General features: G+C 72.2%; 53 protein-coding genes, 1 tRNA gene and 1 pseudogene (2 of these 55 only partly in view). 15 read left to right on the plus strand and 40 right to left on the minus strand.

The window, feature by feature from the left end:
* From dhaM to nucS, 9 genes are all read right to left on the minus strand, one after another.
* Positions 1-265, minus strand: the 5' end (the start) of a protein-coding gene (gene dhaM / locus Q5530_RS28705; RefSeq protein ID WP_415365926.1) for a dihydroxyacetone kinase phosphoryl donor subunit DhaM. The gene continues 596 nt to the left of window position 1, outside the view; the window shows 265 of its 861 coding nt (coding positions 1-265); the start codon lies at positions 263-265; the stop codon falls past the left edge of the window.
* Positions 262-894 (minus strand): dihydroxyacetone kinase subunit DhaL, encoded by a 633-nt coding sequence (gene dhaL / locus Q5530_RS28710; RefSeq protein ID WP_415365927.1) that lies wholly within the window; start codon positions 892-894, stop codon positions 262-264. Before dhaL ends, dhaM begins: the two co-directional genes overlap by 4 nt.
* Positions 895-907: 13 nt before the next feature.
* Positions 908-1909: a dihydroxyacetone kinase subunit DhaK gene (dhaK, locus tag Q5530_RS28715; RefSeq protein ID WP_415365928.1), complete on the minus strand. Its 1002-nt coding sequence runs from the start codon at positions 1907-1909 to the stop codon at positions 908-910.
* A 64-nt stretch (positions 1910-1973) separates the two neighbouring features.
* The gene (locus Q5530_RS28720) at positions 1974-3479 is read right to left on the minus strand and encodes an aldehyde dehydrogenase family protein (protein WP_415365929.1); all 1506 of its coding nucleotides are present in this window, start codon (positions 3477-3479) and stop codon (positions 1974-1976) included.
* Between the two features lie 98 nt (positions 3480-3577).
* Entirely contained in the window at positions 3578-4576 is a 999-nt protein-coding gene (locus tag Q5530_RS28725; RefSeq protein WP_415365930.1) for a hypothetical protein, read from the minus strand.
* A gap of 199 nt (positions 4577-4775) precedes the next feature.
* The gene (locus Q5530_RS28730) at positions 4776-5033 is read right to left on the minus strand and encodes a hypothetical protein (protein WP_380640461.1); all 258 of its coding nucleotides are present in this window, start codon (positions 5031-5033) and stop codon (positions 4776-4778) included.
* A 26-nt stretch (positions 5034-5059) separates the two neighbouring features.
* Positions 5060-6745 (minus strand): sodium:solute symporter family protein, encoded by a 1686-nt coding sequence (locus tag Q5530_RS28735; protein ID WP_415365931.1) that lies wholly within the window; start codon positions 6743-6745, stop codon positions 5060-5062.
* Positions 6746-6894: 149 nt separating this feature from the next.
* Positions 6895-7344, minus strand: a complete 450-nt coding sequence (locus tag Q5530_RS28740; protein ID WP_415365932.1) for a hypothetical protein — start codon at positions 7342-7344, stop codon at positions 6895-6897.
* A 197-nt stretch (positions 7345-7541) separates the two neighbouring features.
* Complete coding sequence (nucS, locus tag Q5530_RS28745; protein ID WP_415365933.1) at positions 7542-8201, minus strand: endonuclease NucS; 660 nt, start codon at positions 8199-8201, stop codon at positions 7542-7544.
* A gap of 101 nt (positions 8202-8302) precedes the next feature.
* Between nucS and Q5530_RS28750 the strand changes: the two genes are divergently transcribed.
* A complete protein-coding gene (locus Q5530_RS28750; RefSeq protein WP_415365982.1) occupies positions 8303-9640 on the plus strand; it encodes an amino acid permease in 1338 nt (445 codons plus the stop codon).
* A gap of 2 nt (positions 9641-9642) precedes the next feature.
* Positions 9643-10179, plus strand: a complete 537-nt coding sequence (locus tag Q5530_RS28755; RefSeq protein WP_415365934.1) for an NUDIX domain-containing protein — start codon at positions 9643-9645, stop codon at positions 10177-10179.
* Between the two features lie 198 nt (positions 10180-10377).
* On the opposite strand, the gene Q5530_RS28760 is transcribed toward Q5530_RS28755, so the two are convergent.
* Positions 10378-11151, minus strand: coding sequence for an enoyl-CoA hydratase-related protein (locus tag Q5530_RS28760; RefSeq protein WP_415365936.1), 774 nt, complete (start codon positions 11149-11151; stop codon positions 10378-10380).
* A gap of 42 nt (positions 11152-11193) precedes the next feature.
* A complete protein-coding gene (locus Q5530_RS28765; protein WP_415365937.1) occupies positions 11194-13185 on the minus strand; it encodes a methylmalonyl-CoA mutase family protein in 1992 nt (663 codons plus the stop codon).
* Positions 13186-13277: 92 nt separating this feature from the next.
* Between Q5530_RS28765 and Q5530_RS28770 the strand changes: the two genes are divergently transcribed.
* The gene (locus tag Q5530_RS28770) at positions 13278-13577 is read left to right on the plus strand and encodes a hypothetical protein (protein WP_415365938.1); all 300 of its coding nucleotides are present in this window, start codon (positions 13278-13280) and stop codon (positions 13575-13577) included.
* A 25-nt stretch (positions 13578-13602) separates the two neighbouring features.
* Here the strand turns inward: Q5530_RS28770 and murA are convergent, their stop codons facing one another.
* Positions 13603-14862, minus strand: a complete 1260-nt coding sequence (murA, locus tag Q5530_RS28775; protein ID WP_415365939.1) for a UDP-N-acetylglucosamine 1-carboxyvinyltransferase — start codon at positions 14860-14862, stop codon at positions 13603-13605.
* Between the two features lie 103 nt (positions 14863-14965).
* Between murA and Q5530_RS28780 the strand changes: the two genes are divergently transcribed.
* Positions 14966-15538: a cob(I)yrinic acid a,c-diamide adenosyltransferase gene (locus Q5530_RS28780; RefSeq protein ID WP_415365940.1), complete on the plus strand. Its 573-nt coding sequence runs from the start codon at positions 14966-14968 to the stop codon at positions 15536-15538.
* A 51-nt stretch (positions 15539-15589) separates the two neighbouring features.
* Here the strand turns inward: Q5530_RS28780 and Q5530_RS28785 are convergent, their stop codons facing one another.
* Positions 15590-16021, minus strand: a complete 432-nt coding sequence (locus Q5530_RS28785) for a DUF2550 domain-containing protein (protein ID WP_380640435.1) — start codon at positions 16019-16021, stop codon at positions 15590-15592.
* A 22-nt stretch (positions 16022-16043) separates the two neighbouring features.
* Entirely contained in the window at positions 16044-16400 is a 357-nt protein-coding gene (locus Q5530_RS28790; RefSeq protein ID WP_415365983.1) for a F0F1 ATP synthase subunit epsilon, read from the minus strand.
* A gap of 266 nt (positions 16401-16666) precedes the next feature.
* Between Q5530_RS28790 and Q5530_RS28795 the strand changes: the two genes are divergently transcribed.
* The gene (locus tag Q5530_RS28795) at positions 16667-17416 is read left to right on the plus strand and encodes an IclR family transcriptional regulator (RefSeq protein ID WP_415365941.1); all 750 of its coding nucleotides are present in this window, start codon (positions 16667-16669) and stop codon (positions 17414-17416) included.
* A gap of 198 nt (positions 17417-17614) precedes the next feature.
* On the opposite strand, the gene atpD is transcribed toward Q5530_RS28795, so the two are convergent.
* The 11 genes from atpD to Q5530_RS28850 all read right to left on the minus strand — a co-directional run bounded on the left by atpD (position 17615) and on the right by Q5530_RS28850 (position 27458).
* Positions 17615-19048: a F0F1 ATP synthase subunit beta gene (gene atpD / locus Q5530_RS28800; protein ID WP_415365942.1), complete on the minus strand. Its 1434-nt coding sequence runs from the start codon at positions 19046-19048 to the stop codon at positions 17615-17617.
* 1 nt (position 19049) lies between these two features.
* The gene (locus tag Q5530_RS28805) at positions 19050-19985 is read right to left on the minus strand and encodes a F0F1 ATP synthase subunit gamma (protein WP_415365943.1); all 936 of its coding nucleotides are present in this window, start codon (positions 19983-19985) and stop codon (positions 19050-19052) included.
* A 7-nt stretch (positions 19986-19992) separates the two neighbouring features.
* A complete protein-coding gene (atpA, locus tag Q5530_RS28810) occupies positions 19993-21639 on the minus strand; it encodes a F0F1 ATP synthase subunit alpha (protein ID WP_380640427.1) in 1647 nt (548 codons plus the stop codon).
* Positions 21640-21698: 59 nt separating this feature from the next.
* The gene (locus Q5530_RS28815) at positions 21699-22526 is read right to left on the minus strand and encodes a F0F1 ATP synthase subunit delta (RefSeq protein ID WP_415365944.1); all 828 of its coding nucleotides are present in this window, start codon (positions 22524-22526) and stop codon (positions 21699-21701) included.
* A 10-nt stretch (positions 22527-22536) separates the two neighbouring features.
* Positions 22537-23082 carry a F0F1 ATP synthase subunit B gene (locus Q5530_RS28820; RefSeq protein WP_380640425.1) on the minus strand — a complete coding sequence of 182 codons (546 nt, stop codon included), beginning with the start codon at positions 23080-23082 and terminating at the stop codon, positions 22537-22539.
* A gap of 37 nt (positions 23083-23119) precedes the next feature.
* Positions 23120-23374: an ATP F0F1 synthase subunit C gene (locus Q5530_RS28825; protein WP_380640423.1), complete on the minus strand. Its 255-nt coding sequence runs from the start codon at positions 23372-23374 to the stop codon at positions 23120-23122.
* 64 nt (positions 23375-23438) lie between these two features.
* A complete protein-coding gene (atpB, locus tag Q5530_RS28830) occupies positions 23439-24218 on the minus strand; it encodes a F0F1 ATP synthase subunit A (protein WP_380640421.1) in 780 nt (259 codons plus the stop codon).
* Between the two features lie 153 nt (positions 24219-24371).
* The gene (locus Q5530_RS28835) at positions 24372-24830 is read right to left on the minus strand and encodes a hypothetical protein (protein ID WP_380640419.1); all 459 of its coding nucleotides are present in this window, start codon (positions 24828-24830) and stop codon (positions 24372-24374) included.
* Between the two features lie 66 nt (positions 24831-24896).
* On the minus strand, positions 24897-26057 hold the full coding sequence (locus Q5530_RS28840) for a glycosyltransferase family 4 protein (protein WP_415365945.1): 1161 nt from the start codon (positions 26055-26057) through the stop codon (positions 24897-24899).
* Positions 26058-26128: 71 nt separating this feature from the next.
* Positions 26129-26779 (minus strand): L-threonylcarbamoyladenylate synthase, encoded by a 651-nt coding sequence (locus Q5530_RS28845; protein WP_380640415.1) that lies wholly within the window; start codon positions 26777-26779, stop codon positions 26129-26131.
* Positions 26780-26822: 43 nt separating this feature from the next.
* Positions 26823-27458 carry a hypothetical protein gene (locus tag Q5530_RS28850; RefSeq protein ID WP_415365947.1) on the minus strand — a complete coding sequence of 212 codons (636 nt, stop codon included), beginning with the start codon at positions 27456-27458 and terminating at the stop codon, positions 26823-26825.
* Positions 27459-27523: 65 nt separating this feature from the next.
* Between Q5530_RS28850 and Q5530_RS28855 the strand changes: the two genes are divergently transcribed.
* From Q5530_RS28855 to Q5530_RS28865, 3 genes are all read left to right on the plus strand, one after another.
* A complete protein-coding gene (locus tag Q5530_RS28855) occupies positions 27524-28213 on the plus strand; it encodes a hypothetical protein (protein ID WP_415365948.1) in 690 nt (229 codons plus the stop codon).
* Between the two features lie 144 nt (positions 28214-28357).
* Complete coding sequence (locus Q5530_RS28860) at positions 28358-29608, plus strand: VWA domain-containing protein (protein WP_415365949.1); 1251 nt, start codon at positions 28358-28360, stop codon at positions 29606-29608.
* Positions 29605-31263 (plus strand): hypothetical protein, encoded by a 1659-nt coding sequence (locus Q5530_RS28865; RefSeq protein WP_415365950.1) that lies wholly within the window; start codon positions 29605-29607, stop codon positions 31261-31263. The genes Q5530_RS28860 and Q5530_RS28865 overlap by 4 nt, the downstream gene beginning before the upstream one ends.
* A 10-nt stretch (positions 31264-31273) precedes the next feature.
* Here the strand turns inward: Q5530_RS28865 and prmC are convergent, their stop codons facing one another.
* From prmC to rpmE, 5 genes are all read right to left on the minus strand, one after another.
* Entirely contained in the window at positions 31274-32134 is an 861-nt protein-coding gene (prmC, locus tag Q5530_RS28870; RefSeq protein WP_415365951.1) for a peptide chain release factor N(5)-glutamine methyltransferase, read from the minus strand.
* Between the two features lie 19 nt (positions 32135-32153).
* Positions 32154-33539, minus strand: a complete 1386-nt coding sequence (gene lpdA, locus Q5530_RS28875) for a dihydrolipoyl dehydrogenase (protein WP_415365952.1) — start codon at positions 33537-33539, stop codon at positions 32154-32156.
* A gap of 10 nt (positions 33540-33549) precedes the next feature.
* Positions 33550-34749: an acyl-CoA thioesterase/bile acid-CoA:amino acid N-acyltransferase family protein gene (locus tag Q5530_RS28880; protein ID WP_415365953.1), complete on the minus strand. Its 1200-nt coding sequence runs from the start codon at positions 34747-34749 to the stop codon at positions 33550-33552.
* Positions 34750-34768: 19 nt separating this feature from the next.
* Positions 34769-35824 (minus strand): peptide chain release factor 1, encoded by a 1056-nt coding sequence (gene prfA, locus Q5530_RS28885; RefSeq protein ID WP_415365954.1) that lies wholly within the window; start codon positions 35822-35824, stop codon positions 34769-34771.
* Positions 35825-35959: 135 nt separating this feature from the next.
* Positions 35960-36172 carry a 50S ribosomal protein L31 gene (gene rpmE, locus Q5530_RS28890; RefSeq protein ID WP_306747265.1) on the minus strand — a complete coding sequence of 71 codons (213 nt, stop codon included), beginning with the start codon at positions 36170-36172 and terminating at the stop codon, positions 35960-35962.
* 252 nt (positions 36173-36424) lie between these two features.
* Between rpmE and Q5530_RS28895 the strand changes: the two genes are divergently transcribed.
* Complete coding sequence (locus Q5530_RS28895; RefSeq protein WP_415365956.1) at positions 36425-36832, plus strand: hypothetical protein; 408 nt, start codon at positions 36425-36427, stop codon at positions 36830-36832.
* Positions 36833-37044: 212 nt separating this feature from the next.
* Here Q5530_RS28895 and rho read toward each other — a convergent pair whose 3' ends face one another.
* From rho to argS, 6 genes are all read right to left on the minus strand, one after another.
* Positions 37045-39171 (minus strand): transcription termination factor Rho, encoded by a 2127-nt coding sequence (gene rho, locus Q5530_RS28900; protein ID WP_415365957.1) that lies wholly within the window; start codon positions 39169-39171, stop codon positions 37045-37047.
* A 344-nt stretch (positions 39172-39515) separates the two neighbouring features.
* Positions 39516-40400: a homoserine kinase gene (gene thrB / locus Q5530_RS28905; RefSeq protein ID WP_415365984.1), complete on the minus strand. Its 885-nt coding sequence runs from the start codon at positions 40398-40400 to the stop codon at positions 39516-39518.
* A gap of 47 nt (positions 40401-40447) precedes the next feature.
* On the minus strand, positions 40448-41551 hold the full coding sequence (gene thrC, locus Q5530_RS28910; protein ID WP_415365958.1) for a threonine synthase: 1104 nt from the start codon (positions 41549-41551) through the stop codon (positions 40448-40450).
* Positions 41548-42846 (minus strand): homoserine dehydrogenase, encoded by a 1299-nt coding sequence (locus Q5530_RS28915; protein WP_380640390.1) that lies wholly within the window; start codon positions 42844-42846, stop codon positions 41548-41550. Before Q5530_RS28915 ends, thrC begins: the two co-directional genes overlap by 4 nt.
* A gap of 1 nt (position 42847) precedes the next feature.
* The gene (gene lysA, locus Q5530_RS28920) at positions 42848-44272 is read right to left on the minus strand and encodes a diaminopimelate decarboxylase (protein WP_415365959.1); all 1425 of its coding nucleotides are present in this window, start codon (positions 44270-44272) and stop codon (positions 42848-42850) included.
* Positions 44272-45915 carry an arginine--tRNA ligase gene (gene argS / locus Q5530_RS28925; protein ID WP_415365960.1) on the minus strand — a complete coding sequence of 548 codons (1644 nt, stop codon included), beginning with the start codon at positions 45913-45915 and terminating at the stop codon, positions 44272-44274. The genes lysA and argS overlap by 1 nt, the downstream gene beginning before the upstream one ends.
* A 170-nt stretch (positions 45916-46085) precedes the next feature.
* Here argS and Q5530_RS28930 point away from each other — a divergent pair, with 170 nt between their 5' ends.
* Both Q5530_RS28930 and Q5530_RS28935 read left to right on the plus strand, forming a co-directional pair.
* Positions 46086-46952 carry a DUF3105 domain-containing protein gene (locus tag Q5530_RS28930; protein WP_415365961.1) on the plus strand — a complete coding sequence of 289 codons (867 nt, stop codon included), beginning with the start codon at positions 46086-46088 and terminating at the stop codon, positions 46950-46952.
* Positions 46952-47632 carry a DUF305 domain-containing protein gene (locus Q5530_RS28935; RefSeq protein ID WP_415365962.1) on the plus strand — a complete coding sequence of 227 codons (681 nt, stop codon included), beginning with the start codon at positions 46952-46954 and terminating at the stop codon, positions 47630-47632. The genes Q5530_RS28930 and Q5530_RS28935 overlap by 1 nt, the downstream gene beginning before the upstream one ends.
* Before the next feature lie 342 nt (positions 47633-47974).
* Here Q5530_RS28935 and Q5530_RS28940 read toward each other — a convergent pair whose 3' ends face one another.
* Entirely contained in the window at positions 47975-49099 is a 1125-nt protein-coding gene (locus Q5530_RS28940; protein ID WP_380640486.1) for an ROK family transcriptional regulator, read from the minus strand.
* Between the two features lie 172 nt (positions 49100-49271).
* Between Q5530_RS28940 and Q5530_RS28945 the strand changes: the two genes are divergently transcribed.
* A complete protein-coding gene (locus Q5530_RS28945; RefSeq protein WP_415365963.1) occupies positions 49272-53540 on the plus strand; it encodes a GH92 family glycosyl hydrolase in 4269 nt (1422 codons plus the stop codon).
* Between the two features lie 6 nt (positions 53541-53546).
* Here the strand turns inward: Q5530_RS28945 and Q5530_RS28950 are convergent, their stop codons facing one another.
* Positions 53547-54455, minus strand: coding sequence for a cation diffusion facilitator family transporter (locus tag Q5530_RS28950; protein ID WP_415365964.1), 909 nt, complete (start codon positions 54453-54455; stop codon positions 53547-53549).
* Positions 54456-54630: 175 nt separating this feature from the next.
* On the opposite strand from Q5530_RS28950, the gene Q5530_RS28955 reads away from it, so the two are divergent.
* A tRNA-Arg gene (locus tag Q5530_RS28955) sits at positions 54631-54702 on the plus strand.
* A gap of 133 nt (positions 54703-54835) precedes the next feature.
* Here the strand turns inward: Q5530_RS28955 and Q5530_RS28960 are convergent.
* The gene (locus Q5530_RS28960; protein ID WP_415365965.1) at positions 54836-55048 is read right to left on the minus strand and encodes a hypothetical protein; all 213 of its coding nucleotides are present in this window, start codon (positions 55046-55048) and stop codon (positions 54836-54838) included.
* A gap of 387 nt (positions 55049-55435) precedes the next feature.
* On the opposite strand from Q5530_RS28960, the gene Q5530_RS28965 reads away from it, so the two are divergent.
* Positions 55436-55972 carry a hypothetical protein gene (locus Q5530_RS28965; RefSeq protein ID WP_415365966.1) on the plus strand — a complete coding sequence of 179 codons (537 nt, stop codon included), beginning with the start codon at positions 55436-55438 and terminating at the stop codon, positions 55970-55972.
* 313 nt (positions 55973-56285) lie between these two features.
* On the opposite strand, the gene Q5530_RS28970 is transcribed toward Q5530_RS28965, so the two are convergent.
* Positions 56286-56498: a hypothetical protein gene (locus tag Q5530_RS28970; protein ID WP_415365967.1), complete on the minus strand. Its 213-nt coding sequence runs from the start codon at positions 56496-56498 to the stop codon at positions 56286-56288.
* An 846-nt stretch (positions 56499-57344) separates the two neighbouring features.
* On the opposite strand from Q5530_RS28970, the pseudogene Q5530_RS28975 reads away from it, so the two are divergent.
* Positions 57345-57671 (plus strand): annotated as a pseudogene (locus Q5530_RS28975) (DUF4291 domain-containing protein); it runs 285 nt beyond the window's last position.

Raw genomic sequence — 57671 nt, forward strand, 5'->3', positions numbered from 1 at the left:
CCGACCCCGCCACCGACCCCGCCACCGACTCCGCCGCCATCTCCGCGACCATCCGCGCACTGCCCAGGTCGAACAGCACCACCACCCCGTCACCGGAGTCGGCCGCCGCCAGCGCGTCGACCACCGCCGCGTAGTCCGTGCCCAGTCCACCGGCCCCGTCACCGCCACAGGCCACGATCGCCACCGACGGCGCCATCTGCCCGGCCAGCTCCGCCACCCCCGCCGCCAACGACGCGCTGTGCGACACGACCACCAGGCCGATCACCGGGCGGCCTCGGCCAACGCCCGCAGGATCAGCGCCGTGGACCGCGCGCCGGGGTCCCCGTGCCCCGCGCTGCGCTCCCCCAGGTACGAGGCCCGCCCCTTGCGCGCCACCAGCGGCACCGTCGACCCCGCGCCCTGGTCGGCCGCCCCCGCCGCCGCCTCCAGCACCTCGGCCACCCCGCCACCGGTCGCCGCCACCGACGAGGCCGCGGCCACGGCGGGCGTGAGGGCGTCCACCATCGTCTTGTCCCCCACCTCGGCCTTCCCCCGCGCCACCACGCCCTCCAGCGCCGACCCGAGCGCGGCCGCCACCTCCGCCGCCCCCAGCACCGCCACGTCCCCGACCGCCGTCGACGCCCGCAGCAACGCCGTCCCGTACAGCGGCCCCGCCGCGCCGCCGACCGTGGAGATCAGCGTCGTCGCGGCCAGCCGCAGCACCGCGCTCGGCGACGCGGGCAGCGCCCCCTCGTCCAGCTTGGACACCAGCGCGTCGAACCCGCGCCTGAGGTTCTCGCCGTGGTCGCCGTCGCCGATCTCGCGGTCCAGCCGCACCAGTTCGTCGCGGTGCGCGGCCACCACCGCCGCCACCGACCGCAGCGCCGCCGCCACCGACTCCGCCGTGCACGCCATCAGATCCCCCACCTCAGATCCCCCACCTCAGGGCAGCCGTGCGGACGGGCGCGTCCCACAGCTCCAGCAGCTCGTCGTCGACCTTGAGCAGCGTCAACGACATGCCCTGCATCTCCAGGCTGGTGACGTAGGGCCCGACGAGCCGCCGCTCCACCACGATGCCCCGCTCGGCCAGCAGCCGCTCGGCGATGCCGTGCGCCAGGTACAGCTCGACCAGCGGCGTGCCGCCCATCGAGTTGGTGAACAGCAGCACCCGGTCGCCCGCCGAGAACGGCAGGTCGGCCAGGACCGGCTCCAGCAGCGCCGGCACCAGCTCGTCCGCCGGACCCACGGGCACCCGCCGCCGGCCGGGCTCGCCGTGGATGCCGATGCCCAGCTCCATCTCGTCGTTCCCCAGCGTGAACGACGGCTCGCCCGCGTGCGGCACGGTGCACGCGGCCAGCGCCAGCCCCATCGACCGCACCTGCCCGACCACCCGCCGCGCCAGCGCCTCGCACCCGTCGAGGTCGACGCCGCGCTCGGCGGCCGCGCCGACGACCTTCTCCAGCAGCACGGTCCCGCCCACGCCGCGCCTGCCGGCCGTGTAGGTCGAGTCCTGCACCGCCACGTCGTCGTCGATCACGACCGTGCGCACGTCCACCCCGTCGGCGGCGGCCAGCTCCGCGGCGGTCTCGAAGTTCAGCACGTCGCCGGTGTAGTTCTTCACGATCAGCAGCGCCCCCGCGCCGCCGTCGGTCCGGGACACGGCCGCGGCGACCTGGTCGGGCGTCGGCGAGGTGAACACCGCGCCGGGGCACGCCGCGTCGAGCATCCCGCGCCCGACGAACCCGGCGTGCAGCGGCTCGTGCCCCGACCCGCCGCCCGAGATCACCGCCACCTTGCGCGGCACCGGGGCGTCCGCGCGCACCACCACGGTCGGGTCGTGGTGGACGTCCAGCAGGTCGGCGTGCGCGAGCGCCATGCCGCGCAGCGCGTCCTCCACCACGGTCGACGGATCGTTGATGATCTTCTTCACGGGGTGACCTCCTCGTGGTCGGTCACCCATTCCTACTCCACCCGACTGACCGCAGGAACCCGGATCAGCGGCCGTGGAGCAGGCGCACCAGGCGGAGCACGTGCCGAATCGTCCGCGAGCCCCGGTCGTAGGTCATCGGGTTGAGCAGGGCGCCGAACCGCTTGCGGGCCACGGAGTGGGCGTAGGTGAACTCGCGCAGGCCGTCCTCGCCGTGGATGCGGCCGAACCCGGAGTCGCCGACCCCGCCGAACGGCAGGCCGGGCACGGACGCGTAGGCCAGCACCGAGTTGATCGACACCATGCCGCAGCGCAGCCGGGCCGCCAGCTCCTCGCCCCGGTTGCGGGAGAACACCGTGGCGCCCAGCCCGTAGCGCAGGGCGTTGGCGCGCCGCACGCCCTCGTCGGCGTCCGCGACCCGGTTGACCACCAGGGTCGGCCCGAACGTCTCCTCGGTGACGGCCGTCGAGTCCTCCGGCACGTCGACCAGCACCACGGGCTCCACGTACGGGGGCCGGATCGACTCCAGGCCGCCCACGACCGCCCGACCGCCGCGCTCCAGCGCGTCCGCCACGTGCGCCTGGATGATCTCGACCTGCCGGGGCATGGTGATCGGCCCGAAGTCCGCGCCGGGCTCGCCGCCGGGCCGCAGCTTCCCGGCCTTCTCGGTCACCAGCGCCAGGAACTCGTCGTAGACGGCGTCCGCGACGTAGACCCGCTCCACGCCCGCGCAGGTCTGCCCGGAGTTGAAGATGCCGCCCCACACCGCGCCCTCGGCCGCGGCCCGCACGTCGGCGTCCTCGGCCACGATCAGCGGGTCCTTGCCGCCGCACTCCACCAGCACCGGCGTCAGCGTCGCGGCGCACTCGGCCATGACCTTCCGGCCGGTGGGCGTGGAGCCGGTGAACGCGATCTTGTCCACACCGGACCGGCACAGCGCCGCGCCGGTCTCCCCGAACCCGGTGACCACCTGGAACACCGGGTGCTCGGGTACCACCTCGGCGAACGTCGAGGCCAGGAACACCCCCACGCCGGGGGTGAGCTCGGAGGGTTTGAACACCACGGCGTTGCCCGCGGCCAGCGCGTAGGCGATGGAGCCCATGGGGGTGAACGCCGGGTAGTTCCACGGCCCGATCACGCCGACCACGCCGAGCGGCCGGTACTCCAGGGTCGCCGCGTGGTTGTACATGAGCATCCCCGGCGAGACCTTGCGCCGGCCCAGCACCTTGGCCGCGCGCCTGGCGGCCCAGTGCAGGTGGTCGATGACCAGGGCCAGCTCGGTGCGCGCGTCGTCGGCGGACTTGCCGGTCTCCGCGCTGATCAGCTGCTGAACGTCCTCCAGCCGCCTGACCAGCAGCTTCCGCCACGCGTCGAGCCGCGCGCGCCGCCCGTCGAAGCCCAGGTCGGCCCAGAACGCGGCCGCGCCGCGGGCCAGCCGCACCGCCTCGCGCACCTCGTCCTCGCCGGCGATCGAGTGGTGGGCGACGACCTCCCCGGTGCGGGGGTCGACCGAGGCGAACCGCTTGCGCCCGTCGTCGGCCCGCGCGGACGTGGTGGAAGCGGTCTGCGTCATCGGGACCTCCAGGGCGACGACCTACGTGTTACCGAACAGTAACGGGTGGCCGCTCGCGGTGTCAGCCCCCGTCGGGCCCTCCGCCCCGCCGGCCCCGGTCAGGGCTTGGGGATCTTGCCCAGCAGCGCCTTGGCGAAGGCGACCGCGGCGGCGCACCGGTCGAACTCGGACTCCTCCGGCCCGGCCGCCTTCACCTTGACCACCTCGCCCTCGCGGTCCTCCGCGGGCCGCTGCACCCACAGGACCTCGCACGAGGGGAACGCCGTGGTGGCCGCCACCTGGTAGCCCCGGACCCCGTTCCCGAGGTCGACCTCGGTCTGGGCGTCGTCGAACTTCCGGTCGGTCGGCAGGAACGTGCGGCGCAGGTCCAGCGTGACCTCCCGGTCCGGGCCGGTCCACGAGCAGTTGTGCAGCCCGTACGGGAACACCCGGTGACCACCGCGGCCGACCACCGCCTGGACCGCCCCCTCGTCGGGCAGCGCGCACGGGTCGAGCGCGATCAGCGAGCCCTTGGGCGGCGTGATCGCGCCCTTGCGCGCCTTGACCTGCTCGACCACCGATTCCATGACCTTGCGCCCGAACCCGCACGCGTCGCCGTCCTCGTAGCCGATCTGGACGGTGATGCCCAGCCCCGGCTCGTCCTGGGTGATCACCGAGACGAAGCAGGCGCTGTTCTCCAGCACCTGCTCGTGGCTGCGCAGCCCGGCCAGCCGCTTGTCCGCGTCCTTCAGCTCGACGGTCATGGTCTGGCCCAGCTCCACGGTGACCCCGAGGTCCTTGCCGGAGCCGTCCTTCATGAAGTTCGAGCACCGGCTGAACCCGCTGCGGGACTCCGTGCCCGGCTGGCCGAGCTGCTTGAGCAGGTCCCGGGTGAGCAGCGCGCACGGGTCGACCAGCCGCAGCCGGTCGGTCGCGAACGCCGGGTCGACCGGTTGGCCGACGGGCGCCTGGGTGGTGGCCGACGCGCCGGTGGTCGCGGTGGTGTTCCCGGCCTCGGCGGGGATGGTGCTGCGCGGGAAGTTCCGCTTCGCCAGATCCGGCCCGGCACAGCCGGTCAGCAGGAGGAACGCGCTCAGGACGGCCACCAGACGGGTCACGACGTGCACGGTAGCTCCCGCGTCGGACCCGCGTGGCGGTAACCCTGTGGCGGTCCTCACGGTGACCTTCGGGAACGATTCAGAAGATCGACGCGCTGTACCCCGTGGAACCCGACGAAAGGATTCACCGAGTGCGCAACCGCATCCGACGCGCCATCCGCCGGTTCGACGCCTGGACGGTGGAGGCGTTCAACCCGGTCTACCCCCGGCGCTGACCCTCCTCCGCCGGCGTCCCGTCCGGCACCACGACGGGCCTGAGCAACGCCCACGCCGCGAACAGCGCGGCGAGGGCGAGCATCCCGACACCCGACCACAGGTTGATGTTGAGCCCGTCGGCCTTCGCGAGGTCGGACTCGTCGGTGAAGCCGAGTCCGACCACCAGCACCACCGCTCCGTAGATCGCGAAGAGAATCGCGATCACCAGCCGCAGGTCGAACAGCCCGGCCTTGTGCGCCACGGCGACCTCCTCCCTCAAGCCCGTGTTCAGGCGAAGATGATGTTGAGCACGACGGTCAGGACCAGCACGCCCGCGCCCAGCAGCGCCGGCGAGCGGTACCACCCGGCGTCGTCGCCGGTGGTGGAGTGCTTGCGGTCCTCCTTGGGCGTCAGGCTGTAGACCAGCCCGCGCAACCGCTCCTCGGGCACCGGCTTGGTCACCAGGGTGACCGCGACGCTGACCACGATGTCCACCACGAACGCCGCGCCCGCGCCGATGAAGCTCGCGCCCTGGCCCGGCAGGTCCAGCACGCCGGTCTCGGCGAGGACGAACACCAGCACCGCCGCGAGCGTGCCCGCGACCAGGCCGATCCAGCCCGCCGCCGCCGACATCCGCTTCCAGAACATGGCCAGGATGAAGGTGGCGAACAGCGGCGCGTTGAAGAACGAGAACAGCGCCTGGATGTAGTCCATGATGTTGCCGTAGCCGGCGGCGATGAACGCCGTGCCGATGGCGACCACCGTGCCGCCCATCGTGGCCAGGCGGCCGATGCGCAGGTAGTACTCGTCCGGGCGGTCCTTCTTGACGTACTGCTGCCACAGGTCGTAGGTGAAGACGGTGTTGAAGCTCGACACGTTCGCCGCGACACCGGCCATGAACGACGCCAGCAGACCCGTGATCGCGATGCCGAGCATCCCGTTGGGCAGCAGTTCGCCGATCAGCGCGGGCAGCGCGTTGTTGTAGACCACGCCGCTGCTGTCGTCGCCGGCCTTCAGCGCCTGCATCTCGGGCACGACCAGGGCCGCGATGATGCCGGGGATGATGATCACGAACGGGATCAGGGCCTTGGGGTACGCGCCGATGATGGGCGTGCGGCGGGCGGCCGACATGCTCTTGGCCGACAGGCCGCGCTGCACCTCGGCGAAGTTCGTCGTCCAGTAGCCGAAGGAGAGCACGAAGCCGAGGCCGAACACGATGCCGATGACGCTGAGCACCGGGTTCTCGATGCCGGTCAGCTCGGTCGCGGGCCACGACGACAACTGCTCCTCACCGCCGGGCCCGGCGGTGACGCGGTCGACCAGGCCGTTCCAGCCGCCGACCTTGTGCAGGGCGACGATGGTCAGCGGCAGCAGCGCGGCCACGATGACGAAGAACTGGAGCACCTCGTTGTAGATGGCCGCGGACAGGCCGCCGAGGGTGGTGTAGGCCAGCACGATCAGCGCGGCGGCGACCACCGAGAACGGGATCGGCCAGCCGAGCAGCAGGTTCAGCAGGAACGCCAGCGCGTACAGGTTGACGCCCGCGATCAGCACCTGGGCCGCGGCGAAGCTGATCGCGTTGACCAGGTGGGCGCCCTTGCCGAAGCGGCGGCGCAGGAACTCGGGGACGCTGCGGACCTTCGAGCCGTAGTAGAACGGCATCATCACCAGGCCGAGGAAGACCATGGCCGGGATCGCGCCGATCCAGTAGTAGTGCATGGTCGCCATGCCGTACTGGGCGCCGTTCGCGGCCATGCCCAGCAGCTCGATCGCGCCGAGGTTGGCGGAGATGAACGCCAGGCCGGTCACCCACGCGGGCAGCGATCGGCCGGACAGCAGGAAGTCCAGGCTCGACGACACCGAGCGGCGGGCCAGGAAGCCGATGCCGAGCACGAACACGAAGTAGATCGCCAACAGGGCGTAGTCCAGTGGTCCGGCGTCCAGCCGGAGGTCCGCCTGAGCCAGTACGGGCACCCTCGCCCACCTCCCCGATCCAACACCCTCAAACACCAGCGAACACTACTCCACACCGATCAAGGTGACGGTAGTGCACTTCGGCGTGCTTCGCCGGTTTGAACTACCCCGGACTAAACCTGAGGTGGGAGGGGTGCGGGAGATGTCCACTACCGGGTGAGGACGAACCGGACTTCGGCGTAGAACGGGCCGGAGGTGGCACCGACGGTGACCTGGGCACCGGGCTCCGCGTCGCGGAACGCGTCGGGCACCCGGACCGGCACCCCGGCGAACCGCCCGACGGCGTCGGCCGTGGTGTCGCCGACCCGTTCGCCGTGGAAGGTGAAGACCACGCGCCCGTGGGCGGGGTAGCCCTCACCGCTGAGCCGGACCTCGCCGCCCGCCGGGCCGGCGAGGGGCTGGGCCGCCAGGTGGGCGGCGGGCGGGGCGACGGCGGTGGAGCTGATGCCGGCCGGGAGGGGCACGGCGGTGGGGACGGGCAGGCCGGTGGGGGTGGGCATCGGGGGGACTCCGGGGCCGTCGGCGCAGGCCGCGAGGGCGAGAGCGGCCAGCAGGACGGCCGACAGCGGGGCGGCCGAACGGGGTCTTCGTCTGCGCACGACGCCTCCCTACCTGGTAAAAGGGGAGGACAGCGTATATCGCCGTGCGGCCGTTGCCACGCGCCCGAACGGGGGCATGACGACTGGGCCGCGCTAGGCGAAAACGCCGCCGGGAGACCGCATTTCGCGGGGCCGCCGAATGTCGGGTGCCGAGCGCCGGACGCCGGACCCCGGGTGGCGGACGCCGAACGACCGGTTCAGAACAGCCGGAACTCGTCGGGCTCGATACCGCGCAGCGCGTCGTAGTCCAGCACCAGGCACCGGATTCCCCGGTCCTCCGCCAGCGTGCGCGCCTGCGGCTTGATCTGCTGCGCCGCGAACACCCCCCGCACCGGCGCCAGCAGCGGGTCGCGGTTGAGCAGCTCCAGGTACCTGGTCAGCTGCTCCACCCCGTCGATCTCGCCGCGCCGCTTGATCTCCACCGCCACCGACCCGCCGGACGCGTCGCGGCACATCAGGTCGACCGGGCCGATCGGGGTCGGGAACTCGCGGCGGACCAGGGTCCAGCCCTCGCCGAGGGTCGTCACGTGCTCCGCGAGCAGCTTCTGGAGGTCGGCCTCGACGCCGTCCTTGACCAGGCCCGGCTCGGGGCCCAGCTCGTGCTTGGAGTCGTGCAGCACCTCGGCCAGGGTGATGACCAGCTTCTCCCCCGCCTTGTTCTGCACCACCCACAGGTCCGGTTCCTCGATGAGCCAGCACGGCGGGCTCATCCAGTTCAGCGGCTTGTACGCCCGGTCGTCGGAGTGGATCGACACCGAGCCGTCCGCCTTGATCAGCAGCAGCCTCTGCGCCATGGGCAGGTGGGCGGTGAGGCGTCCGACGTAGTCGACCTGGCAGCGAGCGATGACGAGGCGCACGGCCGACAGGCTACGGGGTGCGAGCGCCGGACCACCGGCAGGTACCGTCGGCCGACGTGTCCCCACCGCACCGGCTCCTGCGCACCAAGCCCGTCGACCGGATGACCGAGGAGGGCGCGGGCACCCAGCTGAGCCGCGGTCTCGGGCTGGTGCCGCTGATCTCGCTGAGCGTCGGCGCCACGCTGGGCACCGGCATCTTCGTCGTGCTCGGCCAGGCCGCGCCGGAGGCCGGTCCCGCGGTCGCGGTGTCGTTCGCCGTGGCGGCGCTGGCCGCGCTGTTCTCCGCCCTGTCCTACGCCGAGCTGGCGGGCGCGGTGCCGGTGTCCGGGTCCGCCTACTCCTACACCTACGCCACGCTGGGCGAGCTGGTCGCGTGGGTCTGCGGCTGGTGCCTGCTGCTGGAGTACGGCGTGTCGGTGGCCGCGGTCGCGGTGGGGTGGAGCGGGTACCTCGACGCGTTCCTGGACGCCACGCTCGGCGTGCGGCTGCCGGCCGCGCTGACCGGCGGCGTGGTGGACCTGCCCGCGGCGGTGGTGGTGCTGCTGGCCACGGTCGTGCTGCTGGGCGGGGTGCGGCAGAGCGGCGCGGTCACCACCGTCACCACCGCGCTCAAGGTGGCGGTGCTGGTGTTCTTCGTGGTGGTCGCGGTGTTCGGGTTCCGGGCCGAGAACCTGGCGCCGTTCGCGCCGGCCGGGATCGCGGGCATCACGGGCGCCGCGTCGCTGGTGTTCTTCTCCTTCATCGGCTTCGACGCCGCCTCCACGGCCGGAGAGGAGGCGCGGAACCCGCAGCGGGACCTGCCGCGCGCCATCGTCGTCTCGCTGGCCCTGGTCACCGTGGTCTACGTGCTGGTGGCGCTGACCGCCGTGGGCGCGGTCGGGGTGGACGTGCTGGCCGGCTCGGACGCCTCGCTGGCCGCGGTGCTCCAGCAGGTCACCGGTTCGGGCTGGCCCGCGACGGTGCTGGCGGCGGGCGCGGTGGTGGCGATCGCCTCGGTGGTGCTGACCGTCCTCTACGGACAGACGCGGGTTCTGGTCGCCATGTCCCGCGACGGGTTGGTGCCGCCGCTGTTCGCCCGGGTGGGCGCGCGGCGCGTGCCGACGGCCAACACGCTGGTGGTCGGCTCGGTGGTGGCGGTGCTGGCCGCGCTGGTGCCGCTGGGACAGCTGGCGGAGGCCACGAGCATCGGCACGCTGGTGGCGTTCGGCCTGGTCAACATCGGGGTGGTGGTGCTGCGGCGCACCCGGCCGGACCTGCCGCGATCCTTCCGCGTCCCGTGGGTGCCGGTGGTGCCGCTGCTGGGGCTGGGCATGTGCGCGCTGCTGGTGACGGGTCTGTCGTCGGCCACCTGGTTGGCCTTCGGCGTGTGGTCGGCCGTGGGCCTGGTGGTGTACTTCGCCTACGGTCGGCACCGGTCGAAGTTGGCACAGGGAGAGTGATCGTGGAGACCCTCGGCACCCGCGAGGTGTACGCGAACCCGTGGATGGTGGTCCGGGAGGACGCCGTCGAGCGGGCGGACGGGACCACCGGCATCTACGGCGTGGTGGACAAGCCGCACTACGCGCTGGTGATACCCATGGACGGCGAGCGGCTGCGCCTGGTCGAGCAGTACCGCTACCCGCTGGGCATGAGGCGGTGGGAGTTCCCGCAGGGCACCGCGCCGGAACTGGCCGACGCGGACCCGGCGGCGCTGGCCGAGCGCGAGCTGCGCGAGGAGACCGGGCTGCGCGCCGGGCGGATGGTCGAGCTGGGCCTGCTGGACGTCGCGCCGGGCCTGTCGAGCCAGCGTGGGCGGGTGTTCCTGGCCACCGAGCTGATCGAGGGCTTCCACGAGCGGGAGCACGAGGAGCAGGACATGCGCTCGGCGTGGTTCCCGCGCGCGGAGTTCGAGGCGATGATCACCCGCGGCGAGATCACCGACGCCCAGTCCATCGCCGCCTACACCCTGCTCCTGCTGCACGAGCACGCGCAGCCGTGAGGGCGGAGGGCGAGGGGCCGGCCGCGACCGGGCGGCCGGCGACGCCGTTCCACCGGCGGGTCCACGCCTAGCGCAACCGTTTGCGGCGGGCGGCCCGGCGCCGCCCGCCGCCACGCGCCAGCGCCCGCTACCCGCCACCGCCCGCCATCGGCCACCGCCCGCCGGCCGCCGCCCGACCGCCGTGCCCGGGGCCCGCGGTCAGTCCGTCCACACCGCCGGGCGCTTCTCCAGGAACGCGGCCATGCCCTCCCTGGCCGCGTCGGTCTGCGACGCCGCCGCCATCACCTCCAGCGCGATCGCGTAAGCGTCGGCCTCGGGCCGGTCGAGCTGGGCGTAGATGGTCTGCTTGCCCAGCGCCTTGCCCGCCCGGCTGCCGCGCGTGGCCCGGCCCAGCAGGTCGGCCACCGCCTCGTCCAGCTCGGCCGCCGGCACCACGCGGTTCACCAGGCCCCACCGCTCGGCGGTCCGCGCGTCCACCGCGTCACCGGTCAGCGCCAGCTCCATCAGCCGCTTGCGGCCGATCGACCGCGCCACCGGCACGGCCGGCGTGTGGCAGAACCAGCCGCCCTTGCCGCCGGGCAGCGCGAACGCCGCCTCCTCCGCCGCCACCGCCAGGTCGCACGAGGCGACCAGCTGGCAGCCCGCCGCGGTGGCCAGGCCGTGCACGCGGGCGATCACCACCTGCGGCACGGACTCGATGGTGCGCATCAGGTCCGTGCACAGGGTCAGCAGCTCGCGCACGCCCTCCAGGTCGCGCGCCGCCACGTCGGCGAAGTCGTGCCCGGCGCAGAACACCGGCCCCTCGCCCGCGAGCACCACCCCCACCGCGTCCGAGGCGGCGATCTCGCGGAACGCGGTCAGCAGCTCGACCAGGTGCTCGCCGGACAGCGAGTTGCGCCGCTCGGCGCGGTCCATGGTGATGCGCACGACGTCGTCGGTGCGCTCGACGCGGAGGTGCTGGTGCTCGGCCATGGGTGGACCGTATCCGGCGGGGCAACACCGACGACGCCGGTCCTACAGGCCCCGCGCCCCGCGCACCACCGACACGATCTCGTCCATGATCTGCGTCAGCTCGTAGTCCTTGGGCGTGAACACCCGCGCCACCCCGCGCTCGCGCAGCTGCTCCGCGTCGCCGGGCGGCACGATCCCGCCGACCACCACCGGCACGTCGCCCGCGCCCGCCTCGCGCAGGCCGTCGACCACGGCGGGCACGACCTCCAGGTGCGAGCCGGACAGGATGGACAGGCCCACCACGTGCACGTCCTCCTGCACCGCGGCCGCCACGATCTGGGCCGGGGTCAGCCGGATGCCCTGGTAGACCACCTCGAAGCCGACGTCGCGGGCGCGCACGGCCACCTGCTCGGCGCCGTTGGAGTGACCGTCCAGGCCGGGCTTGCCGACGAGGATGCGCAGCCGCTCGCCCAGCTCCTCGCCGGTGGCCCGGACCCGCTCGCGGACCCGCCCGATCTCGGCCCCCGCCTCACCGGGGGCCGAGGCGGCGGACACGCCCGTGGGCGCCCGGTACTCGCCGAACACCTCGCGCAGCGCGGACGCCCACTCGCCGGTGGTGACGCCGGCCCGCGCGCACGCCAGCGTCGGCTCCACGAGGTTCCGGTCCGTCTTGGCCGCCGCCCGCAGCTCGTCGAGCGTGGACCGGACCAGCTCGTCGTCCCGCCCGGCGCGCCACGCGCGCACCGCCTCGACCGCCCGCGCCTCCACGGCCGGGTCGATCTGCTCGATCGCGTTCGCGCCCTCGGCCTGCAACGGCGACGGCTCGGTGGTGGCGAACCTGTTCACGCCCACCACGACGTCCTCACCGGACTCGACCCGGCGGCGCCGCTCGGCCAGCGAGGACACCAGCGCGGACTTCATGTACCCGGACTCGACCGCCGCGACCGCGCCGCCCATCGCCCGCACCCGGTCGATCTCGGCCCGCGCGCCCGAGACCAGCTCGTCGACCTTCGCCTCCACCACGTGCGAGCCCGCGAACAGGTCCCCGTACTCCAGCAGGTCCGTCTCGTAGGCCAGCACCTGCTGCATCCGCAGCGCCCACTGCTGGTCCCACGGCCGGGGCAGGCCCAGGGCCTCGTTCCACGCGGGCAGCTGGATCGCGCGGGCGCGGGCGTCGCGCGACAGCGTCACGGCCAGCATCTCCAGCACGATCCGCTGCACGTTGTTCTCCGGCTGCGCCTCGGTCAGGCCCAGCGAGTTGACCTGCACGCCGTAGCGGAAGCGGCGGTGCTTGGGGTCGGTGATGCCGTACCGGTCGCGGGTGATCTCGTCCCAGAGCCGGACGAACGCCCGCATCTTGCACATCTCCTCGACGAACCGCACGCCGGCGTTGACGAAGAACGACATGCGCGCGACCACCTCGCCGCGCCGCTCCTCGGGCACCTGCCCGGAGTCGAACACCGAGTCCAGCACCGAGATCGCGGTGGACAGGGAGTAGGCGATCTCCTGCACGGGCGTCGCGCCCGCCTCCTGGAGGTGGTACGAGCAGATGTTGATCGGGTTCCACCTCGGCACGTTCGCCACGGTCCACGCGACCACGTCGGTGATCAGGCGCAGGCTCGGCCCCGGCGGGAACACGTACGTGCCCCGGGACAGGTACTCCTTGATGATGTCGTTCTGCGTGGTGCCGGCGAGGGCCGCGCGGTCCGCGCCCTGCTCCTCGGCCACGCCGACGTACAGCGCGAGCAGCCACATGGCGGTCGCGTTGATGGTCATGGAGGTGTTCGCCCCGGCCAGCGGGATCCGGTCGAACAGCTGCCGCATGTCGCCGACGTGGCTGATCGGCACGCCGACCTTGCCGACCTCGCCGCGCGCCAACTCGTCGTCGGGGTCGTAGCCGGTCTGGGTGGGCAGGTCGAAGGCCACCGACAGGCCGGTCTGCCCCTTGTCCAGGTTGCGGCGGTACAGCGCGTTGGAGGCGGCGGCGCTGGAGTGGCCCGCGTAGGTCCGCATCACCCAGGGGCGGTCGCGTTCGCGGTCTGCCGGGTACGGCACCAGCCACCTCCTGCGTCGTCGTTGCCCGTAGCGTACTGACGGGTAACTCACGCACGGCGTGCCGTTGCTCACTGAATCGAAGTCGGAGGACCATGGCGGACGTGACCGCGCTCACGCTGACCCTGCTGCCGCTGTTCGTGCTGGCCGCGCTCGCCCTGGTGCTCTACTGGGCGTTCGGCAACGACCGCCGCGGGGTGCCCGACCACACCGGGAGCGACTTCGGGCTGCTGGTCGAGGTGGCCGCGGCACCCACGGCGGAGGCGGCGGACGTGCTGACCGCACGGCTGCGCCGGGCCGGGATCAAGGTGACCGCCGTCCGGCGCGGCGGGGTCCACCTGCTGCTGGTGTTCCCCGCCGACGCGCCGGACGCCAAACTCCTGCTGACGACCTGACGCGGACCGTCGGCCGTCGGGCCGGTCAGGCGCCGACCCGCTCCACCGTCGCGCCGAGCTTGCGCAGGTTCTCCACGAAGCCCGGGTAACCGCGCTCGATGTGGAAGATCTCGTACACCTCGGTCGCGCCGTCCGCGCACAGCCCCGCGAGCACCAGCCCCGCGCCCGCGCGGATGTCCGAGGCCCACACGGGCGCGCTGGACAGCCGCTCCACGCCCCGCACCACCGCGTGGTGGCCGTCGGTGCGCGCGTCCGCGCCCAGCCGCACCATCTCCTCGATGAACCGGAACCGCGCCTCGAACAGGTTCTCGGTGATCATCGACGTGCCCTCGGACACGGTGGACAGCGCGATCGCGAACGGCTGGAGGTCGGTGGCGAACCCCGGGTAGGGCAGCGTCACGAAGTCCACCGACCGGGGCCGGTCGTGCTGCACCACGCGGAACGCGCGGTCGCCGTCCAGGGTCACCTCGGCGCCCGCCGTGCGCAGCTTCTCCAGCACCAGGTCGAGGTGGTGCGGGTCCACGCCGCGCACGGTGATGTCGCCCTGGGTCATGACGGCGGCGAACGCCCAGGTCGCGCCGACGATGCGGTCACCGATCACCCGGTGCTCGGTCGGCCGCAGCGACTCCACCCCGTGCACGGTCAGCGTGGACGTGCCCGCGCCCTCGATCCTGGCGCCCATCTGCTGGAGCATCACGCAGATGTCCACGATCTCCGGCTCGCGGGCGGCGTTGTCGATGACCGTGGTGCCGTTGGCCAGCACCGCCGCCATCAGGATGTTCTCGGTGGCGCCGACGCTGGGGAAGTCGAGCCAGATCTGCGCGCCGTGCAGGTTCTCCGCCTCGGCCACCACGCAGCCGTGCTCGATCTCGCTGTGCGCGCCGAGCTTGCGCAGGCCGTTCTGGTGCATGTCCAGCGGGCGCGAGCCGATCGCGTCGCCGCCCGGCAGCGCCACCACGGCCCGCCGGCAGCGGCCCACCAGCGGGCCCAGCACGCAGACCGACGCGCGCAGCTTGCCCATCGCCTCGGAGTCGGCCCGGTGGTTGAGCTCCGCCGGCGTCGTGATGGTGGCGACGTCGCCGGACAGGTCGACCTCGCAGCCCAGGCTGCGCAGGACGTCCGCCATCAGCGGGACGTCCAGGATCTCCGGGCAGTTGGTGATCGTGGTGGTGCCCTCCGCCAGCAGCGCCGCCGCCATCAGCTTCAGCACGCTGTTCTTGGCGCCCACGACGTCGACCTCGCCGACCAGGCGCGCACCGCCCTGGACCCGGAAGTGCTCGCTCACGTAAGGAACTCCTCGCTCGTCGTGCCGCAATCCTACGGAGGTACTTGATCGAGCCCGTTCGCGGTGGCGGGTTCGGGCTCGCGCACGTGTCTAGAGTGCAACCATGGCCGTGCACCTGACGAAGATCTACACCCGCGTCGGCGACGACGGGACCACCGGGCTGGGCGACTTCTCCCGGGTGCCCAAGACCTCGCCGCGCATCGCCGCCTACGCGGACGTCGACGAGACCGGGGCCGTCCTGGGCGTCGCGCTGGCCCTGGGGAACCTCGCCCCCGACGTCACCGAGGTGGTGCGGCGGGTGCAGAACGACCTGTTCGACGTGGGCGCGGACCTGTCCACGCCGATCACGCCCGACCCGGAGCACCCGCCCCTGCGGGTCACCCAGGGCTACGTGGACCGGCTGGAGTCCTGGTGCGACGAGTTCAACGCCCGGCTGGGCAAGCTGGACTCGTTCATCCTCTCCGGCGGCACGCCCGGCGCCGCCCTGCTGCACCAGGCCCGCACCGTGTCCCGGCGCGCCGAGCGCGCCACGTGGACGCTGCTGGAGGCCGAGCCGGAGACCACGAGCCCGCTCGCGGCCAAGTACCTGAACCGGCTGTCGGACCTGCTGTTCATCCTGGCGCGGGTGGCCAACCCGGACGGCGACGTGCTCTGGCGGCCGGGCGGCGACGCCTGACCCCGCATGGGGTGCCGGCGGTCGGGCCGCAGCGCCCGGCCCCGGGAGGGGTCAGGAGGCCCAGGGGATCGAGCGGCCCGGGGGCGCGGACTCCAGCCAGGACAGGAACCCGGTCAGCGCGTCCGGACCCATCGCGATCTCGACCTCGCCCCGGGAGCCGCTGCACCGCAGCACCACCGCGCCCGCCGGCATGGCGTACGCCTCGGCGGGCGTGGGCTCGCGCCGGTCGTCGATCTCGAAGCCCTCGCGCGAGATCAGCACGTCCGGGCCGGAGCGCAGGCTCAGCGCGCGGAACCAGGTGAACTCGTCACCCCGGTAGTGGCCGACACCCAGGTGCCAACCCCGGCCGGAGGACTCCAGCCGGGACCTCAGCGCCACGTGCACGCCACCGGCGCGCAGAACGCGGACGCGGCGCCACACGACGTACGCGAGCACCACCACCGCGGCGAACAGGACCACCCCGACGACTTCGGCGATCCCCACGGCGTTCGTCCGCTCGTCCGCGTCAGGCCGTGTGCCCCGCGGCGCGGAGCCGCGCGTTCGCCCTGGCCTTCTCCGCGTCATCGCCGCTGGAGACGTTCGCCCGAGCCCGCTCGACGTCGATCTCGCCCGACAGCTCGGCGGTCTCGGCGAGGATGCTCACGCCCTCGCCGGTCACCGAGAGGAAGCCACCGTGGACGGCGGCCGTGACGACCTCGCCGTCGGTGGTGCGGACGCGGACCACGCCGCCCTCGACGAGCTGGCCCAGCACGGGCTCGTGGCCCGGCAGGATGCCGATCTCGCCGTCGAGCGTCTGGGCGACCACGGACGTGGCCGTGCCCGTCCACAGGCGGCGTTCCACGGCGACCAACTGGACGGTCATCTCGGCCACGCGCATCTCCCTCGTCGACTGGAGTCGAGGAGCAGTCTAAACGGTGGCCACCGGGCAGCGCCGCACCAGGCCGCATCACGTGTGCTCTACGTGAGGTACCACCCTCCCGGCGGTCGCTCCAACAGCGGTGATCCCGACCGCGACCTGCGGACCTGGTGCCCCACCGGCCCGGCGGGGCTCCGAGCGGCGGGCGGTAAGGTGAGACAGGTCACGGGCACCCGGTGAGGCCCTCCCCCGCCGGTGGGACACTGCACCGGGTGACGACGCCGAAGTCCGTGCTGGAACGGGCGTTCGCGCTGCTGGCGGTGTTCACCGCGGACCGGTCGGCGATGACGCTGTCGGAGCTCAGCCGCCGCTCCGGGCTGCCCCTGAGCACCACCCACCGGCTGGTGGCCGCGCTGGTGGAGCTGCGCGCCCTGACCCGCGACGCGAGGGGCCGCTACTCGGTCGGCCTGCGGCTGCTGGAGCTGGGCGCGCTGTCGCCGAGCAGCCTGGACCTGCGCGACCGGGCGCTGCCGTTCCTGGAGGACCTGTACGAGGTGACGCGGCACAACGTGCAGCTGGCCGTGCGGGACGGGCTGGACGCGGTCTACGTCGAGCGCATCTCGGCGCGGGACGCGGTGAACGTGGTGACGCGGGTGGGCAGCCGGATGCCGCTGCACTGCACGGGCGTCGGGCTGGTGCTGCTGGCCGCCGCGCCCGCGCGGGTGCAGGAGGAGGTGCTGGCGGGGCCGCTTCGGCGGTTCACGCCCAGGACGGTGGTGCGGCCGCGGGACCTGCGGGCGGCGCTGGCGCGGGTGCGCCGCGACGGTTACGCGATCAGCGACCGGCAGATCGAGATGATCACCTGCTCGGTGGCCGCGCCGGTGCGCGACGCGAACGGGGAGGTGGTGGCGGCGGTGTCCGTCGTGGTGCCCGCGAGCACGAGCCGGGACACCGTGGTGCCGGCGGTGCGGGCGTGCGGGCTGACGATCTCGCGCGTGCTGGGGTGGGGCGTGGAGCCCTGACGCCGGGCCCGGCACGGGTCAGCCCCGGCACGCGTCGGGCCTCGGCGCGCGCGGAGCCCGGCACGCCCTGGGCTCCGGCACGCGTGGAGCCCTGAGACCCGCGGAGCCCCGGCACCCGCCGAGCCCCGGCAACGCGTCAACCCCGAAAAGCCCGGGAGGGCCGCTCCCCAACGGGGAGCGGCCCTCCCGGGTCACGGCTCACTTGCCGGCGAGCTTCTTCGCGTTGGCCTCGACGTCGTCGAGCCCGCCGCAGGAGAAGAACGCCTGCTCCGGGTAGTGGTCGAACTCGCCCTTGCAGACGCGGTCGAACGCCTCGATCGTGTCCTTGATCGGCACGAACGAACCCGGCTGGCCGGTGAACTTCTCGGCCACGATGAAGTTCTGGCCCAGGAAGCGCTCCAGGCGACGGGCCCGACCGACGAGGACCTTGTCCTCCTCGGAGAGCTCGTCCATGCCCAGGATCGCGATGATGTCCTGGAGCTCCTTGTACTTCTGCAGGATCCGCTTGACCTCCTGCGCCACCCGGTAGTGCTCCTCGCCGACGATGGTCGGCTCCAGGATCCGGGAGGACGAGGACAGCGGGTCCACCGCCGGGTAGATGCCCTTCTGGGAGATCGGACGGGAGAGCTCCGTCGTCGCGTCCAGGTGGGCGAAGGTGGTGGCGGGCGCCGGGTCGGTGTAGTCGTCCGCGGGCACGTAGATCGCCTGCAGCGAGGTGATCGACTTGCCCCGGGTCGAGGTGATCCGCTCCTGGAGCTCGCCCATCTCGTCCGCCAGCGTCGGCTGGTAGCCCACGGCGGACGGCATCCGACCCAGCAGGGTCGACACCTCGGAGCCCGCCTGGGTGAAGCGGAAGATGTTGTCGATGAACAGCAGCACGTCCTGGCCCTGGACGTCGCGGAAGTACTCGGCCATGGTCAGCGCCGAGAGCGCGACGCGCATGCGCGTGCCGGGCGGCTCGTCCATCTGCCCGAACACCAGGGCGGTGTCGTTGAGGACGCCCATCTCCTCCATCTCCAGGAGGAGGTCGGTGCCCTCACGGGTGCGCTCGCCGACGCCGGCGAACACCGACGTGCCGGAGAACTCGCGGGCGATACGGGTGATCATCTCCTGGATGAGCACCGTCTTGCCCACGCCCGCGCCGCCGAACAGGCCGATCTTGCCGCCCTTGACGTACGGGGTCAGCAGGTCGATGACCTTGATGCCCGTTTCCAGGATCTCGGTCTTGCCCTCCAGCTGGTCGAAGGCCGGCGCCTTGCGGTGGATGCCCCACTGCTCGCCGTCGCGGCCAAGGCCCGGCTGGTCGAGGCAGTCGCCCAGGGCGTTGAACACGTGCCCCTTGACGACGTCGCCGACCGGCACGCTGATCGCGGCGCCGGTGTCGCTCACGGCAGCGCCGCGCACCAGGCCGTCGGTGGGCTGCATGGAGATGCAGCGGACCAGGTTGTCACCCAGGTGCTGGGCGACCTCCAGGGTCAGCGTCTTGGCCACCGCTTCGTAGGTGATCTCGGAGTGCAGGGCGTTGAACAGCTCCGGCACCGCGCCGCGCGGGAACTCCACGTCGACGACGGCACCGATGACCCGGACCACACGGCCGGTGCGGGTGGTGGTGGGAGTAGCAATTGCGGTCATGTCACTCGTCACTTCCTGCGCCACCGGTAAGCGCGGAGGCGCCACCGACGATCTCGCTGATCTCCTGGGTGATCTGGGCCTGACGGGCCGCGTTCGCCTGGCGGCTGAGCGTGCGGACCAGCTCGGTGGCGTTGTCCGTCGCCGCCTTCATCGCGGTCCGCCGCGCCGCCGACTCCGAGGCCGCCGCGTCCAGCAGCGCCGAGAAGAGCCGGGTCTTGACGTACTTCGGCAGCATCGCGCCCAGCAACGTCTCGGCACTCGGCTCGAACGAGTACACCGACTGGAGCTTCTGCGGCTCCGGGTCGTAGTCGACGACCATCGGCGCGATGCGCTTGGCCACCGGCTGCTGGCTCAGCATGGACTTGAACTCGGTGTAGACCACGTGCAGCTCGTCCACGCCCAGGACGCCGTCGGGCCCCGGGTCGTTGCCCTCGTCGTCACTGCCCGCGACGAACGCCTCGACCAGCGCGTCACCGGCCTCGGAGGCGTTGACGTACTGCGGGAGCTGGGAGAACCCGGTCCAGTCGCCCACGATCTCCCGCCGGCGGAACCGGTAGTAGCCCACGCCCTTGCGGCCGACGACGTAGAGCACGGGCTCCTTGCCCTCGGACCGCAGCAGCGAGAACAGCTCCTCGGCCGCCTTGAGCACGTTGGCGTTGTAGCCGCCGCACATGCCCTTGTCGCTGGTGATGACCAGCACGCCGGCCCGCTTGGGGTTCTTGCGCTCGGTCAGCAGCGGGTGGTCGAGGTTCGACGACGCCGTGGCCAGGGAGGAGAGCACACCCGTGATCTCCTGCGCGTAGGGCCGCGACGCCTCGACCCGTCCCTGGGCCTTGGCCAACCGCGACGTGGCGATGAGCTCGTACGCCTTGGTGATCTTCTTGGTCGAGTTGACCGTTCGGATCCGCTGGCGCAGCTCTCGGATCTGTGCCGCCATGCCTACGTCACTTCTCGGTCGGAGCCGGTCGGTTGACCTTCACCGACTCCTGCCCGACCTTGTCGGCGTCCATGGCGGTGGCCGGCGCGTCGTTGACCGCCGGGGTGCCGCCGGACGGGGTGAACTGCTGCTTGAACGACTCGACCGCGTTGACGATGCCCTTCTCGGCGTCGTCCGAGAGCACCTTGGACTCGCGGATGCCGGAGAGGATGGCCTCGTGGTTGCGGCGCACGTGCTCCAGGAACTCCGCCTCGAACCGGCGGATGTCGCCGACCGGGACCGAGTCGAGGTGGCCCTTGGTGCCGAGGTAGATCGAGACGACCTGCTCCTCGACCGGGACCGGCGCGTACTGGCCCTGCTTGAGCAGCTCGACCAGGCGGGCGCCGCGGTCCAGCTGGGCGCGCGAGGCGGCGTCCAGGTCGGACGCGAAGGCGGAGAACGCCTCCAGCTCGCGGAACTGCGACAGGTCGAGGCGCAGCGAGCCGGAGACCGTCTTCATCGCCTTGATCTGCGCGGCGCCACCCACGCGGGACACCGAGATGCCCACGTTGACGGCCGGGCGCACACCGGCGTTGAACAGGTCCGACTCCAGGAAGCACTGGCCGTCGGTGATCGAGATGACGTTGGTCGGGATGTACGCCGACACGTCGTTGGCCTTGGTCTCGATGATCGGCAGACCGGTCATCGAGCCGCCGCCCATGTCGTCGGACAGCTTCGCGCAGCGCTCCAGCAGGCGCGAGTGCAAGTAGAAGACGTCGCCCGGGTACGCCTCGCGGCCCGGCGGGCGGCGCAGCAGCAGCGAGATGGCGCGGTACGCCTCCGCCTGCTTGGTCAGGTCGTCGAAGATGATCAGGACGTGCTTGCCCTGGTACATCCAGTGCTGGCCGATGGCGGAACCGGTGTACGGGGCCAGCCACTTGAAGCCCGCGGAGTCCGACGCCGGGGCCGCGACGATGGTGGTGTACTCCAGCGCGCCCGCCTCCTCCAGCGCGGTCTTGACGCCCGCGATGGTGGAGCCCTTCTGGCCGATGGCGACGTAGACGCAGCGGACCTGCTGCTGCGGGTCGCCGCTCTGCCAGGCCTTCTTCTGGTTGATGATCGTGTCGATGCAGACCGCGGTCTTGCCGGTCTTGCGGTCGCCGATGACCAGCTGGCGCTGGCCGCGGCCGATGGGGGTCATCGAGTCGATGGCCTTGATGCCGGTCTGCATCGGCTCGCCCACCGGCTGGCGCTGGAGCACCGAGGCGGCCTGGAGCTCCAGGGCGCGGTTGTCGTCGGCGACGATGTCGCCGAGACCGTCGATCGGCTGACCGAGCGGGTTCACCACGCGACCCAGGAAGCCGTCGCCGACCGGCACGGAGAGCACCTGGCCGGTCCGCTTGACCTCCTGGCCCTCCTCGATCTTGTCGAAGTCACCCAGGATGACGGCGCCGATCTCGCGCACTTCCAGGTTCAGGGCGACACCGAGCACGCCGCCGGGGAACTCCAGCAGCTCGTTAATCATGGTGCCGGGCAGACCCTCGACGATGGCGATGCCGTCGTAGGTCTCCGCGACGACGCCGACCTCTTCCCGGCTGACTTCCGGGGAGTAGGTCGAGACGTACTTCTCGATCGCACTGCGGATCTCGTCCGACGAGATCGTCAGCTCCGCCATGTCGTTCCTGCTCTCACTTCGTTCTGGGAAAGGGGCTTGTGGGCCGCGGTTCCGGTCGGTCAGCCGGCGAGGTCGCGGCGCAGTGCCGCGAGCCGACCCGCCACGCTGCCGTCGATGACCTCGTCACCGATCTTGATCAGCAGGCCGCCGCGCAGGGCGGGGTCGACCTCCACGTGGAGGGCGATGGGTCGGGAGTAGATCCGGGTCAGCGTGGCTTCGAGGCGGTCACGCTGCGCCGCGTCCAGGTCAACAGCAGAACGGACGTGGGCGACGGATCGTTCCCGGCGCTTGGCCGCGAGCGCCGCGAGGTCGACCAGACCGGCGACGATGCCGCGCCCCCGGGGCTCCCGGACGAGCTGGTCCACCAGGGACCGGGTGGTGGCGTCGACCTTGCCCGCGATGAGCCCGTCGACCAGCGCCACCTTGCCCGCCGGCTCGGCCGCCGGGTCCGAGAGCGCCAGCTCCAGCTCGTGGTTGCCCGCGATGATGCGGCCGAACCGGAACAGCTCGTCCTCGACCGCGTCGAGCCGGCCGTCGCGCTCCGCCCGCACCAGCAGCGTGGTGCGGGCCAGGGACTCGACGCCGTCCACCAGCTCCCGCGGGCTGGACCAGCGGCTGGTCACGACCGTGGCCAGCACCTGGAGGGTCGGGTCGGTGACCTTCGCCCCGAGCAGGCCGCGGAGCAGCTGCTCGCGCCCCGCGGGCTCGGCGGCGTTGTCGGCCAGCGCGCGGCGCAGCGCGGGCTGGCCGGACAGCAGGCCGACGACCGCGAACAGCTCGTCGCCCAGCTCGCCCAGGGCCGCGCTGTTCTTCGTGGCGTCGACGACCTCCAGCAGCCGCAGTTCGGCGGCGGCCAGGGCGTCTCGGCTAGCGGCGTGCAGCGTCATCGGCGTTCCCTCACTTGACGGCCGGGGCCGACGTGCCGTCGAGGTCGGCCAGGAAGCGGTCGACGGTGCCCCGGCGGCGCACCTCGTCCTCCAGCGACTCGCCGACCACGCGGTCCGCGAGGTCGATGGCCAGCCTGCCCAGCTCGCCGCGCAGCTCCGCGACGATCTGCGCCCGCTGCGTCTCCAGCTGGGTCTGCCCCTGCGCGACGATCCGCGCCGATTCCTCCTGGGCCTTGACCCGCAGCTCGCTGATGATCTGCTCGCCCTCGATGCGGGCGTCGTCGCGGATGCGGGCCGCCTCGGCACGCGCCTCGGCCAGCTGAGCCCGGTAGTCCGCCAGCAGCTTCTGCGCCTCGACCTGCGCCTGCTCGGCCTTCTCGATGCCACCCTCGATCTTGGCGGCACGCTCCGCGTACAACGCCTCGAATCGCGGTGCCACGAACTTCTTCATGACGAAGAGCAGCAGCAGGAACGCGACCAGCCCGAGGATGATCTCGGACGTGTGCGGGATGACGGGGTTGATCTCGTCTCCCGCGGCCAGGATGAGGGTAGTCATCTAGGACCTCTTCTCCTCTGTAGCGGTGAGCGGAGGATCAGCCGGCGGCGAGGAAGTAGACGACGAAGCCGAGCAGCGCGAGGACCTCGACGATGGCGAAGGTGGTCCACGCCAGGCCCAGCAGCACACCGCGGGCCTCGGGCTGGCGGGCGGTGCCGCTGATGACCGAGGAGAAGATCAGGCCCACGCCGATGCCCGGACCGATTGCCGCGAGGCCGTAGCCGATGGCCGCGAGGCCGGCGTTGGTGACACCACTGGTGGCGGCTTCCTGGGCAAGAACGATAGCGCTCACTTGTGCTGTTCCCTTTCACTTCGGTCCGCGGAACACCCGCGGATCGGAGGCTTTGAGTGGTTTCTCAGTGCTCTTCGGCCAGCGCCGCGCCGATGTAGTTGGCGGACAGCAGCGCGAAGATGTACGCCTGGAGGACCATGATCAGCGCTTCCAGGAAGGTCAGCGCGATGGCGAAGGCGAAGGCGATCGGCGCGACCACCACGGTGACGCCGCCGGCGAAGAGGAGGTACTCACCCGCCAAGGTGAACACCAACAGGAGCAGGTGACCCGCGAACATGGCCGCGAACACTCGGATCGCGAGCGTGAGCGGGTTCAGGACGAACTTCTGGAAGAACTCGATCGGGATCAGCAGGATGAGCACGTACCACGGCGCGCCGGGCGGCATGGTCTGGTGCTTCAAGTAGCCGAGGAAACCGTGGCGGCGGAACCCGACGAAGTGGTAGACCGGGTAGACGACCAGGAGGGAGACGGCCAGCGGGAACCCGATGTGCGACATCGTGGGGAACTGGATCAGCGGAACGAGGCCGAAGAGGTTGTTCACCAGGATGAAGCTGAAGATCGTGAGGATCAGCGGCACGAAGGGCATGAAGTCCTTGGCGCCGATCTGCTCACGGGCGATCGAGTTGCGACCGAGGTCGTAGGCCGATTCCCCGAGGAACTGGAACTTGCCCGGGACGAGCTTGAGGTTGCGCGTGGCGGCGAGGAAGAACGCGCCGATGATCACGACCGACAGCACCAGCAGCACCATGGGCTTGGTGACGTCGCCGAAGATCGCCGGCGGGAAGAAGTCCTTCGTGCCGGGAGCGACGAACTCATCGCCCGCGGCCAGCACCGTCATGGTCACTGTGTTCCTTCCGGTTCTCCCGGCCGGCGTTCACTCCGCCGGGGGAATCGTCACGATCGGGACTTAACGTACCTTACGGACCGCAAGCGCCCGCGAGAGGCACCCCTCCTACCTGGGTGTCCCGTCTGCGCGCACCGTATACCAGCCGGTAGCTCAGGTGTTGCCGGGGGTGGGCACCACCATCTGACTGCGACTGCGCTTGGAAGCGCGCACCTCCATGAAGGTGGCCACCACGATGGTCGCGACCATGGTGAGCGCCAGCGCGTCGTCGTGCAGCACCGGGAACCGGCGCACGAGCAGCATGACCACCACCAGCAGGACCAGCTTGCCGAGGAAGCCGGCGAACGCGGCGATCATGATGAACTGGAGCGGCAGCGCGGCGGTCTTGCGCATCACGAGCAGCGTCGCGACCGACGACAGGCAGGCGAGCGCGCCGCCGATGAGGGAGCTGACCAGGCCGGGGACCCCCGCCAGCACGGTCCACACCACCGCCGCGACGGCGATCGTCCCGAGCGCCGCCCACAGGGCTCCGCGGAACATCTCGCCCGCGAGGCGCTGCACGACCTTCTCGTGCGTCCACTCCGTGGTGGTCGCAGTGTCGTCCTGGCTCATGTCACCCCTTCCCACCGGTCGGGACCGAGTGTAAAAGGCGGGTGATCCTCACCCCACGATCGGGGGTCAGGAACGGCGCACTTCCCGAAGTCTGGGCACCAGCGAGACCAGCAGCGCGAGGAGCAGGGCGATCGCCAGGCACCAGACCACGACCACCACGTCGAACAGGGTGAGCGCCACCGCGCCGAACGCCAGCACGCCCGCCCACAGGTAGATCAGCAGCACGGCGCGGCGCTGGGAGTGGCCGATCTCCAGCAGCCGGTGGTGCAGGTGCATCTTGTCCGCCGAGAACGGGCTCTCGCCGCGCCGGGTGCGCCGCACGATGGCCATCAGCAGGTCCAGCATCGGCACGAACAGCACCGCGGCGACCACGACCAGCGGCGAGAGCAGGCCGAGCACGTCGGTGGCGCGCACCGACTCGTAGTTGATCTTGCCCGAGGCCGAGATGGTGGCCGCCGACAGCATCAGGCCGATCAGCATCGACCCGGAGTCGCCCATGAAGATGCGCGCCGGGTTGAAGTTGTGCGGCAGGAAGCCCAGGCACGCGCCGGCGAGCGTGGCGGCGATCAGCGCGGGCGGGTACGCGCCCACGTCGCCGCCGTTGTTGCCCAGCAGGCCGATGGAGAACACGCAGGTGGCGGCGGCGGCGATGAGGCCGATGCCGGCCGCCAGCCCGTCCAGGCCGTCCACGAAGTTCATCGCGTTGATCATGGTCACGGCCAGCAGCACGCTCAGGATCGCGCCCTGGTTCTGGTCCAGCGACAGCAGCGAGCCGGTGCCCTCGCCGTCGTCGCCCCACGGCACCCAGAACAGCAGCCACTGGAGCCCGAAGAGCACCAGGATGCCCGCCGAGGTGACCTGACCGGCGAGTTTCGTCAGGGAGTCGAGCTCGAACCGGTCGTCGAGCACGCCCACCAGGACGATCACGCCGCCGCCCACGATGACCGCGTACGGGTCGTTGGAGAAGTCGAAGGCCGACCGCAGCACCGGCAGCTGGTGCGCCAGCAACATGCCGCCGAGCACGCCGCCGTACATGGCCAGCCCGCCCATCCGGGGCATGGGCTTGACGTGCACGTCGCGCGTCCGGGGATGGGCGACCGCGCCGATCCGGTACGCCAGCGCGCGGACCAGCCCCACGAGCAGGAAGGTCACGACGGCGGCGGTCAACGCGACGAGCAGGTACTCCCGGACGGGGAGGACGTTGGACACGGCAGGCAACTGGCCCACGGCAGACTAGCCCCTCGGGGACTGGGTGTCGGGCGGAGTGGGCACCACGCTACTCCGATCGGGAAGATCCACTAGCGGGCGACCTCGACTTCCGCGCCCAGCACCTCGGACACCTCGGCCAGCGGGACCGCGCCCTCGCGCAGCACCACCGGGTCGGGGCCGGTCAGGTCGACGATGGTGGAGGCGACGTTCTCGGTCGCCGGGCCGCCGTCGAGGTAGACCCCGACGTCCTCGCCGAGCTGGTCCCACGCCTCCTGCGCGGTGCCCGCGGGCGGGAAGCCGGACTTGTTGGCGCTGGACACGGCCATCGGGCCGACGTCGCGCAGCAGCTCCAGGGCCACCGGGTGCAGCGGCATCCGCAGCATCACCGTGCCGCGGGTGTGCCCGAGGTCCCAGGACAGCGAGGGCGCGTGCTGGAGGACCAGCGACAGGCCGCCGGGCCAGAACGCCTCGATCAGCGCGCGGGCCTGCCGGGGCACGCTCAGCACCAAGCCGTCGACGGTGGTCCACGAACCGACCAGGACCGGCACCGGCATGTCCGGGCCCCGTCCCTTGGCCTCCAGCAGGTAGCGGACGGCGGTCGCGTCGAACGCGTCGCAGCCGATGCCGTACACGGTGTCGGTGGGGAGGACCACGAGGCGCCCGGAGCGCACCGCGCCCGCGGCGGCGGAGAGACCCGCGGCGCGGTCGTCCTGGACGCTGCAGTCGTAGATCGTGCTCACCCGGACGATCCAAGCACAGCGCGGGGAAGCGCTGCGGCGGAGGTCACGGAGCGGGCCGGCGGGCGTCCGCGGCCCACCGCCGCCTGCGGTGCGCCAGCACCCACCCGAACACGAGCGCGGCGCCCACGCCGACGCCGCCCGCGGTCACCGCCGGGTCGCCGACCGCGGCGCCCACGAAGGGCAGCACCAGCACCGCCAGCGCCACGACCGCCGCGCCGAGGACGGAGTCCGGGGCGACCCAGCGCCACCGCTCGGCGTGCTCCAGCCGGTCGAGCAGGTCCGCGGCGAACGCGGCCAGGTCGGGGTGCGGGCGCAGGTCGAGGACCTCCCGCGCGAGCGCGCGGCAGGCGTCGAGCTGCCCGCGGTCGGTGATCACCAGCGCGCCGTCCTCGGCCACGTCGCGCACCTCGGTGCTGCGGGCGGCCAGGGCGATGGCCAGGTGGTCGCGCAGCACCGGCGTCGGGCCGGTGTGGCGCAGCTCGCGGCGCACCCGCTCCACCGCCGTCGCCGCCCGGCCCGGCACGAACGCGTCGGCGAGCGCGGCCCGGGAGCGGGCGGCGGCGTCGTCGGCGGGGTCGGTGGGGCGCGCGGCGAGCGCGGCGAGGCGTTCGCGCAGCTCCTCGTGCTCACCGGGCACCCGTTCGCCGGGCGCCCGTTCGATCGGGCCGTTGACGGGCACCGCCGACCCTCCGGTTTACTGCTGCGGACTGGGACCACCAGGTTATCCGCAGGGGGAGGACCACCATGGCGAGGCGTTCCGGAGGCGCCCGCGCCGGCCGCCTCGGCGCGCTCCCGCTGGCCTTCGCGATCACCGCCGCGTACGTCGTGGTGGGCGGCGCCGCCGGCGTGCTGGCCCTGCGCGCGGGCACGTCCGCGGCCGGGCCGCCGGCGGCCGCCCCGGCGAGCACGACACCGCGGTTACCGGTCATCACCACGGCGCCACCGGCCGCTCCCCCGTCGTCCGAGCCCGCGCCGTCGTCCGGGCCCACCACGAGCACCACCCCCGCCCCGCCGCCGGGCTTCCGGCGCGTGGAGGCCCCCGGCGGCCTGGTCACGGTCGTGCCGTCGGACTGGGCGGTCGCGCCGGGCACGGTGGCCACGACCCTGGTCGCCACGGACCCGGGCGGGCGGCGGGAGGCCCGGTTCGGCGGCGCGCCGGTCACCGACCCCGGCCGGACGCTGCTGGAGCGCATCACCGCGGCGGCCGAGGAGCGGGGGCGGGAACCCGGCCACGAGCGGCTGGCGCTGGCGGAGACCTCGATCCGGGGTTTCCCGGCCGTGCGGTGGGAGTTCGCGGAGCCCGCCGGGCGGACCGCGGTCGCGTACTGGGAGACCGGCGGGGTCGAGTACGTGGTCTACGCGTCCGGGCCGCCGGAGTCGTGGCCGGACACGCAGGCGCTGCTGACCGCGATGGTCGACGCGGCCCGTCCCTGACGCGCATTCCCCCCGAACGCACCACCGCCGGGCCGCAATCGTGCGGACGGGTTCGCCGCTGTCAGGTCGATCATGGTGGGTACCGAGGGGTGAGGTGGTGCGCGGGGCCGGGACCCGGCCCCGCGCACCGAGGGGGCAAGGCGCATGGGACAGCCGGAGGACGGCGACCGGCACGACGGCGACCGGCACGACGGCGACCGGCACGACGGCGACCGGCACAACACGGTGACGGCGACGACCGTCGAGACGGTCGTGCAGGCGGGCACCATCCGCGGCGGGGTCACCGGGCGGCTCTACCGCTTCACCGTCGAGATGCCGCCGGTGGTGCGCCGGACCGTGGTCGCGGCGCTGGTGGCGACCCTGTTCGCGGGCGGCGCGCACGCCGTGGTCACCCTGGTGCTGCCGCAGTTCGCGCCGATCTACAAGACGGAGTTCCTGGTCGACCTGTCCGGCGCGGGCGCCGCCCCGGAGGACTTCGCGGCGAGCGTCGAGTCCCTGGGCAAGGCGCTGGGCAACTCCGGCGACGACGACGCCGTCGCGCTGCGCGGGTTCGGCGGGGAGTGCGGCGCGGAGGGCAACACGACGCAGCTGGTCGACTTCGGCAAGGACAACCGCGACGAGATCGGGAACGCGGTGCGCGCGGCGTCGCCGTCCGGGCGGGCGACGCTGCTGCGCGGGGTGGTGGAGGCCACCGCCGACTTCTCGGAGCCGTTCTCGCAGGACGCCAAGCAGGTCAACCGCATCATCGTGGTGACCCGCAACGGCGTGGACGCCTGCGACGACGACCGGGGCTTCGTCGAGGAGGAGATGCGGGACCGGGTCGCCGCCGCCGGGCTGGCGATCGAGTTCCGGTTCGTGGGCTACCAGCTCGACGACGACCACCGGGACAACCTGGCGAGGCTGGCCACCGGTGCGGACGCCCCGGAGCCGCTGCTGCCCGACTCCCCCGACGAGCTGCGCGCCGCGCTGGAGTGGGTGACCAACGTCGAGCCGGTCCTGCGGTCCGCGCGCCAGGTCATCGACGTCTTCGACCCCACCGTGGCCGACCTGAACGAGGCGGTCCGGGCGATCGTGGACGGCCGCCTGGACGTCGCCGACCGCACGATCGACGACGTCGCCCCGATCACCGCCGACGCCGAGTTCGAGAACCTGCGCAGCCGGGCGCGAACACCCGCCGCGGTGGACCTGCACGCGAAGACCGTCCAGCTGCGCGACCGGCAGGGGCGCGTGATCGAGGCGGCGCGGCAGCTGCTCGACGCGGCGCGGTCCGGCACACCCTTCGGCGAGCGCTTCGAGGCGTTCCAGCGGGCGGCGGAGGACTACAACGCCCAGGTGGACGCGGTCAACGAGGTCCTCGCCGCGCTGCGCGCCACGAGCCCGGGGGTGACGCGGTGAGGCGGAAGCTGGTCGTCGGCGCGGTGGTGGTGGTCGTGCTGGCGACGTGCCTGGTCACCTACCTGGTGTCGGTGCCGGAGTACCGGACCACTCTGCTGGTGGATGCTTCCGCGCCGGGTGCGGGGTTCGCCTCGGTGGCCGAGGCGGTGGAGGCGGTCGCGCACAACGCCGGCAGCGGGGACGTCCTGGCGCTGCGGCGGTTCGGTGGGGAGTGCGGGGCGGCGGACAACACCGGCGAGGTGGCCGACGAGGCAGCCGAGGTGCCGGGTGCGGTGCGGGGCCTGACGCCCTCGGGGCGGGCGACGCTGCTCAGCGGGATCCTCGCGGCGATCGACGACTTCTCCGGGGTCTACCCGTTGCGCGGTTCGCGGCGCAACCGGATCGTCGTGGTGTCGAGCACCGGGGTGGACGCCTGCACGTCGGACCAGGCCGAGGTGTCGCGGGCGATCCGCGACCGGGTGGCCGCCGCCGGGCTGGAGCTGGACATCCGCGTCGTCGGCCACCGGGTGCCCCAGGGGCAGCGGGAACCGCTGGAGCGGCTGGCGGGCGAGCAGGCCGTGCAGGCGGTGGCCTTCACCGAGGACGCCGCCGAGCTGACCGAGCAGCTGGACAAGCTGATCGTGCCCGACTCCCCCGACGCCGCCCGTATCAGCGTCACCGCGCCACCGGAGCCACCCGCCTACGCGTTCGTGACGCAGACCCGGTTGGGCGTGGCCCGGGGGGAGCGCGTGATCGCGGAGGTGGCCGGGGAGTTCACCTCGTCCGACCCGGAGTTCACCGCGGACCGCCGGTTCGCCTTCGCCACCTCGGCCGCGGGTGTCGCCGTGGTCGACGTGGCGGCGGGCAGCGGCCGCGTGGTGGCCTGCGGTGACTGCGGGTCCGCCGTGCCGGTGGGCGGCAGCCGCATCGCCTGGACCGGGCCGGCGCGCGACCTGGTCGTCCTCGACCTGGGCGAGCCCGGCGCCGAGCCCGCCGCGGTGCTGGCGCTGCCCGAACGGCGGGTGGAGGACCCCCGGTTCGACCCCCTGGTCCTCCCGCCCAAGGCGGTGGCCGGCGGCGAGGGGGTCGTGCTCGTCGCCTCACCCGACCAGCCGTCGGTCTACGGCGGCCCCGACCTCCTCTACCTGGTCGACCTCGACGGACCGGTGCGCGACCTGGGGGTGACCGACGCCAACATCGGCCTCGGCACCGGCACCGCCGTCCTCGCGCCCGACGGCCGGACCGTCGCGTACGCGGGGACCTGGCACGGCGGGGCCTGCCAGGAGGCGACGTCGGTGATCGAGGTGGACGCCGCGACCGGCGCGCCCCGGACCAGTCCCGTGGGCGAGCTGCCCGAGGGCGGCGGCTCGATCACCCGGGACCTCTGGTACGACCGAGGGGGCAGGCTGAACGCGGTCTACGCCGACTGGGCGTGCACGGCGTCCGGCGGCAACTCGACCCCGCGCCTGCCCGCGAGCCACTGGCGGTTGGAGGGCGGCCGGTGGGTGCTGGTGGACCCGGGTCCCCTGCTGGCCTCGCGCCCGGTCGGGGACGACGCGCGCGTGGTGGTCGCCGGGCTCGACGAGTACCTGCGGGTCGGGACGCTCTACGTGGAGACCGGCGGCCGGCGGACCGAGGTGGCCGCCGGGGTGATCGCGATCGCGGTGGCGGACTGAGCCCCGGTCCTCACACCCGGCGGGCGGTGGCGAAGCGGGGCCGGCCGGCCAGGTCGACGTGGTCGGCCACGTCGGTGAGCACGCGCCGGGCGGCGAGCAGCGCGGGCACGGACCCGCCCTGCGTGTCGTCGTGCTCGATCACCACGTGCCCGCCCGGCCGCAGCAGGCGCGCGGCGGCGGTGACCACGTGCCGGATCACGGCCAGCCCGTCCGGGCCGCCGAACACGGCCTGGTGCGGGTCGTGCTCGGCCACCTCCGGGGGCACCTCGGTGCTCTCCGGCACGTAGGGCGGGTTGCACAGCACCAGGTCCACCCGGCCGTTGAGGTCGGCCAGCAGGCCGGGGTCGGTGACGTCGCCCGAGTGCAGGGTGATCGGGGTGTCGCCGGCGTCGGCGCGGGTGTCGGCGTTGCGGCGCGCCCAGGCCAGCGCGGTGACGTCGCGCTCGACCGCGTGCACGCGGGCCGCCGGCAGGTGGTGCGCCGCGGCCAGCGCCAGCGCGCCGGAACCGGTGCACAGGTCGACCACGAGCGGGTCCTTCCCCTCCAGCGCGGCCAGCGCCCAGGCGAGCAGCAGCTCGGTCTCCGGGCGCGGGATGAACACGCCGGGGCCGACGTCGAGGTCGACGCCCCCGAGGTGGGCCCAGCCGGTGATGTGCTGGAGCGGGATGCGCTCCACCCGCCGCAGCACGACCTTGTGCAGGGCGTCCACCACCGGCGGGTCGACCAGCGGGATCAGCGGCAGCCGCGAGCGCTCGACGCCGAGCACGTGCGCGGCGAGCAGCTCGGCGTCGGCCCGGGGGCTGTCGACACCCGCGGCGGCCAGCATGCGCTCGGCTTCGAGGATGGCCAGTCGCAGCGGGTGTCGGGTCATGCGCGCAAGGGTAGGGCTCTCAGAAGTTGATCATGTGTCCGGCCAGGCCGTGCACGGCCTCCTTGACGGCCTCGCTGAGCGTGGGGTGCGCGTGCACGTTGCGGGCGACCTCGTGCACGGTCAGGTCCCACTGCTGCGCCAGGGTCAGCTCGGGCAGCAGCTCGGTCACGTCCGGGCCGATCATGTGCCCGCCCAGCAGCTCGCCGTACTTGGCGTCGCTGATGAGCTTGACGAAACCGGTGGAGTCGCCCAGGCCGTGCGCCTTGCCGTTGGCGGTGAAGGGGAACTTCGCCACCTGGACGTCGAAGCCCTTCTCGCGGGCCTGCGCCTCGGTGTAGCCGAACGAGGCGATCTGCGGCTGGCAGTAGGTCGCCCGCGGGATCATCACGAAGTCCAGCTCCACGGTCTCCGCGCCGGCGATGGTCTCGGCGGCGATGATGCCCATGGCCTCGGCGGTGTGGGCGAGCATCAGCTTCGCCGTCACGTCCCCGATCGCGTAGATGTTCGACACGTTCGTGCGTCCCCGGCCGTCCACCGCGATGGCGCCGCGCTCGGTCAGCTCGACCCCGGTGTGCTCCAGGCCGTAGCCCTCGACGCGCGGCTGGAAGCCGATGGCCTGCATGACCTTGTCGGCCTCCAGGACCTCCTCCCGACCGTCCTTGGACACGGTCACGCGCACCTTGTCGCCGCTGTCGTCGATGGACTCGACCCGGGTGGAGGTGCGCACCTCGATGCCCAGCCGCTTGTAGCGCTTGGCCAGCTCGGTGGAGACCTCGACGTCCTCCAGCGGCACCATCCGGTCGAGGAACTCCACGATCGTGACCTTGACGCCGTAGTTGTGGAGCACGTAGGCGAACTCCACGCCGATGGCGCCGGCGCCGGCGATGACGATGCTGCCGGGCAGCTCCCTGGTCAGGATCTGCTCCTCGTAGGTCACCACCCGGTCGGACAGCTCCGTGCCCGGCAGGAGGCGGGTGGTCGCGCCGGCGGCGATGATCGCGTGATCGAACGTGACCGTGTCGTCACCCACCCGGACGGTGTTCGCGTCGACGAAGGTCGCCCAACCGTTGATCTCGGTGATGCCGTTCTTCTTCATCAGGAAGTGCACGCCCTTGACGCGCCCGTCCGCGACCTTGCGGCTGCGGTCGAACGCCGCGCCGAAGTCGAACTTCACCGAGCCGTCGACCTGGATGCCGTAGGTCTTCTGCTCGTGGGTGAAGATGTGGGCCAGCTCGGCGTTGCGCAGGAGGGCCTTCGACGGGATGCAGCCCACGTTGAGGCAGACCCCGCCCCAGTAACGCTCCTCGATGACAGCGGTCTTCAGGCCCAGCTGGGCCGCGCGGATCGCGGCGACGTACCCGCCTGGCCCCGCACCGAGGACCACGACGTCGAAGTGTGCGCTCATGGCCCCAACACTAGGCGCGGAGCTGGTCCGACAAGAACTCGACGGTGCGCCGCCACGCGTCGGCGCGGGCCGCGGCCGTGGCGGCGGGCGTGCCGCCCACGAGCAACCGCACACCGGGGCCGGGCACCACCACGTCCGCGGTCGACCGGTGCGGCGGGCCCGCGATCAGGTGCCCCGCGCCGGGGTACACCACGTGCTCGTACCGGAAAGGGTGAGAGTGGGCCTCGAGCCGCCGGTGGGCGACCTCGCCCAGCTCCGCGCTCGGCCACGACCGGTCGTCACCGGCGGAGAGGAGCAGCACACCGCCGTTGATCCGCTCGACGGGGATCTCGGTGTCCTCGGGGACGCCGTCGGTGAGGTCGAACGCGAGCCCCAGCGGCACCGGTTCGCCGTCGACCACCGCCGCCCGCAGCTCCGCCGGGACCGAGTACGGCAGGTACGGCAGCGGGCGGCCGGCGAGCGTCCAGGACGCGGCCTCGTGCTCCAGCTTCTGGAGCAACCGGTGGCCGGGCCCGACGCACTGCGTCACCACCCCGCTGCCCACCACGCTCACCACGGCCTTGACCTGCGGGAACGTCGCACCGAGCAGCAGCGCCAGCTCACCGCCGCGCGACCCGCCGACCAGGCCGACGCGGTCGCCCAGCAGGTCCAGGGCCGGGGCGAAGTGCTCCAGGGGGATCTCGACCAGGTCCGCCGGCACGCCCTCGACGCCGAAGTAGGCCAGGGCCAGCGCGGTGAACCCGTGCCCGGCGAGCAGGGCGGCGTCCAGCTCGTGCAGACCGCCCTCGGAGCCCCCGAGCACCACCACGCCGGGGTGCGGGCCCTCGTCGCCGGGCTCGAACAGCACGCCGACCAAGCCGTTCTCGCGCACCTCGGTGCGCTTGACGTCCGCCGGCACGGTGAGGCGCTCGACCTCCACCCGGCCCACGCCGTCGACCTCCACGACCGCGGTGCCGAGGGGTTCCGCGCCGGTCGGCGCCATCGACCAGAACAACCCCATCGGGTCCACACCGGAGTAGTCGCCGGAGACCGGGGCGTGCCGGGTGAGGTCGACCACACCGCGCTCGTCGGCCCGGAACACCGCCTCGGCGGCGCGGTCGCCCTCGCGGGCCCGCACGGTCACGACCCGGTCCGGTTCGAGGCCCTCCACGCGCACGTCCAGCGCGGTGTCGAGCGGGGCGCCGATCGGGTCCACCAGGATCTCGGCCATCGCGCGCCCCTCTCGTCGGTCAGCCGCCGGCGAGCCGCTCCGCCCGGTCGGCCGCCGCGAGGGCGTCGAGCACCGCGTCGAGGTCGCCGTCCAGCACTTGGTCCAGGTTATGGGCTTTGTACCCCACCCGGTGGTCGGAGATGCGGGATTCCGGGAAGTTGTAGGTGCGGACCCGCTCGGAGCGGTCCACGGTGCGGATCTGCGAGCGGCGGGCGTCCGACGCCTCCTGCTGCTGCTTCTCCTCGGCCAGCGCGGTCAGCCGGGCCCGGAGCACCTGCATGGCGCGGGCCTTGTTCTGGAGCTGGCTGCGCTCGTTCTGGCAGGACACCACGATGCCGGTCGGCAGGTGCGTGATGCGCACGGCCGAGTCCGTGGTGTTGACGCTCTGGCCGCCCTTGCCCGACGAGCGGAAGACGTCGACGCGCAGGTCGTTCTCGTCGACCTCGACCTCCACGTCCTCGGTCTCGGGGAAGATCAGGACGCCCGCGGCGGAGGTGTGGATGCGCCCCTGCGACTCGGTGACGGGCACGCGCTGCACGCGGTGCACGCCGCCCTCCCACTTCAGCCGGGCCCAGACGCCGTCCGGGTCGTCGCCGCGGCTCTTGATGGCGACCGTCACGTCCTTGAAGCCGCCCAGGTCGGAGTCGGTGCCGTCGAGGACCTCGGTCTTCCAGCCGTGGCGCTCGGCGTACCGGACGTACATGCGCAGCAGGTCGCCCGCGAACAGGGCCGACTCCTCGCCGCCCTCGCCGGACTTGATCTCCATGACCACGTCGGCGCCGTCGTGCGGGTCGCGCGGGAGCAGCAGCTCGGTGAGGCGGCCCTCCAGGGCGGGGATGCTGCCGGCCAGCTGCTCGGCCTCCGCCGCGAACGTCGGGTCCTCGGCCGCGAACTCCCGGGCCGTCTCCAGGTCGGACCGCACCCGCTCCAGCTCGCGGGCGGTCCGCACGATCGGGGTCAGCTCGGCGTAGCGCTTGCCGAGCTTGCGCGCCCCCGCCTGGTCGGCGTGCACCGAGGGATCGGCGAGCATGACCTCCAGCTCGGCGTGCTCGGCCAGCAGGGCGTCCAGCGTCACGGTCGGTGCTCCGGTGTCTCGGGGGTGTCTCTCGGGATGTCTCTCAGGGGTGTCTCCCGAGGGGGGAGACGACAGCGGTGTCCGGAGACGACAACGGCGCCCACCCACGTGCCGGGGTGGACGCCGTTCTGGCAGCTACTTGGCGCGCTTGCCGTATCGGGCCTCGAAGCGCGCGACCCGACCACCGGTGTCGAGGATCTTCTGCTTGCCCGTGTAGAACGGGTGGCAGTTCGAGCAGACCTCGACGTGGATGGCGCCGGACGACTTGGTGCTGCGGGTGGTGAAGGTGTTGCCGCAACCGCAGGTGACCTCGGTCGTCACGTACTCGGGGTGAATGCCGGTCTTCAACGTCTCGTCCCTTTCCTCGATGGCCGCCGGGTCCTCGTGGTTCTCGTCGTTCTTCGAGGTGAACCGGAGCCGGACTCGACCCGACAGTGTGCCAGATCGGCTGACGTGCACTGCAACGCGTGCCCGGGTGCGGATGTTCCCGTGGCCGGGGTCACTACCGTTTGCCGATGGCCGCCGACCTTTCGGCGCAGCGGGTGACCGCTGACCTACGGGGCGTGGGTGTCGCGTTGCCGGAACGCCACACTTGGGCCCGTGCTGTGCGCTGCCGGACGCCCCCTGCGGTTGACCACGTGGCTGGCCGTGCCGTTCCTGTTCAGCGGTGCCGTCCTCGGCCTCACCGGCCTGGGTGGGCTGCTGGTCGGCTCCTCCGACCCCGTGACCCTGTCGAGCCCGCTGTTCGGCGCGGGTGTCGCCGTGGCCGTGGTCGCCTCCGGCTCGGTCGCCTGGACCGCCCCGTGGCAGCGCACCTGGCTGCGCTGGCCCTACCTGACGGGCGTGATGTGCCTGGGCACCGCCACCGACGGCTTACCCGTGCCGATCCTCCCCGCCCTGGCCATCGGCCTCCCGACCACGACCCTCCTGGTCACCCAGTACTTCCGCGAACGCCGCCGCACCGCAGCCCTGTCCAAAGCCGGCCACCCCCCGACCACCCCCTGCTGACCCGCGAGTCGTACCTCCAGACCTCGCGAGTCGTACGTCCAGGACCCCCGAATTCAGTGTTCAGAACGGGGCGGAGGCCCCGATGGGGTGACACGAACGCTGAATTCGGGGGGCGCGAACGTACGACACGCCGGGTCTGGGCGTACGACTCGCGGATGTGGGTAGGCCCGCCCGGTGGGGCCGGGCGGGCCTGGTGAACTGGTGGTGCCGGGTCAGTCGTTGTCCCCACCCGGGGTGGTCTTGGCCACCTGCATCAGGAACTCGATGTTGGTGCGGGACTTGCGCAGGCGGTCCAGCAGCAGGTCGATGGCCTGCTGGCCGTCGAGGGCGTGGAGCACCCGGCGCAGCTTGTGCATGACCGCCAGCTCGTCGGGCGAGAGCAGCAGGTCTTCCTTGCGGGTGCCGGACGAGTCGACGTCCACCGCCGGGAAGGTGCGCTTGTCCGCGATCTTGCGGTCGAGCTTGAGCTCCGCGTTGCCGGTGCCCTTGAACTCCTCGAAGATCACGCTGTCGCCGGCCGAACCCGTCTCGACCAGCGCCGTGGCGATGACCGTGAGGCTGCCGCCGCCCTCGATGTTGCGGGCCGCGCCGAGGAACCGCTTCGGCGGGTACAGCGCCGTCGAGTCGACACCACCGGACAGGATGCGGCCGGACGCCGGCGCCGCCAGGTTGTAGGCACGACCCAGGCGGGTGATGGAGTCCAGCAGCACGACCACGTCGTGACCCATCTCGACCAGGCGCTTGGCCCGCTCGATGGCCAGCTCCGAGATCGTGGTGTGGTCCGACGGCGGGCGGTCGAAGGTGGAGGCGATGACCTCGCCCTTCACCGACCGCTGCATGTCGGTGACCTCTTCCGGGCGCTCGTCCACCAGCACCACCATCAGGTGACACTCGGGGTTGTTCGTCGTGATCGCGTTGGCGATCGACTGGAGCACCGAGGTCTTGCCCGCCTTCGGCGGCGACACGACCAGGGCCCGCTGGCCCTTGCCGATCGGCATCACCAGGTCGATGACGCGCGTGGTGAGGATGTGCGGTTCGGTCTCCAGGCGCAGCCGCTCGTTCGGGTAGAGCGGCGTCAGCTTGGTGAAGTCCGGCCGGTTGCGCGACTCCTCCGGGTCCAGGCCGTTGATCTTGTCGACCCGGACCAGGGGGTTGAACTTCTGCCGCTGCTGCTCGCCGTCGCGGGGCTGGCGCACCGCGCCGATGAGCGCGTCACCGCGCCGCAGGCCGTACTTGCGGACCAGCGACAGCGAGACGTAGACGTCGTTCGGCCCGGCCAGGTAGCCCGACGTGCGGACGAACGCGTAGTTCTCCAGCACGTCCAGGATGCCCGCCACGGGCAGCAGGACGTCGTCGTCGCGCACCTCGGTGTCGGTGGTGCCGCCACCGGTCTCGGTCCGGCCACCGCGGCGGCGGCGGTCGCGGAAGCGACGACCCCTGCGGCCGCCCTCGTCGTCACCGTCGTCGTCCGGGACGTTCGAGCGGTTGCGGTCCTCGCGATCGCGGTCCCGATCGCGGTCACGGCCGCGATCACGATCCCGATCGCGGTCGCCGCGACCACTGCGGTCGCCCCGGTCACTCCGGTCGCCGCGGTCACTCCGGTCGCTGCGGTCACCTCGATCGCCGCGGTCACTCCGGTCACCGCGCTCGCCGCGGTCACCCCGCTCGCCGCGGTCCTGGCGGCCACCGCGGTCGCCCCGGTCACCGCGCTCGCCGCGGTCCTGGCGCTGTTCGCGCTGCTCGCCACGGTCGCCGCGCTCGGGCCGGTCCTGCTGGGGACGCTCGACCGCGGGCGCCGACTGCTGCGGCTGGGCCTCGGCCGGCGCGGCGGCAGCGGCGGGGGCGACGGGCGCCTCCGGGCTGCCGGCGGGCCGGTTGGCGGAGCGGCGGCGACGGTTGCCCCGGCGACCGCCCTCCTCCTCGCCCTGCCGGTCGACCACGTCGAGCTGCTGCTGGGTGGGCTTCTCCACGGGCTTCTCGGCGGGCGCGGACGCCTCGGCGGCCTTCTCCGCGACCGGCGCCTTGGCGGCGGCGGGCGTCGAGGCGGCCTTCTTCTCGGCCTTGGGCGGCGTCGCGGCGCTGCCCCGACCGGAGGTGCCGCCCTGCCGTTCCTTGATGGCCGCGATCAGGTCGCCCTTGCGCAGCCCGGCGGTGCCGGTGATGCCGAGCTGACCCGCGAGCTCACGGAGCTCGGCCAGCACCATGCCGGAGAGTCCGGCGCGCTTGCGCGGCGGGGCGCTGCCGTTCGTAGGGGTGGTCAGAGCGTTCTCCTCGGCTCCGGAACTGGCGGTGTTGGGAGCAGCAGGAGCTTCGCTGCTCAGCACATCGGTGTTGCTCACACATGTCCTTCCTGACCGGACCGCGCCTCCTACGCGGCCCAGCGGACCTGCCGTCCGACGGAACGCGGACCGGCAGTTTCGCCCCGGTGCGGTCGGACTTCGTCGGCGCGGAACGCGCGCGAACGGCGGAGCCCTCCGGTACGGGACTTTCGGTCACACGGCGAGCGGGTGCCTCCCAGCGCCAACCCCGTCCATCCGGCACCGGGCCAAGTCACTGGAGGAATGCGATCCGGAACGAACGTCCGGGCACCACACCGGCGCCCGTGCGCGCGGTGACTGATGGCCCCGAGGGTAGACGCCGGTCCGGCCAGGTGCAACAACCGACGCGCGGCGCGTCGCGTCACTCAGCCGAGTGGCGCAACGCACACCCCGCCCAGGTCAACCGGGACCCGGTGCGCCTCGAACCCCTCCAGGTCCACCCCCGCCGGCAGCTCGCCGCCCACCGGCAGGGCCAGGACCGAGGGTCCCGCCCCGGACACCGCCGCCGCCACCCCGGCCGCGCGCAGCGCCCGGACCAGCCGGGAGGTCGCGGGCCAGGCCGGCTCCCGGTACGGCTCGTGCAGCCGGTCGTCCAGCGCGTTGACCAGCAGTGACGGGTCGGTGGAGAGCGCGTGCACGGCCAGCGCCGACCGGGCCGCGGCGAACGCCGCGTCGCCGTGCGGCACCTCCCGCGGCAGCAGGCCGCGGGTCGTGTGCGTGGAGGACTCCTCCGCGGGCACCAGCACCACCGGCGACACGCCCGGGTGCGGGTCCACGCGCACCGCGAGGTAGCGGTCACCCTCCGTCCAGGCGATCACCACGCCGCCGAACATGCTGGCCGCGGCGTTGTCGGCGTGGCCCTCGAACTCCGCGGCGAGTTGCAACGCGCTCGTGTCCAACTCGCGACCGGCCAGCCCGTAGGCCGCCGCCACGCCCGCCACGACCGCGGCCGCCGACGAGCCCAGGCCGCGGGCGTGCGGGATGGCGTTGCGGCACCTCAGCCGCAGGCCGGGCACCTCCAGCCCGAGGTGGGCGCCCGCCGCGCGGAAGGCCCGCACGACCAGGTGACGCTCGTCGGTGGGCACGCCCGCCACGCCCTCGCCGCCGACCTCGACCACCAGCCCGTCCGGGACGACCTCGAAGTCCAGCTCGTCGTGCAGGCCCAGGGCCAGGCCCAGGGTGTCGAAGCCGGAGCCGAGGTTCGCCGTGGAGGCGGGCACCCGCACCCGGACCCCCGTGACGCCGGCCACGTCCGCCACGCCCGCCGGGACCTCCGCGGTGGCGGACCCCGGGCCCGTCACGCCAGCTCCAGGCGGGTCGCCACCGCGCCCGGGTCCACCGGCACCGGCTCGACCTCGACCATGTCGAGCAGCGCCGAGCCGGGGTCCTTGAGGCCGTGGCCCGTGACCGTGCACACGACCGTGGAGCCCTTCGGCAGCCGACCGTCGGCGGCGGTGGCCAGCAGGCCGGCCACGCTGGTCGCGGACGCGGGCTCGACGAAGATGCCCTCGGTGGCGGCGAGCAGCCGGTACGCCTCCATGATCTTCTCGTCGGTCACCGCCTCGAACAGCCCGCCGGACTCCTCCTTGGCCGTGACCGCGCCGGTCCACGACGCGGGGCTGCCCACCCGGATGGCGGTCGCGATGGTCTCGGGGTCGGCCACCGGCTCGCCCAGCACCAGCGGCGCGGCGCCCGCGGCCTGGAACCCGAACATGCGGGGAGCCGAAGCCACCACGCCGTCCCGGAGGTAGTCGGAGTAGCCGCGCCAGTACGCGGTGATGTTGCCCGCGTTGCCGACGGGCAGGCAGTGCACGTCCGGCGCGCGGCCGAGCACGTCGCAGATCTCCCACGCGGCGGTCTTCTGCCCGACCAGCCGCACCGGGTTGACCGAGTTGACCAGCGTGATCGGGTACTCGCTCGCGGTCTTGGCCGCCAGTTCGAGGCAGTCGTCGAAGTTGCCGTCGATCTGGAGGATGCGCGCGCCGTGCGCCACGGCCTGCGCCAGCTTGCCCAGCGCGATCTTGCCGCGCGGGACGAGCACCGCCGCCCGCAGGCCCGCCTTGGCCGCGTAGGCCGCCGCGGACGCCGACGTGTTGCCGGTCGACGCGCAGATGACCGCCTGCACGCCGCCGGCCAGCGCGTGCGTCATGGCCACGGTCATGCCGCGGTCCTTGAACGAGCCGGTCGGGTTCGCGCCCTCGACCTTGACGTGCACCTCGCAGCCGGTGACCTCCGACAGGTGCTCGGCGAGCACCAGGGGGGTGCCGCCCTCGTGCAGGGTGATCACGCGCGCGCCCGCGGGCAGCTGGATCCGGTCCGCGTAGGCGTGGATGATGCCGGGCCACCCCGCCCGCACCGCTGTCCGGTTCCCGGCTCCGCCGGGGGCAGCCTGGGTCGTCATGTCTCTTCGCCTTCCACGCGCATCACGCTGACCACTTCCCTGACCACGGGCAGCCCGCCGATTTTGTCCACGGTCGACCGCAGTGCCGCGTCGGTCGCGGCGTGGGTGACGACCACCAGGCTGGCGTCGTCGACCCGCCCCTCCTGCCGGACCGCGGCGATGCTCACGTCGTGCTCCGCGAACACCGCCGCGACCTGCGACAACACGCCCGCCCGGTCGGCGACGTCGAGGCTGATGTGATAACGCGTGGGGGTTTGCCCCATGGGTCGCGCGGGCAGGCCCGCGTAGGCCGACTCGCGCGGGCCGCGCCCGCCCTGGACCAGGTTGCGGGCCACCGCGACGAGGTCCCCGAGCACCGCGCTGGCCGTGGGCGCGCCACCGGCGCCCTGGCCGTAGAACATCATCTCGCCGGCCGCGTCGGCCTCGACGAACACGGCGTTGAACGCCCCGTTCACCCCGGCCAGCGGGTGCGACCGGGGGATCATCGCCGGGTGCACGCGCACCGACACCGACTCCTGGTCGCCCTCGGTCACGCGCTCGCAGATGGCCAGCAGCTTGACCGTGCGGCCCAGCGCCCTGGCGGCCGCGATGTCGGCCGCGCTGACCGAGGCGATGCCCTCGCGGTGCACGTCGGAGGCGGTGACCCGGGTGTGGAACGCCAGCGAGGCCAGGATCGCGGCCTTGGACGCGGCGTCGAACCCGTCCACGTCGGCGGTCGGGTCGGCCTCGGCGTAGCCCAGCCGGGTGGCCTCCTCCAGCGTCTCGCCGTAGCTCGCGCCGGTGGAGTCCATGCCGGAGAGGATGAAGTTGGTGGTGCCGTTGACGATGCCCATCACCCGGGTGATGCGGTCGCCCGCCAGCGATTCGCGCAGCGGCCGGAGCAGCGGGATCGCGCCCGCCACGGCCGCCTCGAAGTACAGGTCGGCGCCCGAGCCGTCGGCGGCTGCGGACAGCTCGGCCGAGTGCTCGGCCAGCAGCGCCTTGTTGGCCGTCACCACCGACTTGCCCGCGCGCAGGGCGTCGAGCAGCAGCGTCCGGGCGGGCTCGATGCCGCCGATGACCTCCACCACCACGTCGACGTCCGAGGCGACCAGCGCCGCCGCGTCGGTGGTGAGCAGGTCGGCGGGCACCTCGCGGTGCTTGTTCGGCTTGCGCACCGCGATGCCGGCCAGCTCCACCGGCGCGCCGACGCGGGCGGCCAGGTCGGCCGCCTGGCCGGTGAGCAGCCGCACCACCTCGGTGCCGACGGTGCCGCAGCCCAGCAACGCGACCCTGATCGGCTTTTGGCTTGGCACGTCATACCTCCAGGCGGAACAGGTCTTCCTCGGTCTCCCGGCGCAGCAGCAGCCGGGGTTCCCCGTCCAGTACGGCGGCGAGCGCGGGCCGCGGCAGCCGGTTGTAGCCGCTGGCCATCGAGTAGCAGTAGGCGCCGGTCGCGGCGACCGCGAGCAGGTCGCCGGGCGCGAGGTCGTCGGGCAGCCAGCAGTCGCGCACCACCACGTCGCCGGACTCGCAGTGCTTGCCGACCACGCGGCACAGCACCGACCGGGCGTCCTCGGGCGCGCCCCGGGAGACCAGCCGGCAGTCGTAGACCGCGTCGTAGAGGGCGGTGCGGATGTTGTCGCTCATGCCGCCGTCGACGCTGACGTAGCGGCGGACCGCGCCCGCGTCGAGCTGGACGTCCTTGATGGTGCCCACCTCGTACAGCGTCACCGTGCCGGGGCCCACGATCGCCCGGCCCGGCTCGACCGCGATCCTCGGCACCGGCAGGCCGGCGTGCTCGCACTCCTTGGACACGATGTTGTGCAGCTGCCGCGCCAGCTCGGCGGGCGGCGGCGGGTCGTCGTCCCGGGTGTAGGCGATGCCGAGGCCGCCGCCGAGGTCGATGGTGTCGACGTGCTCCAGGACGCCGTCGCCGTGCTCGTCGCGCAGCTCGGCCAGCAGCGCGACGACCCGCCGGGCGGCCACCTCGAAGCCGCTGGCGTCGAAGATCTGCGAGCCGATGTGGCTGTGCAGGCCGATCAGCCGCAGGCCCTGGGCCTTGAGCACCCGGCGGGCGGCCTCGGCGGCGTCGCCGGAGGACAGCGAGAAGCCGAACTTCTGGTCCTCGTGGGCGGTGGCGATGAACTCGTGGGTGTGCGCCTCGACGCCGACGGTGACCCGGATCATCACCGGCTGCACGCGACCGCGCTCGCGGGCGAGGTGGTCGAGCCGGGCGATCTCGTGGAACGAGTCGAGCACGACCGCGCCCACGCCCGCCTCGACCGCGGCGGCCAGCTCGGCCGCGGACTTGTTGTTGCCGTGCAGCGCGATGCGCTCGGGCGGGAAGTCCGCGCGCAGCGCGACGGCCAGTTCGCCGCCGCTGCACACGTCGATGCTCAGGCCCTCCTCGGCGACCCACCGGGCGATCGCCACGGACAGGAACGCCTTGGACGCGTAGTGCACCAGGGTCGGGTCGCCGAACGCCTTCGCGTGGTCGCGGCAGCGCGAGCGGAAGTCGGCCTCGTCCATCACGAACAGCGGGGTGCCGTGCTCCTCGACGAGCCGCCGCACGTCCACGCCGCCCAGGCTGACCACGCCGTCGGCACCGCGCCCGGCGTTCCGCGGCCACACGTTCGGGTGAAGTTGGTCGAGTTCCCCGGGCGTGGTCGGGCGCTGGCCCGCCGTGCTGCCGGGGAGCAGGACGTCGGCGTGCCGGGGACCGGCCGGGTGCGCGCGCATCACATCCGCTCCGGGGCGGTCACGCCGAGCAGGCCCAGGCCGTTGGCGAACACCTGGCGCGTGGCCGCGACCAGCCGGAGCCGGGCGCGGTGCAGGTCGGTGGTCTCCTCGTCGCCGCGCGGCAGCACCCGGCACGCCTCGTGGAACCGGTGGTAGGTGCCCGCCAGCTCCTCCAGGTAGCGCGCGACGCGGTGCGGTTCGCGCAGCTCGCCGGCCGTGGCCACGACGCGCGGGAACTCGCCGAGGGTGCGGATCAGGTCGCCCTCGCGCTCGTGGGTGAGCAGGTCGAGCGCGTCGCCGGGGGTCACGCCGAGCTCGGCGGCGTTGCGCAGCACCGACGACAGCCGCGCGTGCGCGTACTGGACGTAGAACACCGGGTTGTCGTTGCTGCGCTTGCGCAGCAGGTCCAGGTCGATGTCCAGGGACGAGTCGACCGAGGAGCGGCTCATCGCGTACCGGGCCGCGTCCACGCCCACCGCGTCCACCAGGTCCTGCATGGTGATGACGGTGCCCGCGCGCTTGCTCATCCGGACCGGCTTGCCGTCGCTGACCAGGTTCACCAGCTGGCCGATCAGCACCTCGACCGCGTCGGGGTCGTCGCCCAGCGCCGCGGCGGCGGCCTTGAGCCGGCCGACGTAGCCGTGGTGGTCCGCGCCGAGCATGTAGATGCACAGGTCGAAGCCGCGCGACCGCTTGTCCACCAGGTAGGCGATGTCGCCCGCGATGTAGGCCGGGTCGCCGTCGCTCTTGATGACCACGCGGTCCTTGTCGTCGCCGAACTCGGTGGACCGCAGCCACCACGCGCCGTTGTCGAAGTACAGCGCGCCGGAGGACTTCAGCTGCTCGACGGCCTTGGTCACGGCGCCGGACTCGTGCAGCGAGTTCTCGTGGAAGAAGACGTCGAAGTCGGTGCCGAAGTCGTGGAGGTCCTCCTTGATCTCCTCGAACATCAGGTTCACGCCGATCCGGCGGAACACCTCGGGCGAGTCCGCCGAGGTCAGCGCGCCGGGCTCCTGCCGGAGCACCTCGGCCGCGATGTCGCCGATGTAGCCGCCCGCGTAGCCGTCCTCGGGGGCCGGGGCGCCCTGGGCGGCGGCGATCAGGGACCGCACGAACCGGTCGATCTGCGCGCCCGCGTCGTTGAAGTAGTACTCGCGGGTCACCTCGCCGCCGTTGAACGCCAGCACGCGGCCCAGCGCGTCGCCGACCGCGGCCCAGCGGGTGCCGCCCAGGTGGATCGGACCGGTCGGGTTCGCCGAGACGAACTCCAGGTTGATCTTCCGCCCGGCCAGGGCGGCGCCGCGCCCGTAGTCCGCGCCGGCCGCGACCACGTCCCGCACGATCGCGCCCTGCGCGTCGGCGGCCAGGCGCAGGTTGAGGAAGCCGGGGCCCGCCACCTCGACCGAGGAGATGGCGTCGGTCGAGGTCAGCGCCTCGGCGAGCCAGCCGGCGAAGTCGCGGGGGGTGACGCCCGCCTTCTTGGCGGTCTGGAGGGCCACGTTGGTCGCGTAGTCGCCGTGCTCGGGGTTGCGGGGGCGTTCGATCGTGACCGCTGTCGGCAGGGCGGCGGGGTCGAGGCCGCGGGTGGACATCACGTCCAGGGCCGTCGCCCGGACCAGTTCGGCTAGCGCAGCGGGAGTCACCCGGCAAGTCTAGGGAAGCGTTCCCGCTGGTCTCGACTGGGATGCTCGTCCCGATCCGTGAGAAGGGCAACTGTGAACGGCAACCCTCGGTGACGGGGAGTTGACGGTGATCCGACACCGGGTCCCTACACTGGCCCGCGGCATGGGCGTATGACGAGACTGAGGCGGACATGACCAGCGGCAAGAAGAACAAGGCCGCGCGCTCCAGCGTTGCGGCGGCGCGCTCCTCGGTGGTGGCGAAGAAGCCGAAGCCGTGGGGGACCATCCTGGCGGTGGTCGCCGTCCTGGGCCTGGCGGCGGGTGTGTTCGGGTACGCGTACGCGCGGATCGACGAGAAGAACGACCGCGAGGCGGCCCTGGCCCGGTGGAACCCCTCCGAGGAGAACAAGGACCCCTCGGACGGCATCCAGGGCGTGCTCAAGAAGGAGTACGAGGCCGGCAAGCACGTCACCGCCGACCAGCGGGTCGCCTACGACATGTCGCCGCCCATCGGCGGGCCGCACGACGGCGTCTGGGCGGTGTGCTCGGGCGTGGTCTACGAGACCGCGGTGCGCACCGAGAACATGGTCCACGGCCTGGAGCACGGCGCCGTGTGGATCGCCTACAACCCGGACCAGGTGACCGGTGAGGCGCTCGACAAGCTGAAGGCCAAGGTCGACGGCCAGCAGTTCACCATGATGTCGCCGTACCCGGGTCTGGACAAGGCGATCTCGCTCCAGTCGTGGGGCCACCAGCTCAAGCTGGACAGCGCCGACGACGAGCGCATCGACCAGTTCATCCAGTCGCTGCGCCGCAACCCGAACACCTACCCCGAGGTCGGCGCGACCTGCGACTCCAACACGTTCGACGTGACCAACCCGCCGGCCTTCGTGGCCGAGGCCCCGGGCCCGGACGCGGTGCCGATGGACGGCGGCACGACCGATCCCGCCGAGACGGGCGGCACCGAGGGCGCGCCCACCGGCGCCCCGGCGACCGGCGCCCCCGCCACCGACGCCCCGGCCGGCTCGGAGACCGCGAGCACCACCCCGTCCAGCTGATGACCGAACCCGAGCAGCGGCACGGCGGCACCGCGACCCGCGTGGTCGTCCTCTCGATCGCGGTGGTCGCCGTGCTGCTGCTCGGTGCGGCCGTCGGGCTGCTGATCCAGCTGCCCGGCCGGGACGACACGTCGGTCCCGGCCGCCGACTCGGTCGACGTCGGCTTCGCGCAGGACATGGCCGTGCACCACCTCCAGGGCGTGACGATGGCCAACCTGGCGCGGGACAAGACGGCGGACCCGGCCGTCCGCCAGCTCGCCTTCGACATCCAGTCCACGCAGCTGGAGCAGGTGGGGCGGATGAAGGGCTGGCTGACCTTCTGGGGCTACCCCGAGCAGTCGGTCGACGGCAGGTACATGAGGTGGATGAGCGGGTCGGGCCACGGGCACGGCGGCGATCCCGGGTCCGCCGGCACCACCGGCCCGATGCCCGGCATGGCGACCTCCGAGGAGCTGAACCGGCTGCGCCGGCTGTCCGGGCCCGAGTTCGACGTGTACTTCCTCCAGCTCATGCTGCGCCACCACCAGGGCGGGGCCCCGATGGCCCGGTTCGGGGCCGAGAACGCCGGTCAGCCGGTCGTGCGCACGCTCGCGGACAACATGCTGCGGTCGCAGGCGAGCGAGAGCGAGCTGATGAGGACCATGATCACCGAGCGCGGCGCGGCCCCGCTGGAGGGCTGACCTCCCCGGGGGCGGCGCGGTGCGTCCTGGAACTCCTCCCGCGCACGGCGTCCCGGGAGTCCTCCCGCGCACGGGGCAGGTGTTTGGCACAGCGCGGCACCTGCCCCGCGCGGCACGGTCGGGAAGGGACCACGTCCCCCGTACTCCCTTCCCGACTCCCCTGTGCCACATCGGAAGGACACATACCCTCCAGGAGGAGGTGGGGTAACGCTACGTCATTACTGACGGGTTAACACTTACGCCAATTGAGTGAATCCGCAGGTGAGGACCCTTCACGTACCGTCGGAGCGTGATCATTTCGACGGTCATCGGCGACGTCATCCGCAGCGTTGTCCGCAACGGTCATCCGTGCCGGTCGTCCCGGCGGTCGAACACCAGGTCCCGCGCCGACCGCAGGCCCATCGCCACGGCCCCGCTGAGCACCGCGCCGTCACCCAGCTCCCCCGCCACGACCCGCGGCACGAACGGCGTCAGCCGGCGCAGCGCCGCCTCCATCGGCTCCCGGAGCAGGGCGGCGCTGCCGCCGATGCCGCCGCCCAGCACCACCAGCTCCGGGTCGATCACCGCCACCACCGAGGCCACCACGAACGCCAGCCGCCCGGCCTCGTCGCGCACCGCCGCCAACGCGCGCTCGTCCCCGGCCCCGGCCGCGGCGAACACGTCCCGCGCCGAGGGCGCGACCAGCCCGTGCTCCGCCGCCAGCGCCACCACCGACCCCGCCGCCGCGAACGCCTCCACGTGCCCGCCGCCGGGCGACCAGGGCAGGTAGCCGATCTCGCCCGCCGCGCCGTGCGCGCCCCGGAACAGCCGGCCGTCGACCACGATGCCCATGCCGATCCCGGTGCCGACGGAGACGCACACGAACACCTCGGCGCCGCGCGCCGCGCCCTGCGCCTGCTCGCCCACCGCGGCCAGGTTCGCGTCGTTCTCCACCACCAGCCCGGCGCCCAGCGCGGCCTCCAGGTCCTCCAGCAGGCCGGGCCGCTCCAGGCCGGGCACGTTCGGCGCGTGCCGCAGCGTGCGGCCGCGCGGATCGGGCACGCCGGGCAGGCCGACCACCTTCACCAGCAGGTCGTCCAGCGACAGCCCGGCGTCGGCCGCGGCTCGCGAGGCCACCTCCCGGACCGCCTTGACCAGCGCGGACGCCGAACGGCACCGGTTGCGCTCGTCCACCCGCGCGATCACCCGGCCGGCCAGGTCCGCCACCGCGGCCCGGATGCGCTGCCGCCCCACGTCCACGCCGAGCACGTGCCCGGCCGCCGGGTTCGGCTCGTAGACCACGGCCGACCGGCCGGGACCCGCCGTGGTGCGGCCGATGGCGCGGACCAGGCCGTGCTGCTCCAGGTCGAGCAGCGCCTGGCCCACGGTCGGCTTGGACAGGCCGGTCTCCCGGGCGATCTGCGGCCTGGTGGCCGGGCCGCCCGCGCGCAGCCGGTCGAGCACCGCGCGCTGGTTGAGCACGCGCATCCCGGCCGGGGTGCCCACCGGTGGTTTGTCGACCGTCACAGGGAGTGAGTCTAGATCGGTTGGAGCAGTGGCCGGACAGGCTTGCGGACAAGTTGGCGAACCGGGCTTGACAACGATGTCACACACCTATTCGCTTCGCTGAAGATCGGTCTTGAGGCGAGAGGCGTGCGCAATGGGGCTCATGCGGGCAAGGAGATCGCTGGCGGTCGTCACGACCGCCGCGCTGGCGCTGGGCGGCGTGGCAGGCTGGTCCACAGCCACCGCCGCACCGGAACCCGGGAGGCCAGCCGTGAGCGAGACCCTGTTCGCCACGTCGTTCGAGGACGGGCAGCCGCAGCCGACCTGGCTCAGCGAGGTCGAGACGGGTCCCGACGGCGCGCCGAAGACCTCGGGCGTCAACGGCTCCGACTCCACCGGCCTGCCCGGCAACGTCACCGACCGCGTGGTCGACGTCGCGGCCAACTCCGAGTTCGCGGACGCGGGCGAGGTCAAGGAGAACCTGGTCGACGGCAACGTCTCGTCGAAGTGGCTGGCCTTCGCCGAGGCGGGCTGGGCCCGGTTCACCTTCGCCGAGCCGGTGGCGGTCAAGCGGTACGCGCTGTCCTCTGCCAACGACGAACCCGGCCGCGACCCGAGGGACTGGACGCTGCGCGGCTCCGCCGACGGCACCACGTGGACCGCGCTGGACACCCGCGCGGGCGAGGTGTTCGCCGAGCGCCACCAGACCAAGGTCTACGACCTGGCCAACACCGTGGCGTTCCGCTTCTACCAGCTCGACATCACCGCCAACGGCGGCGCGGACGCCCTCCAGCTCGCCGAGGTCCAGTTCTCCGACGGCTCCACCACCCCGCCCGCGCGGCACATGCGCACCACCGTGGGCAAGGGCGCGAACGGCGGCTACAACGCCAAGGCGGGCGCGGGCTTCACCGGCGTGCGGGCCCTGCGCTACCAGGGGACGCACACGGCCGAGGGCCGCGGCTACTCCTACAACAAGGTCGTCGAGGTCGACATCCCCGTCACCGCGACCACCGAGCTGTCCTACCTGATCTTCCCGTCGTTCACCACCGACGACCTGAACTACCCGGCCACGTTCGCCGCGGTGGACCTCGCCTTCTCCGACGGCACCTACCTCAGCGAGCTCGGCGCGCGCGACCAGCACGGCTTCGGGCTGTCCCCGCGCGGGCAGGGCGAGGCCAAGTCGCTCTACACCAACCAGTGGAACCGCGTCGCCGCCGTCGTCGGCCCGGTGGCCGCGGGCAAGACGATCAAGCGCATCCTGGTCGCCTACGACAACCCGAGGGGCCCGGCCGCGTTCAACGGCTGGATCGACGACATCGCGGTCAAGTCCGCGCCCGCCGTCGTCGAGCGCGCCCGCCCGTCCGACTGGGTGCTGACCACCCGCGGCACCAACTCCAGCGGCTCGTTCTCCCGCGGCAACAACTTCCCGGCCACCGCGGTGCCGCACGGCTTCAACTTCTGGTCGCCCATGACCAACGCGGGCTCGACCAGCTGGCTCTACGAGTACGCCAAGAACAACAACCGTGACAACCTGCCGACGCTCCAGGCGTTCACCGCCAGCCACGAGCCCAGCCCGTGGATGGGCGACCGGCAGACGTTCCAGGTGATGCCGTCCACCGGCACGCCCACCGCCGACCGGGCCGTGCGCGCGCTGCCGTTCCGGCACGAGAACGAGGTGGCGCGGGCGCACTACTACGGCGTGGCGTTCGAGAACGGCATGAAGACCGAGATCGCGCCGACCGACCACGCGGCGCTGTTCCGGTTCACCTTCACCGGGGGCTCCTCGAACCTGGTGTTCGACAACGTCAACAACAACGGCGGGCTCACCCTCGACCCGGCCTCCGGCGTGGTGACCGGCTTCTCCGACGTCAGGAGCGGCCTGTCGGTCGGCGCGACGCGGCTGTTCGTCTACGGGACCGTGGACCGGCCGGTGACCGGCAGCGGCCGGCTGACCGGCGCGGGCCGCGACAACGTGGCGGGCTACTTCTCGTTCGACACCTCGGCCGACCGGGCGGTGACGATGCGGCTGGCCACCTCGCTGATCAGCGTGGACCAGGCGCGCCGCAACCTCGACCAGGAGATCTCGGCCTCCGACACCCTGGAGTCGGTGCGCGAGCGCGCCCAGGCCGCGTGGGACGACGTGCTGGGCATGGTCGAGGTCGAGGGGGCGTCCGAGGACCAGCTGACCACGCTGTACTCGAACCTCTACCGGCTCTACCTCTACCCGAACTCCGGTTACGAGAACACCGGCACCGCCGAGGCGCCCCGGCACCGGTACGCCTCCCCCGTGCAGGCCGCCGGGCCGTCCACGCCCACGCAGACCGGCGCGAAGGTCGTGGACGGGAAGGTCTACGTCAACAACGGGTTCTGGGACACCTACCGCACCACGTGGCCCGCGTACTCGCTGCTGACGCCCCGCCGCGCGGCCGGGCTGGTCGACGGCTTCGTGCAGCAGTACCGCGACGGCGGCTGGATCTCCCGCTGGTCCTCCCCCGGCTACGCCGACCTGATGACCGGCACCAGCTCCGACGTGGCGTTCGCCGACGCGTTCGTCAAGGGCGTCGAGCTGCCGGACGCCGTGGCGGCCTACGAGGCGGCGGTGCGGAACGCGACCGTGGCACCGCCCAGCCCGGGTGTGGGCCGCAAGGGCCTGGACACCTCGATCTTCACCGGCTGGACCTCCACCGCCACCCACGAGGGCATGTCGTGGGCGATCGAGGGCTACGTCAACGACTACGGCATCGCCAACATGGCGCGCGCGCTGCACGAGCGCACCGGTGACCCGCAGTACCTGGCGTCCTCCGAGTACTTCGCCAACCGGGCGCAGAACTACGTGCACATGTTCGACCCGGAGACCGGGTTCTTCCAGGGCCGCAACCCGGACGGCACGCGCCGCGCCGCGCCCGACGAGTACGACCCGCGCGTGTGGGGCTACGACTACACCGAGACCGACGGCTGGAACATGGCGTTCTCGGTGCCCCACGACGGCCAGGGCCTGGCCAACCTCTACGGCGGCCGCGACGGCCTGGCGTCCAAGCTGGACGAGTTCTTCGCCACGCCGGAGACCGCGAAGTTCCCCGGGTCCTACGGCGGGGTGATCCACGAGATGACCGAGGCCCGCGACGTGCGGATGGGGCAGCTCGGCCACTCCAACCAGGTGTCGCACCACATCACCTACATGTACGACTACGCCGGTCAGCCGTGGAAGACGCAGGAGAAGGTGCGCGAGATCCTGTCCCGGCTGTACCTGGGCAGCGAGATCGGCCAGGGCTACCCCGGTGACGAGGACAACGGCGAGCAGTCGGCGTGGTGGCTGTTCAGCGCGATGGGCTTCTACCCGTTGCAGATGGGCAACGCGACCTACGCGATCGGCTCCCCGCTGTTCACCAGGATGACCGTGCGCCTGGACAACGGCCGCACGCTGACCATCAACGCGCCCCGCAACAGCGCGCGGAACATCTACGTGCAGTCCCTCAAGGTCAACGGCAAGAACTGGGACAGGTCGTACCTGCCGCACGCGGAGATCGCCCAGGGCGGCACGCTCGACTTCGAGATGGGTTCGGAGCCCTCCCGCTGGGCCACCGGTCCCGACGCCGCGCCGCCGTCGCTGACGACGGGTTCGGAGCCGCCCGCGCCGCTGCGCGACGTGACCCCCGGCGCCGCGGTCACCGGCGCGCCCGCGGCCGTGCTGGACGACACCTCGCAGACGTCCGGCTCGCTGTCCTGGCTCCAGGCGTCGTTGCCGGACAACAGGGAGACCGCCACCTTCTACACGCTCACGTCCGGCAAGGCCGGGGGCGACCCCACCTCGTGGGAGCTGAAGGCGTCCTACGACGGCACCACCTGGGTGACGGTGGACAAGCGGACCGACGAGGCGTTCCGGTGGCGCCAGCAGACCCGCGCGTTCAAGGTCGCCGCACCCGGCCACTACCGGCACTACCGCCTGGAGTTCCCGGCCGCGGCCACCCTGGCGGAGTTCGAGCTGCTGGCCAAGCCGCACGTCACGTGCGGCACCACGGTCACCGGCGAGCACCGCGGCCCCCTGGTCGTGCGCACCGGCGTGACCTGCGTCCAGGGCGCGACCGTCACCGGCCCGGTCACCGTGTCCGCCGGTGCGTCCCTGCACGTCTTCGGCAGCGAGCTGCGCGGCGCCCTCTCCGCCACGGGGGCCGCGGCCGTCATCGTGGTCGACAGCAGCGTCGGCGGCCCGGTCAGCATCACCCGCGCCACCGGCCCGGTGTCACTCGAACAAGCGACGATCTCCGGTCCGGTGAACCTGGTCGGCAACCGCGGCGGCACCGTCCTGGCCGCCAACGACGTCACCGGCCCGATGTCGTGCGTCATCAGCGACCCGGCCCCGGTGAACAACGGCTGGGCGAACGAGGTGAGGGGGCCCCGAACCGGCCAGTGCGGCCGGCTCTAGGGGCTGTCACCAGGAGATCTCGCGGCACCTCTGCGCGCAGTCGCTCGGCTCCACCTGGAGCGTGGCGTGCTCGATGTGGTAGCGCCCGGAGAGCAGGTCCTGAGCGGCCCTCAGGACCTGCGCCGGGTCCGCGTCCGGGTGGGTGGTGAGGTGGGCGGAGGCGACCTCCATGCCGGAGGTGAGCGTCCAGACGTGCAGGTCGTGGGCCTCCGCCACCCCCGGCAGGCGCCCCAGGTCGGCCTGCACCTGGGCGACGTCCAGGCGCTCGGGGGCGTGCTGGAACAGGATGCGCAGGGCACTGGCGGCCAGCCGGTAGGTCCGCGGCAGCACGAACAAGCCGATCGCCACCCCCATCACCGGGTCCGCGTACCGCCACCCGAAGACCAGCGTCACCACCCCGCTGACCAGCACCCCGACCGACCCGATGAGGTCCGCGAGCACCTCCAGGTACGCGCCGCGGACGTTGATGCTCTCCTCAGCCCCGTCCCGCAGCACGAAGAACGACACGAGGTTCGCCACCAACCCGGCCGTCGCCGCGAGCACCACGGGCAACCCCGGCACCGCCGGCGGGTCGTCGAACCGCTGCACGGCCTCGAACACGACGTACCCCGCCACCCCGAACAGCAGCACGGCGTTGGCCAGCGCCGCCAGCACCTCGGCCCGGTAGAGCCCGAACGTGCGACTCCCCTTGGCCCCGGCGCGGCGCGCGAGCAGGATGGCGGCCAGGGCCATGCCGACGCCCAGGACGTCGGTGAGCATGTGGGCGGCGTCGGAGATGAGGGCCAACGAGCCGGTCGTGAGGCCGACCGCGAACTCGATGATCATGAAGGCGGCGCCGATGGCGAAGGCGACCCACAGGCGGTTGAGGTGCTTGGCACCGGTGCCTGCCGCTCCGTGGCCGTGTCCGTGACCCATGGGTGCGAACATATAGTCATATGCGCATGAGTACAACTCGCGTGTTGGGCGGGGTGCGGGTCTTCGGGGGGTTGGCCTGGGGGTGGGGAACCGCAGGTCGTGGGCTTGAGGTGGCCGGTGGGGGGTGGGGTGAAACCGTCTCGCGGGGTGCGCTAAGCTTCTCCCCGTAGCTGCGGCCCCCGTAGCTCAGGGGATAGAGCACCGCCCTCCGGAGGCGGGTGCGCAGGTTCGAATCCTGCCGGGGGCACATCGTTCCACCAGCACGAAAAGGCCCTTGACCAGCGCTAACGCGGTCAAGGGCCTTACTCGTCTATCCGGCCATGTCCGGTGAAGTCCGGCCGTCTACGGGTGTCCGGGCCAAATACGGGCCAAAGTTTGGGCTAGCCCGGCCGGTGCCCCAGAGCAGCCTCTACGCGTTGCCGAACCGTCACCGCCTCCCCGTCGAGGCACTTGGCGTAGATCTTGAGCAGCACCTCCACCGAGTGCCCCGCCCACTCCGCCACCGTCACCGCGGGCACTCCCCCGTTGAGCCACGTCGACACCGCCGCGTGCCGCAGGTCGTACGGCGTGCCCGCCAGCGGCGTTGCGGCCACCTCCGGCGTGAAGATCTCGGTCCGCGCACGCTGCCAGGCCCGGACGATGGTGAGCTACGGCAACTCTTTGCCGTTGCGCTCCCCAGTGAACAGCCGACCGTCCGCCGCCGTGCCGAACTGCCTGATGTGGAAGTGCAACGCCCCGGATCGCCCAGCAAGCTGGGCACCGCCCCTCCCCGGAACCGCGACTGGTGACGAGACACCGGCCAGGGCTCTATCAGGTGAAAGTACCCTATCTAAAGAATGACGTTTCGCCTCCGCTCGAGGCATGGGCGAGACACTGCCTACTCTTAGAAGCTCCGCATTGTGCCCCTATTCCCGATACCCCAACGGAGGACACAGATGCCCGGACCTTGGACATACGATCCGGACTGGATCTTTGACAGAATGCTGGACATGTTCAATCAGCCCGTTTTGTCCGGCTATTTCTCCCAAGCCGCCGCCACGAAAGGAGGGGGCGGATTCGAGAACTGGGCCCTCATGACGTACCTTCTTTATGTTCGAGGCATCAACGGTGATTTTTACTACCGACGTGAGTATCCAATGGGCAACCGCAGGGTGGATCTAGCAATAAACGCGGGAGGCCTCATAGACCCCAGTAAGAATTCACCACTCATCCTGACCGAATGGAAAGTCAACAACAATTACAACAACCTATTCTACAACTTCTCCCTTGACATCGAGAAGTTCGATGAACTATCCCCTCTCTTCAAGAACTACCCATGCCCGTTTGTTTTCGGCATCGGACCGCACAATGATGGCAATCCACCCTTCTACTTCGGAAGATACGGAATCCCCAACACCAACCTCGCGTTTTATTACTCCACCTGGGCAACATGGAAGCACTACAAAAGCCTCTACGACCAGACTTGGTACTGGTACAAGTACGGTGAGACAGTGGAAGACCTGACCAGCGAGAGGTGATCCGCGCGGCGACACAAGCCCCCACCGGACGACACAGCAACCGTAGAGCGGCGGACGAGGAGTAGACGAATGCTCCTTAAAGCACGAGGAAATTGTCACCATACCAAGCCGCCGGAGGAATACCCCATCTGCTTTACCGCCAGTCTGCCAGTATAAAATCACCGGTCAACCCTGCACCCATCCCATGGCGCTCCCTCCGAAGCCACCACGTAAAGTCCCTGACCAGCGGATACGCTGGTCAGGGACTTTACTCGCCTGTCCGGCCACATCTGGTCGAGTTCGGCCATTTGCAGGTATTCCGATCAAATTCTAATCACCTCTGACGGTGGCCCAATGCGGCCTCTACGCGCTGCCGAACCGTCACCGCCTCCCCGTCCAAGCACTTGGCGTAGATCTTGAGCAGCACCTCCACCGAGTGCCCCGCCCACTCGGCAACCGTCACCGCGGGCACTCCCCCGTTGAGCCACGTCGACACCGCCGCGTGCCGCAGGTCGTACGGCGTGCCCGCCAGCGGCGTGGCGGCCACCTCCGGCCCGGCGTGCGGTTCGGCCGTGTCGATGGTCGGCTCTCCCCACCTTCGGCCAATAGGGACCGGTTGTGCTTGACCAGCGCAACGGCTTTCCCGGGCCGCACAGCCGCGAAGTAGAGACACCCGAAGAACGCCACCAGGCGCGGCCCGCTGCGCTGCTGAGTGCCCACAGCCTCCAGCAACGTCCGCGCCTGCACCGGGTTGGCCACCGACCGCCGATCCACCGTGTGCACGCTCTTGGGCGCCGACAAGATCTTGCGACCTTGTAGACCTCGGCCTGAAGTCGGAGGAGCCTCCTCACGGGCGCCATCGCCCAGGAGGGCCTTCTGCACATCGACGGGTGTGTCGACCGGCCGGGCGCCTTCAGCGCTTCACCCGACCGACCGAGAACCACGTCATTCCTGGCCCGGTGGTCAACAACCCCGGGTGGACCACCACATCAGGGAAATGCCTGTTGCGACGATCATCGGCATGATGTTCCCGGAATCCGACGTTCGCGCAGGTGCGCGAGCAGTGAGGGCGGTGGTGGGCATGTCCGGGAAAAAGCCCTGCGTGGCAGGTGTTCCCCCATCAGGAGATGCGTTCCCGCGTCGAGTTGGTCGGGCGGTGACCGGGACAGGCGTCCGCGACGGTCGGACGGGGTGGATCTCGGACCAGGCGCTGCGCTCCCTCTCGGCTCCTGTCCCGAACCCGGCTCCGGATATGTGGCGCGGCCCGTTCACGAAGGCGGTCTGAGCGGGTTCGGCCGCGCCTGCTGCCGGGGAGGCTTTGCGCCGACGGTGGTGGGCCTCGTTGCGGGTGTGGACCCATTCAAGGCTTCGACGGGTGGGGCACGATGGTGCCGTGGCACCGACGGAGCAGCCCGAACGCGCAGTGCGCGCCTGGTGCACGGAGGACACCATCAGGGTTTACCAGGCATATCCTCCGGCCATTGCGGACGCCGCGCTTGCGGCCGGGACGTTCGTGGCTCCCTTCAAGCGCGAGCGGATGACCTGGGTCAAGCCCTCGTTCCTGTGGATGGCCCACCGCTGCGGTTACGCGGGTAAACCCGGGCAGGAGCGGGTGTTGGCCGTCGACATCACGTGAGAGGGGTTCGGCTGGGCCTTGGCCCACTCGGCGCTCAGCCACTTCGTGCCCTCGGTGCACGGTGACCACGACGCGTGGGCGGCG

This window comes from Saccharothrix sp. BKS2 (genome assembly GCF_047689505.1).
Lineage (GTDB): Bacteria > Actinomycetota > Actinomycetes > Mycobacteriales > Pseudonocardiaceae > Actinosynnema > Actinosynnema lopnurensis.

Excerpts from the sequence above, each read along its gene's own strand:
- Q5530_RS28940 (WP_380640486.1), bottom strand. The coding sequence starts at position 49,099 with ATGCGCGTGCTCAACCAGCGCGCGGTGCTCGACCGGCTGCGCGCGGGC.
- Q5530_RS28750 (WP_415365982.1), top strand. The coding sequence starts at position 8,303 with ATGACCGAGGAGGGCGCGGGCACCCAGCTGAGCCGCGGTCTCGGGCTG.
- Q5530_RS28930 (WP_415365961.1), top strand. The coding sequence starts at position 46,086 with ATGACCAGCGGCAAGAAGAACAAGGCCGCGCGCTCCAGCGTTGCGGCG.
- lysA (WP_415365959.1), bottom strand. The coding sequence starts at position 44,272 with ATGCGCGCGCACCCGGCCGGTCCCCGGCACGCCGACGTCCTGCTCCCC.
- Q5530_RS28820 (WP_380640425.1), bottom strand. The coding sequence starts at position 23,082 with ATGACTACCCTCATCCTGGCCGCGGGAGACGAGATCAACCCCGTCATC.
- atpA (WP_380640427.1), bottom strand. The coding sequence starts at position 21,639 with ATGGCGGAGCTGACGATCTCGTCGGACGAGATCCGCAGTGCGATCGAG.
- Q5530_RS28935 (WP_415365962.1), top strand. The coding sequence starts at position 46,952 with ATGACCGAACCCGAGCAGCGGCACGGCGGCACCGCGACCCGCGTGGTC.
- Q5530_RS28965 (WP_415365966.1), top strand. The coding sequence starts at position 55,436 with ATGCTGGACATGTTCAATCAGCCCGTTTTGTCCGGCTATTTCTCCCAA.
- Q5530_RS28760 (WP_415365936.1), bottom strand. The coding sequence starts at position 11,151 with ATGGCCGAGCACCAGCACCTCCGCGTCGAGCGCACCGACGACGTCGTG.
- Q5530_RS28945 (WP_415365963.1), top strand. The coding sequence starts at position 49,272 with ATGGGGCTCATGCGGGCAAGGAGATCGCTGGCGGTCGTCACGACCGCC.
- Q5530_RS28835 (WP_380640419.1), bottom strand. The coding sequence starts at position 24,830 with ATGAGCCAGGACGACACTGCGACCACCACGGAGTGGACGCACGAGAAG.
- Q5530_RS28860 (WP_415365949.1), top strand. The coding sequence starts at position 28,358 with ATGGGACAGCCGGAGGACGGCGACCGGCACGACGGCGACCGGCACGAC.
- Q5530_RS28770 (WP_415365938.1), top strand. The coding sequence starts at position 13,278 with ATGGCGGACGTGACCGCGCTCACGCTGACCCTGCTGCCGCTGTTCGTG.
- atpD (WP_415365942.1), bottom strand. The coding sequence starts at position 19,048 with ATGACCGCAATTGCTACTCCCACCACCACCCGCACCGGCCGTGTGGTC.
- Q5530_RS28815 (WP_415365944.1), bottom strand. The coding sequence starts at position 22,526 with ATGACGCTGCACGCCGCTAGCCGAGACGCCCTGGCCGCCGCCGAACTG.
- thrC (WP_415365958.1), bottom strand. The coding sequence starts at position 41,551 with ATGACGACCCAGGCTGCCCCCGGCGGAGCCGGGAACCGGACAGCGGTG.
- Q5530_RS28950 (WP_415365964.1), bottom strand. The coding sequence starts at position 54,455 with ATGGGTCACGGACACGGCCACGGAGCGGCAGGCACCGGTGCCAAGCAC.
- Q5530_RS28790 (WP_415365983.1), bottom strand. The coding sequence starts at position 16,400 with ATGACCGTCCAGTTGGTCGCCGTGGAACGCCGCCTGTGGACGGGCACG.
- Q5530_RS28805 (WP_415365943.1), bottom strand. The coding sequence starts at position 19,985 with ATGGCGGCACAGATCCGAGAGCTGCGCCAGCGGATCCGAACGGTCAAC.
- dhaL (WP_415365927.1), bottom strand. The coding sequence starts at position 894 with ATGGCGTGCACGGCGGAGTCGGTGGCGGCGGCGCTGCGGTCGGTGGCG.
- prmC (WP_415365951.1), bottom strand. The coding sequence starts at position 32,134 with ATGACCCGACACCCGCTGCGACTGGCCATCCTCGAAGCCGAGCGCATG.
- Q5530_RS28855 (WP_415365948.1), top strand. The coding sequence starts at position 27,524 with ATGGCGAGGCGTTCCGGAGGCGCCCGCGCCGGCCGCCTCGGCGCGCTC.
- Q5530_RS28720 (WP_415365929.1), bottom strand. The coding sequence starts at position 3,479 with ATGACGCAGACCGCTTCCACCACGTCCGCGCGGGCCGACGACGGGCGC.
- Q5530_RS28880 (WP_415365953.1), bottom strand. The coding sequence starts at position 34,749 with ATGGCCGAGATCCTGGTGGACCCGATCGGCGCCCCGCTCGACACCGCG.
- lpdA (WP_415365952.1), bottom strand. The coding sequence starts at position 33,539 with ATGAGCGCACACTTCGACGTCGTGGTCCTCGGTGCGGGGCCAGGCGGG.
- Q5530_RS28780 (WP_415365940.1), top strand. The coding sequence starts at position 14,966 with ATGGCCGTGCACCTGACGAAGATCTACACCCGCGTCGGCGACGACGGG.